Origin of the sequence: Photobacterium phosphoreum (assembly GCF_002954725.1) — a bacterium.
GTDB lineage: Bacteria > Pseudomonadota > Gammaproteobacteria > Enterobacterales > Vibrionaceae > Photobacterium > Photobacterium phosphoreum.
In genome coordinates, this window is the sequence record NZ_MSCQ01000001.1 from 531,857 (window position 1) to 589,527 (window position 57,671).

At 40.7% G+C, this 57,671-nt stretch carries 49 protein-coding genes (1 of these 49 cut by a window edge); 32 read left to right on the forward strand and 17 right to left on the reverse strand.

Features of this window, described 5'->3' with window-relative positions:
* On the reverse strand, nt 1–301 hold a 301-nt coding region (tnpB, locus tag BTO21_RS02310), incomplete at its 3' end, for an IS66 family insertion sequence element accessory protein TnpB (protein ID WP_105026677.1).
* Complete coding sequence (gene tnpA, locus BTO21_RS02315) at nt 298–597, reverse strand: IS66 family insertion sequence element accessory protein TnpA (RefSeq protein ID WP_045026838.1); 300 nt, start codon at nt 595–597, stop codon at nt 298–300. The genes tnpA and tnpB, both read right to left, overlap by 4 nt.
* 209 nt (nt 598–806) lie before the next feature.
* Between tnpA and htpG the strand changes: the two genes are divergently transcribed.
* The 4 genes from htpG (at nt 807) to BTO21_RS02335 (ending at nt 6,138) form a co-directional block, all read left to right on the forward strand.
* The gene (gene htpG, locus BTO21_RS02320; RefSeq protein WP_045026837.1) at nt 807–2,708 is read left to right on the forward strand and encodes a molecular chaperone HtpG; all 1,902 of its coding nucleotides are present in this window, start codon (nt 807–809) and stop codon (nt 2,706–2,708) included.
* A gap of 142 nt (nt 2,709–2,850) precedes the next feature.
* Nucleotides 2,851–3,495: an adenylate kinase gene (gene adk / locus BTO21_RS02325; protein WP_045026835.1), complete on the forward strand. Its 645-nt coding sequence runs from the start codon at nt 2,851–2,853 to the stop codon at nt 3,493–3,495.
* A gap of 216 nt (nt 3,496–3,711) precedes the next feature.
* The gene (gene hemH / locus BTO21_RS02330) at nt 3,712–4,683 is read left to right on the forward strand and encodes a ferrochelatase (protein ID WP_045026833.1); all 972 of its coding nucleotides are present in this window, start codon (nt 3,712–3,714) and stop codon (nt 4,681–4,683) included.
* Between the two features lie 150 nt (nt 4,684–4,833).
* A complete protein-coding gene (locus BTO21_RS02335) occupies nt 4,834–6,138 on the forward strand; it encodes an inosine/guanosine kinase (protein WP_045026832.1) in 1,305 nt (434 codons plus the stop codon).
* Between the two features lie 67 nt (nt 6,139–6,205).
* Here the strand turns inward: BTO21_RS02335 and asnB are convergent, their stop codons facing one another.
* The 4 genes from asnB to nagB all read right to left on the reverse strand — a co-directional run bounded on the left by asnB (nt 6,206) and on the right by nagB (nt 12,444).
* Entirely contained in the window at nt 6,206–7,876 is a 1,671-nt protein-coding gene (gene asnB, locus BTO21_RS02340; RefSeq protein WP_045026831.1) for an asparagine synthase B, read from the reverse strand.
* A gap of 320 nt (nt 7,877–8,196) precedes the next feature.
* Nucleotides 8,197–9,792, reverse strand: a complete 1,596-nt coding sequence (locus BTO21_RS02345) for a cation:proton antiporter family protein (protein ID WP_045026829.1) — start codon at nt 9,790–9,792, stop codon at nt 8,197–8,199.
* A gap of 158 nt (nt 9,793–9,950) precedes the next feature.
* Complete coding sequence (gene nagC / locus BTO21_RS02350; protein WP_045026827.1) at nt 9,951–11,165, reverse strand: DNA-binding transcriptional regulator NagC; 1,215 nt, start codon at nt 11,163–11,165, stop codon at nt 9,951–9,953.
* Between the two features lie 478 nt (nt 11,166–11,643).
* Nucleotides 11,644–12,444 carry a glucosamine-6-phosphate deaminase gene (gene nagB, locus BTO21_RS02355; RefSeq protein WP_045026826.1) on the reverse strand — a complete coding sequence of 267 codons (801 nt, stop codon included), beginning with the start codon at nt 12,442–12,444 and terminating at the stop codon, nt 11,644–11,646.
* A gap of 256 nt (nt 12,445–12,700) precedes the next feature.
* On the opposite strand from nagB, the gene nagE reads away from it, so the two are divergent.
* The 3 genes from nagE (at nt 12,701) to glnS (ending at nt 18,909) form a co-directional block, all read left to right on the forward strand.
* Entirely contained in the window at nt 12,701–14,173 is a 1,473-nt protein-coding gene (gene nagE / locus BTO21_RS02360; RefSeq protein ID WP_045026824.1) for an N-acetylglucosamine-specific PTS transporter subunit IIBC, read from the forward strand.
* A gap of 175 nt (nt 14,174–14,348) precedes the next feature.
* Nucleotides 14,349–17,012, forward strand: coding sequence for a beta-N-acetylhexosaminidase (locus BTO21_RS02365; RefSeq protein ID WP_045026822.1), 2,664 nt, complete (start codon nt 14,349–14,351; stop codon nt 17,010–17,012).
* Between the two features lie 232 nt (nt 17,013–17,244).
* Complete coding sequence (glnS, locus tag BTO21_RS02370) at nt 17,245–18,909, forward strand: glutamine--tRNA ligase (RefSeq protein ID WP_045026820.1); 1,665 nt, start codon at nt 17,245–17,247, stop codon at nt 18,907–18,909.
* Between the two features lie 77 nt (nt 18,910–18,986).
* On the opposite strand, the gene BTO21_RS02375 is transcribed toward glnS, so the two are convergent.
* Nucleotides 18,987–20,027, reverse strand: a complete 1,041-nt coding sequence (locus BTO21_RS02375; protein ID WP_045026819.1) for a linear amide C-N hydrolase — start codon at nt 20,025–20,027, stop codon at nt 18,987–18,989.
* Between the two features lie 171 nt (nt 20,028–20,198).
* Nucleotides 20,199–20,645, reverse strand: coding sequence for a ferric iron uptake transcriptional regulator (gene fur / locus BTO21_RS02380; RefSeq protein ID WP_065192670.1), 447 nt, complete (start codon nt 20,643–20,645; stop codon nt 20,199–20,201).
* Nucleotides 20,646–20,911: 266 nt separating this feature from the next.
* Here fur and BTO21_RS02385 point away from each other — a divergent pair, with 266 nt between their 5' ends.
* On the forward strand, nt 20,912–21,310 hold the full coding sequence (locus tag BTO21_RS02385) for a DUF4442 domain-containing protein (RefSeq protein WP_412760178.1): 399 nt from the start codon (nt 20,912–20,914) through the stop codon (nt 21,308–21,310).
* A gap of 103 nt (nt 21,311–21,413) precedes the next feature.
* Here the strand turns inward: BTO21_RS02385 and fldA are convergent, their stop codons facing one another.
* Both fldA and BTO21_RS02395 read right to left on the reverse strand, forming a co-directional pair.
* Entirely contained in the window at nt 21,414–21,941 is a 528-nt protein-coding gene (gene fldA, locus BTO21_RS02390; RefSeq protein ID WP_045026818.1) for a flavodoxin FldA, read from the reverse strand.
* 326 nt (nt 21,942–22,267) lie between these two features.
* Nucleotides 22,268–23,032, reverse strand: coding sequence for an alpha/beta fold hydrolase (locus BTO21_RS02395; protein ID WP_045026816.1), 765 nt, complete (start codon nt 23,030–23,032; stop codon nt 22,268–22,270).
* Nucleotides 23,033–23,136: 104 nt separating this feature from the next.
* Here BTO21_RS02395 and seqA point away from each other — a divergent pair, with 104 nt between their 5' ends.
* Nucleotides 23,137–23,679, forward strand: coding sequence for a replication initiation negative regulator SeqA (gene seqA / locus BTO21_RS02400; RefSeq protein ID WP_045026864.1), 543 nt, complete (start codon nt 23,137–23,139; stop codon nt 23,677–23,679).
* 30 nt (nt 23,680–23,709) lie between these two features.
* Nucleotides 23,710–25,356: a phosphoglucomutase (alpha-D-glucose-1,6-bisphosphate-dependent) gene (pgm, locus tag BTO21_RS02405; protein WP_045026814.1), complete on the forward strand. Its 1,647-nt coding sequence runs from the start codon at nt 23,710–23,712 to the stop codon at nt 25,354–25,356.
* Between the two features lie 81 nt (nt 25,357–25,437).
* Here pgm and BTO21_RS02410 read toward each other — a convergent pair whose 3' ends face one another.
* On the reverse strand, nt 25,438–26,223 hold the full coding sequence (locus BTO21_RS02410; RefSeq protein WP_045026813.1) for a DUF1853 family protein: 786 nt from the start codon (nt 26,221–26,223) through the stop codon (nt 25,438–25,440).
* A gap of 128 nt (nt 26,224–26,351) precedes the next feature.
* Here BTO21_RS02410 and BTO21_RS02415 point away from each other — a divergent pair, with 128 nt between their 5' ends.
* Nucleotides 26,352–26,555, forward strand: coding sequence for a DUF2517 family protein (locus tag BTO21_RS02415; RefSeq protein ID WP_045026811.1), 204 nt, complete (start codon nt 26,352–26,354; stop codon nt 26,553–26,555).
* A 185-nt stretch (nt 26,556–26,740) separates the two neighbouring features.
* Nucleotides 26,741–27,499, forward strand: coding sequence for a Nif3-like dinuclear metal center hexameric protein (locus tag BTO21_RS02420; protein ID WP_045026810.1), 759 nt, complete (start codon nt 26,741–26,743; stop codon nt 27,497–27,499).
* A gap of 108 nt (nt 27,500–27,607) precedes the next feature.
* Here the strand turns inward: BTO21_RS02420 and BTO21_RS02425 are convergent, their stop codons facing one another.
* The gene (locus tag BTO21_RS02425) at nt 27,608–28,897 is read right to left on the reverse strand and encodes a citrate synthase (protein WP_065192674.1); all 1,290 of its coding nucleotides are present in this window, start codon (nt 28,895–28,897) and stop codon (nt 27,608–27,610) included.
* 385 nt (nt 28,898–29,282) lie between these two features.
* Between BTO21_RS02425 and sdhC the strand changes: the two genes are divergently transcribed.
* The 8 genes from sdhC to sucD all read left to right on the forward strand — a co-directional run bounded on the left by sdhC (nt 29,283) and on the right by sucD (nt 38,894).
* Nucleotides 29,283–29,684: a succinate dehydrogenase cytochrome b556 subunit gene (gene sdhC / locus BTO21_RS02435; protein ID WP_045026806.1), complete on the forward strand. Its 402-nt coding sequence runs from the start codon at nt 29,283–29,285 to the stop codon at nt 29,682–29,684.
* Nucleotides 29,678–30,025, forward strand: a complete 348-nt coding sequence (gene sdhD / locus BTO21_RS02440; protein ID WP_045026804.1) for a succinate dehydrogenase, hydrophobic membrane anchor protein — start codon at nt 29,678–29,680, stop codon at nt 30,023–30,025. Before sdhC ends, sdhD begins: the two co-directional genes overlap by 7 nt.
* Complete coding sequence (sdhA, locus tag BTO21_RS02445) at nt 30,025–31,791, forward strand: succinate dehydrogenase flavoprotein subunit (RefSeq protein WP_045026803.1); 1,767 nt, start codon at nt 30,025–30,027, stop codon at nt 31,789–31,791. The genes sdhD and sdhA overlap by 1 nt, the downstream gene beginning before the upstream one ends.
* Before the next feature lie 15 nt (nt 31,792–31,806).
* Entirely contained in the window at nt 31,807–32,520 is a 714-nt protein-coding gene (locus BTO21_RS02450; protein WP_045026799.1) for a succinate dehydrogenase iron-sulfur subunit, read from the forward strand.
* A 108-nt stretch (nt 32,521–32,628) separates the two neighbouring features.
* Entirely contained in the window at nt 32,629–35,460 is a 2,832-nt protein-coding gene (gene sucA / locus BTO21_RS02455; protein WP_105026678.1) for a 2-oxoglutarate dehydrogenase E1 component, read from the forward strand.
* Between the two features lie 26 nt (nt 35,461–35,486).
* A complete protein-coding gene (gene odhB, locus BTO21_RS02460; RefSeq protein WP_045026797.1) occupies nt 35,487–36,701 on the forward strand; it encodes a 2-oxoglutarate dehydrogenase complex dihydrolipoyllysine-residue succinyltransferase in 1,215 nt (404 codons plus the stop codon).
* Between the two features lie 154 nt (nt 36,702–36,855).
* Complete coding sequence (gene sucC, locus BTO21_RS02465) at nt 36,856–38,022, forward strand: ADP-forming succinate--CoA ligase subunit beta (RefSeq protein ID WP_045026795.1); 1,167 nt, start codon at nt 36,856–36,858, stop codon at nt 38,020–38,022.
* Nucleotides 38,022–38,894 (forward strand): succinate--CoA ligase subunit alpha, encoded by an 873-nt coding sequence (gene sucD / locus BTO21_RS02470; RefSeq protein ID WP_045026794.1) that lies wholly within the window; start codon nt 38,022–38,024, stop codon nt 38,892–38,894. The genes sucC and sucD overlap by 1 nt, the downstream gene beginning before the upstream one ends.
* A gap of 102 nt (nt 38,895–38,996) precedes the next feature.
* On the opposite strand, the gene znuB is transcribed toward sucD, so the two are convergent.
* Both znuB and znuC read right to left on the reverse strand, forming a co-directional pair.
* The gene (gene znuB / locus BTO21_RS02475; protein ID WP_045026793.1) at nt 38,997–39,782 is read right to left on the reverse strand and encodes a zinc ABC transporter permease subunit ZnuB; all 786 of its coding nucleotides are present in this window, start codon (nt 39,780–39,782) and stop codon (nt 38,997–38,999) included.
* On the reverse strand, nt 39,782–40,546 hold the full coding sequence (gene znuC / locus BTO21_RS02480) for a zinc ABC transporter ATP-binding protein ZnuC (protein WP_045026791.1): 765 nt from the start codon (nt 40,544–40,546) through the stop codon (nt 39,782–39,784). Before znuC ends, znuB begins: the two co-directional genes overlap by 1 nt.
* Before the next feature lie 162 nt (nt 40,547–40,708).
* Between znuC and znuA the strand changes: the two genes are divergently transcribed.
* The 5 genes from znuA to BTO21_RS02505 all read left to right on the forward strand — a co-directional run bounded on the left by znuA (nt 40,709) and on the right by BTO21_RS02505 (nt 46,034).
* The gene (znuA, locus tag BTO21_RS02485; RefSeq protein ID WP_052672584.1) at nt 40,709–41,665 is read left to right on the forward strand and encodes a zinc ABC transporter substrate-binding protein ZnuA; all 957 of its coding nucleotides are present in this window, start codon (nt 40,709–40,711) and stop codon (nt 41,663–41,665) included.
* A 2-nt stretch (nt 41,666–41,667) separates the two neighbouring features.
* Nucleotides 41,668–43,029: a murein DD-endopeptidase MepM gene (gene mepM, locus BTO21_RS02490; protein WP_045026787.1), complete on the forward strand. Its 1,362-nt coding sequence runs from the start codon at nt 41,668–41,670 to the stop codon at nt 43,027–43,029.
* 253 nt (nt 43,030–43,282) lie between these two features.
* Nucleotides 43,283–43,510, forward strand: a complete 228-nt coding sequence (locus tag BTO21_RS02495) for a FeoA family protein (RefSeq protein WP_065192682.1) — start codon at nt 43,283–43,285, stop codon at nt 43,508–43,510.
* Nucleotides 43,510–45,795 (forward strand): Fe(2+) transporter permease subunit FeoB, encoded by a 2,286-nt coding sequence (gene feoB, locus BTO21_RS02500; protein ID WP_045026786.1) that lies wholly within the window; start codon nt 43,510–43,512, stop codon nt 45,793–45,795. The genes BTO21_RS02495 and feoB overlap by 1 nt, the downstream gene beginning before the upstream one ends.
* Nucleotides 45,792–46,034, forward strand: a complete 243-nt coding sequence (locus BTO21_RS02505; protein WP_045026784.1) for a FeoC-like transcriptional regulator — start codon at nt 45,792–45,794, stop codon at nt 46,032–46,034. Before feoB ends, BTO21_RS02505 begins: the two co-directional genes overlap by 4 nt.
* Nucleotides 46,035–46,156: 122 nt before the next feature.
* Here BTO21_RS02505 and BTO21_RS02510 read toward each other — a convergent pair whose 3' ends face one another.
* Complete coding sequence (locus BTO21_RS02510; RefSeq protein ID WP_045026780.1) at nt 46,157–46,588, reverse strand: HIT domain-containing protein; 432 nt, start codon at nt 46,586–46,588, stop codon at nt 46,157–46,159.
* A 169-nt stretch (nt 46,589–46,757) separates the two neighbouring features.
* On the opposite strand from BTO21_RS02510, the gene BTO21_RS02515 reads away from it, so the two are divergent.
* Nucleotides 46,758–47,363 (forward strand): DUF924 family protein, encoded by a 606-nt coding sequence (locus BTO21_RS02515; RefSeq protein WP_065192684.1) that lies wholly within the window; start codon nt 46,758–46,760, stop codon nt 47,361–47,363.
* Between the two features lie 93 nt (nt 47,364–47,456).
* Here the strand turns inward: BTO21_RS02515 and argS are convergent, their stop codons facing one another.
* Nucleotides 47,457–49,187: an arginine--tRNA ligase gene (gene argS / locus BTO21_RS02520; protein ID WP_045026778.1), complete on the reverse strand. Its 1,731-nt coding sequence runs from the start codon at nt 49,185–49,187 to the stop codon at nt 47,457–47,459.
* A 412-nt stretch (nt 49,188–49,599) separates the two neighbouring features.
* Here argS and BTO21_RS02525 point away from each other — a divergent pair, with 412 nt between their 5' ends.
* The gene (locus tag BTO21_RS02525) at nt 49,600–50,184 is read left to right on the forward strand and encodes a VOC family protein (protein ID WP_045026777.1); all 585 of its coding nucleotides are present in this window, start codon (nt 49,600–49,602) and stop codon (nt 50,182–50,184) included.
* Nucleotides 50,185–50,262: 78 nt separating this feature from the next.
* On the opposite strand, the gene purU is transcribed toward BTO21_RS02525, so the two are convergent.
* Nucleotides 50,263–51,096 carry a formyltetrahydrofolate deformylase gene (gene purU / locus BTO21_RS02530; RefSeq protein WP_045026775.1) on the reverse strand — a complete coding sequence of 278 codons (834 nt, stop codon included), beginning with the start codon at nt 51,094–51,096 and terminating at the stop codon, nt 50,263–50,265.
* Nucleotides 51,097–51,302: 206 nt separating this feature from the next.
* Here purU and BTO21_RS02535 point away from each other — a divergent pair, with 206 nt between their 5' ends.
* The 5 genes from BTO21_RS02535 to fadD all read left to right on the forward strand — a co-directional run.
* Nucleotides 51,303–53,261: a DNA repair helicase YoaA gene (locus BTO21_RS02535; RefSeq protein WP_045026774.1), complete on the forward strand. Its 1,959-nt coding sequence runs from the start codon at nt 51,303–51,305 to the stop codon at nt 53,259–53,261.
* A complete protein-coding gene (gene tsaB / locus BTO21_RS02540) occupies nt 53,262–53,963 on the forward strand; it encodes a tRNA (adenosine(37)-N6)-threonylcarbamoyltransferase complex dimerization subunit type 1 TsaB (protein ID WP_045026772.1) in 702 nt (233 codons plus the stop codon).
* Between the two features lie 454 nt (nt 53,964–54,417).
* Nucleotides 54,418–54,993, forward strand: a complete 576-nt coding sequence (locus BTO21_RS02545) for a Slp family lipoprotein (protein WP_045026770.1) — start codon at nt 54,418–54,420, stop codon at nt 54,991–54,993.
* The gene (locus tag BTO21_RS02550; protein WP_045026769.1) at nt 54,993–55,871 is read left to right on the forward strand and encodes an alpha/beta hydrolase; all 879 of its coding nucleotides are present in this window, start codon (nt 54,993–54,995) and stop codon (nt 55,869–55,871) included. The genes BTO21_RS02545 and BTO21_RS02550 overlap by 1 nt, the downstream gene beginning before the upstream one ends.
* 171 nt (nt 55,872–56,042) lie before the next feature.
* Nucleotides 56,043–57,671, forward strand: the 5' portion of a protein-coding gene (gene fadD / locus BTO21_RS02555) for a long-chain-fatty-acid--CoA ligase FadD (RefSeq protein ID WP_045026767.1). The gene runs 63 nt beyond the window's last position; the window shows 1,629 of its 1,692 coding nt (coding positions 1–1,629); its start codon is at nt 56,043–56,045; the stop codon falls past the right edge of the window.

Here is a 57,671-nt window from a genome sequence, read left to right on the forward strand (position 1 = left end):
TTAGTTTTAGACCGGATAATAATAAGTTCAGCTGTTGCGTTGAGATATAAATATGACCAGAAGCCGTTGGCTTTGGCCATTTAAAGCGACCTTTTTCTAAACGCCGATAATAAAGCCAAAATCCATTTGTATCCCAGAAGAGGATCTTGATTTTATCTTTGCCGCGATTACAAAATATAAACCATGCACTGCTTAATGGATCCATTTCGAGCGCATCTGCGACAATAAGAGACAGACCATCAATCGACTTTCTCATATCGGTGATACCAGAGACAAGATAGACAGCACCACTTGGGATCATTGTAGCCCCTTAAGCCATGTTTGAACCTGAATTAATGTCAGTGACGCTGGTAATTCCGCACGAATTCCATTGGGTAGATGAATAACCACTATTTCACCGTTTAAAATGGGTGGTTCACTGATAACGACTTGATGGGCAATTTGTTCATTATCAGTTTGTTCAATTTTCTTTATCCAATAGTGAAAATTAGCGTAATTGATATCGTTCTGTTTGCAAAATTGCGGTATTGAAATACCACTATTTTGCTGCTGGTTAACGATGGCTGTCCAATATTGGTGTTTTTCGAATTGTGTCATAGTTCCTCCTTTTAGTCGGAAAACTATGACAAAAGCAGGCTGTAATTAGAATGTGTGGTTAATTAGGCGCTTGCGATAAATATTTGTGATTCAGTGTGTTATATTATTTGACAATTATTTAGTAATAAAAACATGTCATTTTAGGTTGAAATCATACAGTTTGACCATATTTATCTTTATATACTACTCATAATTTTTTTGGAGTCGAAATGAGCGAGCAAACAGTTGATAACCAAAAGGAAACACGCGGTTTCCAATCAGAAGTAAAACAACTACTGCATTTAATGATTCATTCTCTTTACTCTAATAAAGAGATTTTTTTACGTGAATTGATTTCTAACGCATCAGATGCGGCAGATAAATTACGCTTTAAAGCATTATCAAAAACTGATTTATACGGTAATGATGCAGATTTATGTGTGAAACTGGCGATTAACCCCCAAGCTGGCACCTTAACCATTAGTGATAATGGTATTGGTATGACACGTGAACAAGCGATTGAACATTTGGGTACGATTGCAAAATCAGGTACGAAAGAATTCTTTGCTCAGCTCGATGAAAATGAGACTAAAGACTCACAATTGATTGGTCAGTTTGGTGTTGGTTTCTACTCAGCATTTATTGTGGCAGATAGCGTAACGGTGAATACCCGCAGTGCTGAAGTTACCGCTGACGAAGGTGTTTGCTGGACATCAGCAGGTGAGGGTGATTACAGCATCGAGACCATCACTAAAGCAAGCCGTGGAACTGAAATTATTTTACATCTTCGTGCTGATGAGCAAGAGTTCTTAGATGAACACCGTCTGCGTGAAATTGTGGGTAAATATTCTGATCACATTGGTATTCCTGTCTTTATTCAAACAGAAGAAAAAGATGAAGAAGGCAAGGTTACTGGGTCGAAATGGGATCAAATCAACAAAGCACAAGCGTTATGGACACGTAATAAGTCAGACATCAGCGATGAAGAGTATAAAGAATTTTATAACCACGTTGCTCATGATTATGCCGAACCATTAGCATGGAGTCATAACCGTGTTGAAGGTAAGCAAGATTACACTAGCTTGTTATACATTCCATCAAAAGTGCCGTGGGATTTAAATAACCGCGATGGTCAGCATGGTCTTAAATTGTATGTGCAGCGTGTGTTCGTTATGGATGATGCACAACAGTTCATGCCGACTTACTTACGCTTTGTTCGCGGCTTAATTGATTCAAATGATTTACCGCTAAACGTATCTCGCGAAATTTTGCAAGATAACAAAGTGACCCAAGCACTGCGTAAAGCGTGTACTAAACGTGTATTGCAAATGCTTGAGCGCATGGCGAAAAATGAGCCAGAGCAATACCAATCATTCTGGAAAGAGTTTGGTCAGGTACTAAAAGAAGGCTTGGCAGAAGATTTTAGTAACCGTGAAAAAATTGCGGCATTACTACGTTTCTCATCAACAGACAATGATTCACTCGATCAAACTGTTTCGTTAGCTGATTATGTTAGCCGCATGAAAGACGGTCAGGATAAGATTTACTACCTGACTGCAGATAACTTTAACGCGGCGAAACATAGCCCACACCTTGAGCAATTCCGTGCGAAAGGGTTAGAAGTTATTTTGATGTACGATCGTATTGATGAATACCTAATGGGCCACTTACCTGAATTTGAAGGTAAAAAGTTCCAAGCGATCACCAAATCTGATCTTGATCTATCTTCATTTGATAATGCAGAAGAAAAAGAAAAGCAGAAAGAAGCAGAAAAAGAATTCACTTCTGTGACTGAGCGCACCAAAACATACCTTGGTGAGCGCGTTAAAGAAGTACGCCCAACGTTTAAACTGCATGATACCCCAGCGGTAATGGTGACAGACGAAAACGAAATGGGTACACAAATGGCGAAATTACTTGCCGCTGCTGGCCATGAAGCACCTGAAGTACAGTACATCTTTGAATTAAACCCAGAGCATAGCTTAGTGAAGCAAATGGCTGACGAAGCTGACGAAGAAATTTTTGGTCGCTGGGTTGAGTTCTTGTTTGGTGAAGCAATGCTAGCTGAACGTGGCACAATGGATGATCCTTCACAGTTCTTAGCTGCAGTAAACAAGTTGTTGGTTAAATAACCAATTAACCCATCAAAGTCACAGACTATTCTGATAAATCATTCAATCGCGGCTTGGTCATAGTGCCAAGCTTGCGACTGAGCGCTAATCAGTGTATTTTCAGTTTTTTGCAAATTTCCACTCTATTTTAAAGGGGAACACAATGCGCATTATCCTTCTGGGTGCACCCGGTGCAGGTAAAGGTACTCAAGCTCAATTCATCATGGAAAAATTTGGTATTCCTCAAATTTCTACTGGTGACATGTTACGTGCTGCAATCAAAGCTGGCACTGAACTAGGTAAGCAAGCAAAATCAGTGATCGATGCAGGTCAACTTGTATCTGACGATATCATCCTTGGTCTTGTTAAAGAGCGTATCACTGCAGAAGATTGTGCAAAAGGTTTCCTACTTGACGGTTTCCCTCGTACAATTCCTCAAGCTGATGGTCTTAAAGAAAATGGCGTTGTTGTTGATTACGTTATTGAATTTGACGTTGCTGATAATGTAATCGTTGAGCGTATGGCGGGTCGTCGTGCTCACCTTGCTTCTGGTCGTACTTACCATGCTGTTTACAACCCACCAAAGGTTGAAGGTAAAGATGACGTAACGGGTGAAGATCTTGTTATCCGTGAAGATGACAAAGAAGAAACTGTTCGCGCACGTCTAACGGTATACCATAACCAAACTGCACCGCTTATCGAATACTACGGTAAAGAAGCGGCTGCGGGTAACACTAAGTACCTTAAGTTTGACGGTACGTTACCTGTTGCAGAAGTAAGTGCACAGCTTGAGAAAGCATTAGCATAATTGATATTGTTGATTAGCTAATGTCTTATTCATAGCTAATAACGATGTAAATGAACGGGCTTACCAATTGGTAATGCTCGTTTTTTTTGGTTTTAATATTGGGATAATATAAATAGCGTTGTTATATTGAGTGTTTTTGGTTACGGAAATGTATTCTCGAAGCTAGAAATAATATAATAAACAGCAGTGGGCACAGACAGAAAAGGATAAATTCCAATGACAACAAATAACAACTATGGGGTATTACTGGTTAATCTTGGTACGCCTGATGCACCAACAACCGCTGGTGTGAAACATTTTTTAGCTGAATTCTTACATGATAAGCGAGTGGTAGATATGACACGGTGGTTATGGTGTCCTATTTTACATGGCATTATTTTACCGATACGTTCACCTAAAGTGGCTAAATTATACCAATCAGTATGGATGGATGAAGGTTCACCACTAATGGTGTATTCACGTCGTCAGCAACAAGCCCTACAACAAACCCTCAATATACCTGTTGCTTTAGGCATGACCTATGGTGAGCCAAGTATTCAATCAGGTTTGCAACTGCTAAAACAGCAGGGATGTAAGCAAATACTTGTTTTACCGTTGTATCCCCAATATTCGGCAACAACAACGGCCGCTGTTTTTGATCGTATCGCTAAAGAGTTAAAAACAGTCCCAGAATTACCTGAACTTCGTTTTGTGAATCATTACTATGATCATCCAGACTATATTGCGGCGTTAGCTCAGTCAGCGGAAACTTTTTGGGCCGAGAGAGGCAAACCGGATTATTTATTGTGTTCATATCACGGCATTCCACAACGCTATGCTGATAATGGTGATCCTTATCCAGATCATTGTCATCAAACCACCGTATTACTGGCTGAATCGCTTGATATGCCACGCGAAAAAATGAGCATGAGTTACCAATCTATTTTTGGGCGTGAAGAATGGTTAAAGCCTTATACGGAAGCGACAATTAAATCATTAGCTGAAAAAGGCATTAAACGCTTGGATGTGATGTGCCCAGCTTTCTCCGTTGATTGTCTTGAAACACTAGAAGAAATCGCTGAGCAATGTAAAGAAGTATTTATTGAGGCGGGTGGCAAAGAGTTTAATTTGATCCCATGCTTAAATGATAACCCTGCTCATATCTTGATGATGGAAAGCTTGATTAAGCAGCATACGCAAGGATGGTAATATTCGTTTTGTTAGGAAGCTATTTTTCCTACGGTAACGATTGCGTTGGTATTTGAGGCTATTATTCGTAAAACCTATGATAGCTTTTGCTTTTATGTGCCAAATTCTGTGATAGAATTCGCAAAATTTACAACTTGATAGCCCATTGACATGAAATTTCCAGGCCAACGAAAATCTAAGCATTATTTTCCCGTACATGCTCGCGATCCACTTCTTAGTCAAACGAAGATAGAGAAGCGTTTAACACGTACTCATGTTGTGGGTATCGATCAAACATTGGTTGATATTGAAGCCTACGTTGATGATGAATTTCTGGAACGTTATGAGCTAAGTAAAGGTCATTCATTGGTAATTACTGATGAAAAAGCAGAAGCGCTTTACAATGAGTTAAAAGACAATAATCTTGTGACTCATGAATTTGCTGGTGGCACGATTGGTAATACTTTACATAACTACTCAGTATTAGCCGACGATAAATCTGTATTATTGGGCGTAATGAGTAAAGACATTGAGATTGGTAGCTATGCTTACCGTTATCTTTGTAATACTTCAAGCCGCATGGATATGAACTATCTTCAGCCTGTCAATGGCCCTATTGGTCGTTGTTTTGCGCTGATTTCTAAAGATGGTGAGCGTACCTTCGCAATTAACGAAGGTAACATGAACCAACTTAAGCCAGATAGCATTCCTGAATGTGTGTTTGAAAATGCCTCTGCACTAGTATTAACCGCTTATCTTGTTCGTTGTAAGCCTGGCGATCCTATGCCAGCGGCAACAATGAAAGCGATTGAGTATGCTAAAAAATATGATGTACCAGTAGTATTAACGCTAGGTACTAAATTCGTGATTCAAGATGATCCACAATGGTGGCGTGATTTCCTACGTGATCATGTAACTGTGGTTGCAATGAATGAAGATGAAGGTGAAGCATTAACCGGTGAATCTGATCCATTAGTTGCTGCTGATAAAACCCTAGAATGGGTTGATCTTGTACTTTGTACGGCAGGCCCAGTTGGTTTATACACCGCGGGTTATACTGAAGAATCAGCAAAACGTGAAACAGCGTTACCGTTATTACCGGGTGATATTGCTGAATTTAACCGTTATGAATTTAGTCGTCCAATGCTAAAAGCAACCTGTGAAAATCCAACTAAGGTTTACTCACACATTGCACCGTATATGGGTGGCCCTGAGCGCATTAAAAATACTAATGGTGCGGGTGATGGTGCATTATCTGCGTTATTGCATGATATGTCAGCGAACCGTTACCATAAAGAAAACGTGCCAAATTCAAGTAAGCACCAATATTCTTTCCTAACGTACTCATCATTCTCACAAGTTTGTTTGTATTCAAACCGTGTAAGTTATGAAGTGCTAGCCCAATATTCTCCTCGTCTTTCTCGTGGTTTACCTGAACGTGAAGATAGCTTAGAAGAAGCGTACTGGGAACGTTAATGACAGGCTGTCGTTAATCAAAAAAACCGCCATTTTTAGTGGCGGTTTTTTTATGCGATAAATTTATTTATTTTGTGTAAGCTTGGTTGTGAACCGCAGCAATTGCTCGACCTGATGGGTCTGCCGCATTTTTAAAACTTTCATCCCACTCAATAGCTTTGGCACTAGAACAAGCAATAGATGGTCCACCTGGGACACATTTAGCCGCACTTTCTAGTGGGAATAGCTCTTCAAAAATCTCACGGTAAACATAACCTTCTTTGGTCGTTGGTGTGTTATATGGGAAACGGAACGCAGCAGTTGCTAATTGCTGAGCAGTGATTTTTGCTTCAGCGACTTCTTTTAGGCTGTCGATCCAGCTATAGCCAACGCCGTCAGAGAATTGCTCTTTTTGACGCCATGCAACAGCTGCTGGTAAGTAGTCCTCAAAACACTCACGTAAGATATGCTTTTCCATTTTACCATTGCCGCACATTTTATCTTGAGGGTTAATACGCATTGCGACATCAAGAAATTCTTTATCCAAGAACGGTACGCGTGCTTCAATGCCCCATGCCGCCATTGATTTGTTAGCGCGTGCACAGTCAAACATGTTAAGTGCTAATAGTTTACGAACTGTTTCTTCATGGAACTCTTTAGCGTTAGGTGCTTTGTGGAAGTATAAATAACCACCAAAGATTTCATCAGCCCCTTCACCAGATAACACCATTTTAATACCCATCGCACGGATCTTACGTGACATGAGATACATAGGTGTTGAAGCACGAATAGTGGTTACATCGTAGGTTTCAATGTGGTAAATCACATCACGAATAGCATCTAGACCTTCTTGAACGGTATAGGTCAACTCATGGTGAACAGTACCAATGGCATCAGCCACAATTTTAGCCGCTTTTAGATCGGGAGCATCTTCAAGTCCAATCGCAAATGAGTGCAGTGTCGGCCACCATGCTTGTGATTGCTCATCATCTTCAATACGTTTTGCAGCAAATTTCTTAGTAATCGCTGAAATAATAGATGAATCAAGACCGCCAGAAAGTAGTACTCCATAAGGTACATCGGTCATTAATTGGCGTTTAACCGCACTTTCAAGCGCATCAGTTAATGCAACTTTATCGGTTTTAGCATCTTTAACGGCATCGAACTCCATCCAATCACGTTTGTAGTAACGAACGGGCTCACCTTTTTTGCTCCAAAGGTAAGTACCTGGAGGGAATTCACTGATTGTTTTACACACAGGTACTAGTGCTTTCATTTCAGAAGCGATATAGAAGTTACCGTGCTCATCATAACCTTGATAAAGCGGAATAATACCAATGTGGTCACGACCAATAAGGTAAGCATCTTCTTGCTCATCATAAAGAATAAAGGCAAAGATACCATTGAGGTAATCTAATAGTTCATGCCCTTTTTCTTTGTATAACGCTAAAATGATTTCGCAATCAGATTCGGTTTGGAAAGGGTAGTTAGGTGCAAATTCAGCACGGAGCTCTTTGTGGTTGTAGATCTCACCATTGACTGCTAATACATGACTTTTATCTGCGTTATAAAGTGGTTGTTCACCACTATTAAGATCAACAATCGCTAAACGTTCATGAACTAAGATTGCGTTGTCTGAAGCATAAATGCCAGACCAGTCAGGGCCGCGATGACGCATTTTTTTTGATAACTCAAGAGCGGTTGCACGAAGTGCTGAAGAGTCACTCTTGATGTCAAGAATACCGAATATTGAACACATAATACTGCTCCAAATGTTATCTTTTTATTAGCCATAATTAATAGAAATGTATCATGTAGCAGATAAGTTATCATTATGATAATTAGTGTTTGCGCTACAGCCATTTCGCTTCTGTTTATTAAAATCACGCATTCGTTAACTAATTACAACTATTTATTGTTATTCAATTAAACAAAAGCACTCGTGGTGAATATTATCTATTTAAAATTGGTTTTTCCGAATGATATCTATTTTGTAACAGTTTTTTAATTTAAAAAATAAACAGTAACGGCGTTACTGTTTATTTTTCACTGCGAAATATCTAACTTTTGAAAGGTAATTTAATCTGTTTTAAGCGGAATAATTTGAGGTTGGAGGTGCTCACAGACATCACGAGCAAAACCACTGCCTGCTTCATTGTAAATATTAAAGGCGGCATCAATACCTTGTTGGTGTAATTGGGCTTCTTCATCGCTATATTTAGCGATTGCCGCGATTTTTCCTTGGAAATGGCGGCTTTTGAGCTGATCTAAGGCGTAAATATTGGCGGTTCCATTCGGCATTGCTAATAAAATAAGCGCAATATGGTGATTATTGATGACGCGTTCCCAAAAATCAGGATCTGTGGCATCGCCATGAATGACATTACGTTGTTGATGATGATGAAGCTCTACTGATTCGTGACGGGTTTCAACACCAATAATTTGCTTACCATAACGGTTTTCTAGCTCATCATAAGCCCCTGAGCCAATACGTCCCATTCCAAGAATAAGAATACGAGCATGACCAAAATCAATTAACTTATCGTTACAATTAAGGCGGTCGGGGTCGAATTCTTTGAGGCGTTTTGCAGCTTCGGTATAAAGTTTATGACTCATACTATTAAGCGGTGCTGCCAGTAAAAATGATAATGATACCGCCATTGCCATCGCGACCAAAAAGGTGCCAGGTAATAAGCCCATTTTATAAGCAACACCACCGACAATTAACCCAAATTCACTGTAGTTAAATAAGGTTAAGGTTGCCAGCATTGAGGTGCGAACGCGATAACGGCATAAGTGGAAAACGGCATAATAAAGCATGCCTTTGAGAGGCAATAACAGCATCAACACTAATGCCATCAACATTCCATTTAAGGTTGGTGATTCTGCGAGGCCAATATTTAAAAAGAAACACACTAACAATAACTCTTTAAAATTAAACAGTGATTTAGCCATTTCCGATGCTTTAGGATGGCCAGCCATTAACATACCTAATAGCAATGCACCTAAATCAGGCTTCATACCGACAATTTCAAATAAACCTGCTCCTGCAACGAGTGCGAGCATAACCGCATACAAAACTAATATTTCACCGTGACCTGCTTTATCGAGAATTTTATATAACAGAGGGCGCAGTAAAGGCAGGGCAAATAAACCAAGAGCAGTAATATCAGGAATTTTACCACTCGAGATGGTAAGAAATAATACCGCAAAAATATCCTGCATAACCAGAATACCAATCGCGACAGTGCCATATTTAGCGTTTAATTCGCCTTTTTCTTGCAGTAGTTTGATAGCAAAAACGGTACTCGAGAACGATAAGGCAAAGCCAATCAGTACTAATTGATTGAATGCCATTTCGGCAAACATGGTTAATCCTAATTGTTTAAGCACAACGAGGAATAAGGTAAATAGTGCTGTTGATAATAAATTGTGTAAGGTTGCTCCTCCCCATACTTCTTTATTTAGGAGGGTTTTTACATCAAGTTTTAAACCGATGGTGAATAATAATAATGTCACACCCAGGTCGGCTAAGGTGGTTAACGCAGGGGTTGAACGAAAGCCAAAACTATTTAACACAAAGCCGGCGACTAAAAAACCGACCAGAGGGGGCAATTTACAACGTAGAGCGATGAAACCGGCCAGAAATGCCGCGCTAATATACAGTAACTCCATACCTTGAACTACATCCTTGCAAGATAGTGTGGGAAATAAAAATAATGAATATAATAGCATTAGGGGGATTAATCAGTTGTGATTAATCCCCCTTTGTAATCGTGGTGTTATTAGCGCTTGTTGATGAATTTACGCGTTAATAAAAGTGTGGTTAATGATTAATCTTCCAATAATCGTTGCAATAACACACCATTTAGCATTGCGCGTTTTATCATTGAAAAGGCACCAATGGTGGGTTGGTTATAGAGTTCTGATGCAACAATCGGTAAGTCATTATTAAATGCGGCTAGTGATTGGCTTTCAACACAACGGCGTATCGCAGGTAATACAATTGATTGGGCTTGCGTAATATTACCCGCCAGAATGATCTTTTGAGGGTTGAATAAATTAATCGTCATCGCTAATGCTTTACCAAGATGATGACCCACTTTTAGTAATGCTTGAGTAGCAAGTTCATCACCATCATTTGCGGCGTCACAAATGGCAAGCATGGTAAGTTCTTCAAGTGCTTGTAAGCTACTTGGATAACCTTGATCAAGTAGTTGCTGTACATGCTTAATCACCGCAGGATCGGATGCAATGGTTTCTAGACAGCCAAAATTACCACATTGGCATTTATCACCTAATGGATCAATTTGGATATGACCAATTTCACCGACATTACGGTTCTGTCCTAAAAATACCTGACCATTAACAATAATACCGGCACCGGTACCATTATGCATACTGACTAAAATTGAATCTTTACAGTCACGGCTAGCACCAAAGAAGTGCTCTGCAAGTGCAAGGCCTCGAATATCATTGCCAACAAACGTCATAATGCCAAAAGTATCTTGAATAATATGAGCAAGCTCAAAATCATGGACGTTAATATTTGGCATATAAGTTACAGTGCCAGTTTCTGGGTTAACAAGACCTGGAAGAATAATGCCAAATGCCACCAACTCTTTCATTACATTCTGGTTATTATCAATAAATTCTCGAATATATTTGATAAGGCCTTCGGCTAATACATCTTGGTCAGAATATAAAAATGGATAAGCCGCACCGGTAATATGTTTACCACTGAGATCATAAAGGGTTATTTCAATATTCTTACGGCCAATGCGTACTGCAATCGAGTGAAAACCGGCTGATTCTGTCGTCAGAGATATTGCTCTTCTTCCCCCCGTTGATGCTTGTTGTGCGACTTCTTTTATTAAACCGCGTTCCAATAGTTGGCGGGTAATTTTAGTGACACTTGCTGGCGCGAGGTGACTAATATCAGCAACCTGTATGCGAGAGATAGGGCCTTGCAAGTCGATGAGTCGGTATACTGCAGCACTATTTAGCTGCTTGACTAGATCAACGTTACCAATTTGTCCGCCTGTCATAGTTTAGTTCTGCTCGTATTTAGCGTTAATAATTATCGCCTGAAGATGATTATTATGATTTGTTATCATTATTGTCTTTATCAAAGCGCTATCGATATGTACGGCCCTGTTGTCTTTAATTGTCATTATTATGCGTGCCGAATTATTCAATGTGGAAGATGATCTATACATTGATTGTTACAGTAATATACGTTCTTACTCATAAAAATAAAGAAATCGTTGTTGGTGTCTGCTTGGGCTGTGGCATTGGTCACTAAAATACGCGAAGAGATGTGAATATAAGCAAATATCGTTAATAGTCGAAGCGGTAAACCATGACTGTATTGTCAATAGTCACAATTATGCTTTTTGTGATGGTTTGTAATGGATTATTGGGAGGGAAAAAGTAAAACGCCGTCAAAGAGACGGCGTTTTTTCAATCTATGATGACGGTTAACATTTCATGTTATGCCGTTCAAGCAATAACAAGTGTCATTGTTTAGATATGTGCAATGTTTTCTGCTTCTAACTCTTGGAAGTACTTAACTGTTTTTACTTTAAGTTCTTGAGTTGATGGCTCATCACAAATGATCATTGATTTAGGGTGAAGCTGAAGTGCAGAGACTGTCCATAGGTGGTTAACACAACCTTCAACAGCAGCTTGTAGTGCCTGTGCCTTGTTGTGACCTGTGATCAGGATCATTACTTCTTCAGAATCTAATAGCGTACCAACACCAATAGTTAATGAGTACTTAGGCACTTGATTGATATCGCCTTCAAAGAAACGAGAATTAGCAATACGTGTTTCGTGCGTTAGCGTCTTGATACGTGTACGAGAAGCTAATGATGATGCTGGCTCATTGAATGCAATATGTCCATCATTACCCACGCCACCCATGAACAAGTTAATGCGACCATAGGTTTTGATTTTGTCTTCGTAACGTTGACATTCAGCTTGGTGATCCGCTGTATTACCATCAAGAAGATTGATGTTTTGTTCTTGCATATCAACATGGTTGAAGAAGTTGTTATACATGAAGTTGCGGTATGACTCTGGGTGATCTGCCGCCATGCCAACATACTCATCCATGTTGAACGTCACGACGTTTTTAAAACTTACTTCACCAGCTTGGTATAGCTCGATCAAACGCTGATATGTTGCAAGTGGTGTACCACCTGTAGGTAGACCTAGCACAAATGGACGCTCAGCCGTTGGTTGGAACTTGTTAATACGATCTGCAATGTAGCGAGCAGACCATAGACCAACATCTTTAGCGTTATTAAGCGGGATTAGTCTCACGTTGACACCTCTTTGAAGATAGTTAAAACAGGAAAAATCTTAGCGGCATATCGCCTTTGTTTCGAATGATAAAATAAGTTTTATGATCGAGCTAGCAAAATCACTCAGTTCTGACCTCGGTCGGTGATCATCATCACAAATGATGATGTTTTAATTTGCGGAGCGAAATAAAATTCATAAACTGCAAAGGACAAAAACAGATGGCAAAAAAAAGCTATCACTATCGAATCTAAGAAAACCATAGGGGGAACTAACGGTGAACATTCTTGGATATTTTCAAAAAGTAGGTAAGGCGCTAATGGTGCCTGTTGCTGTACTACCAGCAGCGGCAATTTTAATGGGTATTGGCTATTGGGTTGATCCGTCAGGTTGGGGTGCAAACTCAGCAATTGCTGCGTTCCTAATTAAAGCGGGTTCTTCAATTATCGATAACATGTCAATTTTGTTTGCAATTGGTGTTGCATACGGCATGTCAAAAGATAAAGACGGTGCTGCGGCACTGGCAGGTTTCGTTGGTTACACTGTTGTAACTACGTTGCTATCGCCAGGATCAGTTGCCATGATTCAAGGTATCGATGCAAGTGCTGTTCCAGCCGCTTTTGCTAAGATTAATAACCAGTTTGTTGGTATCTTGGTAGGTATCGTTTCTGCGGAAATCTACAACCGTTACTCAAACGTTGAATTGCATAAAACATTAGCATTCTTTAGTGGTAAGCGTTTAATTCCAATTCTGACTTCAGTTGCTGGTATCGTTATCGCAGCAGTATTACTGTTCGTATGGCCTCTAGTTTACAACGGTCTTGTTAGCTTTGGTGAAAGCATCCAAGGTATGGGCGCTGCAGGTGCAGGTATCTATGCATTCTTTAACCGTCTATTGATTCCTGTTGGTCTACACCATGCATTGAACTCAGTATTCTGGTTTGATGTTGCTGGTATTAACGACATTCCTAACTTCTTAAGTGGTCAAGGTGTTCCAGGCGTAACTGGTATGTACCAAGCAGGTTTCTACCCTGTAATGATGTTTGGTCTACCTGGTGCAGCGTTAGCGATGTACCACACAGCGAAGCTTAAGAATAAAGAGCGTACAGCGTCATTATTAATTGCTGCTGGTTTTGCATCATTCTTCACTGGTGTTACTGAGCCACTAGAATTTGCATTCATGTTCCTTGCTCCACCACTATATGTAATCCACGCAGCGTTAGCAGGTATCTCAGTATACATTGCAGCATCAATGCATTGGATGTCTGGTTTCGGTTTCTCTGCAGGTCTTGTCGACATGGTATTGTCAGCACGTAACCCACTAGCAGTTAACTGGTACATGTTGATTCTTCAAGGTATTGCATTCTTCGGTATCTACTATGGAATCTTCCGCTTTGCGATTGTTAAGTTTAATCTTAAAACGCCTGGCCGTGAAGATGACGAAGAAGATGACAAATCATCTGTAAAAGGTTCTGCTGAAACGGGTGAATTAGCTAAGCAATACTTAAAAGCGCTTGGTGGTCACGGTAACCTAGAAAACATTGATGCTTGTATTACTCGTCTACGTCTTACTCTAAAAGACAGTAGCCTTGCTAATGAGAAGACACTAAAAGCACTAGGTGCAATGGGTGTGGTTAAATTAGGTTCAAATAACCTACAAGTTATCCTTGGCCCTCTAGCTGAAATCGTTGCTGGCGAAATGAAAAAAATCCCAGCGTCAGAAGATCTATCAGCAGTAAAGCTTCCATAATTACCTAAATTCTTAAGTAATTAAGCGACACACGAAATACCGCAACACTTTTAATTAGACCGGTCCTGATATTTTAGTTGTAAGATATCAAGACCGGCATTTTGAGTACCCAACTTTTGGGCTCTATATAGATTTTCCCTTCATTTAAAGGGATATCGGGAGAAAGGAATATTTCATGACTATTAAACTTACGGCGTTAGCATCTTTCATTGCACTGGCAGTAACTGGTTGTGCAACACAAGGAAATGATGATGAAAAGGTTGTTAAAAAACTAGCGAATAACCTTGATGTTACTTATGAAATCGTTACTCAACACGGTGCAGAAGAAGGTCTACAATGTAAGACGCTAGGCGCAGAGTGGGCATCTTGTGATCTAATTAATTTGACGCTGGAAAATAATGGTCCAGCAGTAACGGGTACTGATTGGAAAATTTATTTCAGCAGCATTCGCCAGATTCTTGAAGTACAAAACGACCAATTTAAAGTTACACACGTAACAGGTGACCTTCATACACTAGAACCAACTGAAAAGTTTGATGGTTTTGCAGAAGGCGAGAAGGTTGTTATTCCTTACATCGGTGAATATTGGACGTTGTTTGAAAACGATTATATGCCACGTGCATACGTAACGTCTGGTGATGCCGCGCCACAAACCATTAAGAGTACTGATTCAGCTAATCCTGCTGATTACTTAGTGCCGCTTAAAGGTGATCAATTCAAGCGTGTTAAAGCCGATAATAACGTGCTTGCAACTGCTGAAACACGTTTTGAGAAAAATCAAGATATCAACGTGTTAGCAACAGAAGAAGTGGCAGCAACAATTGTTCCTACGCCACTAAGCACTAAGCTAACAGGTAACACTGTTTCACTAGTAAACGGTATTAAAATCAGCAACTTCACGCTACCTGCTGATATGATGGCAGCAGTGAATGAGCGTCTTGATGTATTAGGTGTTAATACTAAAGGTCAATACCCAGTAAAAGTGAGCCTACTACCAGGTTCATTTGCTAAAGATCAACAAATTGCGGGTGCTTACACGTTAGATGTAACACCAACGGGTGCAACGGTTATTGGTTTTGATGACCAAGGTGCATTCTACGGTATGCAGTCATTAATCTCACTAATGAGCACCGGCGCTAAAAATAGCATTCCTACGCTAGAAGTAACCGATGCACCACGTTTTGATTACCGTGGTGTAATGGTTGATGTGGGTCGTAACTTCCACTCTAAAGCTGTGATTCTACGTACGCTAGACCAAATGGCTGCGTATAAAATGAACAAATTCCACTTCCACCTATCAGATGATGAAGGTTGGCGTGTAGAGATCCCTGGTTTACCAGAGCTAACAGATATTGGTGGCAAGCGTTGTCACGATCTGTCTGAGACATCATGTCTACTACCACAACTAGGTTCAGGCCCAACATCTGATAACGATGGTTCTGGTTACTACAGCAAGCAAGATTATCTAGATATTCTTAAATATGCGAAAGCACGTGGTATCGAAGTTATCCCTGAAATCGATATGCCAGCGCACGCACGTGCTGCAGTTGTTGCGATGGAAGCGCGTTACACTCGTCTAGCCGCTGAAGGCAAGATGGATGAAGCGAACGAGTACCGCTTGATGGATCCACAAGATACGTCAAACGTTACCACAGTACAGTTCTACGATAAGCGTAGTTTCATTAACCCATGTATGGATTCTTCTGCAAAGTTTGTTGATAAAGTAATTACTGAAATTCAAGCAATGCACAAAGAAGCGGGTATGCCATTAAATACTTGGCACTTTGGTGGTGATGAAGCGAAAAATATCAAGCTAAACGCTGGTTTCCAAGATATTAATGCAGCAGAGCAAACGGCTTGGACGGGTTCTATTGACCAATCTAAGCAAGATAAGCCATACCAAAAATCACCAATGTGTCAGAAATTGATCGCAGAAGGTGTGGTAAGTGATTACGACCGTCTACCAAGTTACTTCGCAGAGCGTGTTAGTGAAGTGGTTAACGGTAAAGGCATTGAGAACTTCCAAGCATGGCAAGATGGCTTGAAGTATTCAAAAGACTCAAAAGCGTTTGAAACCGATAACGTGCGTGTGAACTTCTGGGACGTTCTATACTGGGGCGGCGGTGCGTCAGCATACGAGTGGGCTGATAAAGGCTACGATGTGATCGTATCTAACCCTGATTACGTTTACATGGATATGCCATACGAAGTAGACCCATCAGAGCGTGGCTACTACTGGGCAACACGTGCAACAGATACCCGTAAGATGTTTGGTTTCGCACCAGAGAACTTACCACAAAATGCTGAAACATCACTCGATCGTGATGGTAATGGTTTTGCAAGTAAAGGTACTGTGAAGTCTAAAGGTTTCCATGGTCTATCGGCTCAACTTTGGAGTGAGACTGTAGGTAATGATGATCAATACGAATACATGGTATTCCCACGTGTGTTAGCTGCCGCTGAGCGTGCATGGCACAAAGGTGAGTGGGAAAATGAATACCAAGTAGGTGTTGAATATTCTCAAGATTCAAACCTTGTAAACAAGAAAGCACTACAGAATGAGTGGCAGAGTTTTGCTAACGTACTTGGTCACCGTGAACTAGCTAAACTAGATGCTGCGGGTATTAAATACCGTGTACCAGTACCTGGTGCTAAGATTGAAAATGGTAAACTTGCGATGAACGTGAGCATGCCAGGTCTTACACTACAGTATTCTACTGATGCTGGTAAAACGTGGAACACTTATGATGCGAAAGCACAACCAAGTGTAACAGGTAAGGTTGAAATTCGCGCAGTAAGTGGTAATGGTAAACGTTTCAGTCGTGTTACATCATTGTAAGCAACTGACAACGAGTAAAGCCTGATCACTGAGTGATTTTGCTAAAAGCCGATGATGGGATAACCATTGTCGGCTTTTTATTGTGCGTTATTTATGAAATCAACAACTATTGTCTGCGATAACCGTGTTTTTGATTTTTTGCATAGCGGCATTAAGGTATAGTGTGCAGTCATAGTTCATATTGATGGACTGTACATAATTTTCAATCCTGTAAGTACACGAGGTGTAATAGATGAGTGAATCTGAAGCTCGTCCATCTAACTTTATTCGCCAAATTATTGATGCGGATTTAGCCAGTGGCAAACATACAAGCATACATACCCGATTCCCGCCAGAACCAAATGGTTATCTGCATATCGGCCATGCGAAATCTATTTGTTTGAACTTCGGTATTGCTCAAGACTATCAGGGTCAATGTAACTTACGTTTCGATGACACTAACCCTGAGAAAGAAGACATCGAATACGTTGAGTCTATTAAAAATGATGTTAACTGGTTAGGCTTTGAGTGGAGTGGTGAGATTTGTTATTCATCAAACTACTTTGATCAGCTTCACGGGTTTGCCATTGAATTAATTAATAAAGGCTTAGCGTATGTTGATGAGCTAAGTCCTGAGCAGATGCGCGAATACCGCGGTACGTTAACACAAGCGGGTAAACATAGCCCTTACCGTGATCGTAGCGTAGAAGAAAACATCGCCTTATTTGAAAAAATGAAGAATGGCGACGTTGAAGAAGGCAAAATGTGTCTGCGTGCAAAAATCGACATGGCATCACCGTTTATGGTTATGCGTGATCCGGTTCTTTACCGCGTACGTTTTGCACATCACCACCAAACCGGTGATAAGTGGTGCATTTACCCAATGTACGACTTTACGCATTGTATTTCTGATGCGCTAGAAGGCATTACGCATTCTATCTGTACGCTTGAATTCATGGACAACCGTCGTTTATACGATTGGGTTCTTGAAAACATTACCATTGATTGCACACCACATCAGTATGAGTTTAGTCGTCTAAACCTTGAATATACGGTGATGTCTAAGCGTAAGCTAAACCAACTTGTAACTGACAAACTAGTTAACGGTTGGGATGACCCACGTATGCCTACAATTTCTGGTTTACGTCGTCGTGGCTTTACACCGGGCTCTATGCGTGAATTCTGTAAGCGTATTGGTGTGACTAAGCAAGATAACACCATTGAGATTAGCTCACTAGAATCTTGTATTCGTGATGATCTTAATGAAAACGCACCACGTGCAATGGCTGTTTTAGATCCTGTTAAAGTTGTGATTGAAAACTTTGACGGTGAGACTGAAACATTAATGGTTGCTAATCACCCGAATAAGCCAGAAATGGGCGTGCGTGAAGTACCATTTAGTCGTGAACTTTACATTGAACGTGAAGACTTCCGCGAAGAAGCGAACAAGAAGTACAAGCGTTTAGTATTAGGTAAAGAAGTTCGTCTACGTGGCGCATACGTGATCCAAGCTGAACGTATTGAAAAAGATGCGGAAGGTAATATCACGACTATTTACTGTACTTACGATAAAGACACACTAGGTAAAAACCCTGCTGACGGTCGTAAAGTAAAAGGTGTTATTCACTGGGTATCTGCACAAGCGGGTATTCCAGCAGAAATTCGTTTATACGATCGTCTATTCACTGTGCCAAACCCAGGCGCTGCTGAAGATTTCGTATCAGTGATTAACCCTGAATCTCTAACGGTATTAAACGGTTTTGTTGAGCCTTCATTGGTGACAGCTGAAGCTGAAAAAGCCTACCAGTTTGAGCGTATGGGCTATTTCTGTGCTGATAACAAAGATTCAAGTACAGACCATTTAGTATTTAACCGTACTGTTGGTTTACGTGATACTTGGGCAAAAATTGGTGACTAATTAGTCGTTAATATTTGTAAAAAAGCGCCTATTTCAGTAATGGAATAGGCGCTTTTTTTATGGCGCTTAGCTGTTGCTTATTTCCCTGACGCGATGACTTTTTGAGTAATGTCACCCGCTAATTCATTATTGACGATATTAAATTTGATCAGTTTTTGTGATTGCTGAATTGCTTTAATGTCATAGTTAAATTGGGTGTAAGTATCACCCCATTGGTAGCGAATAAATGTCTCACCAGATTGTAGATGCTGATTGATTGAGTATTCAGTCGCATAGCCAGACATTTTGCCATTAATGGGACGGTTTGGCGCATCATGTGGAATACGGAACATGGTTGAGTCTAGTTTCACTATGCCATTAGTTACACTGGTTGGCTCTTTTAGATGCTGAGAGAAATAAGTGGTGTGAATAAAGCGATCTTCTGGGTTAGCGTTACCACCAGTTCCTAAATTTGTTTGGCTCCATTGTTGATCTTGTTTGCCCCAACCGCGTTGTGAGCGTTGGACATTAGCAAGGTGTTGTGCATAACCAGGCTGATTGGTTAATACGGTGTATTGTTTACCATGCCAAATTTGTGGTTTACCGTCACGCCATTCAACAATAGCACTATCACCGGTTGGATCTTGGAATGAGAGATGTAGCGCAATACGTACTGGAATTCCATCGATCAATTCTTCAATTGGAGCATTGTCTTTAATTGCTGCTACCAAGTCATTGACATTTTTGTACTGTGATAATAGGTGACGTAAATAAGTTATCGCGCCAGCTTGTTGTTGTGGATCGCCGTTACCAAGATCCATCTCACCATCATAAAGTATATTACCGCCTAATCCTTGAGAGTTAAGGCCATCAACCACAATGCCATAAGCTGTAATACCAGTAACAGCATACTTAGCATTAATATTATTAAGCTTGCTCAAGTGGGTCGAGTATTCACTGCCTTGGGGGTAATTGACTAATGTTGGGTGGGTTGATTCTGACCAATCCATTGTACGTGCAACGAATGTGCCCTGATCTTTTGTTTCCCATAAAACCCGTGTACAAGCATGAGCGACAGAAGAAATAGAACCTAAAGATAAAGCGCTAATTAAAGCGATAGTTAATGAATTCGGTTTCATGATTAATTCCCTATAAAAAGTAACTAAATGATATATAGGTAATTAAGCATTGGTTGTCACGTAGACAATTGTAACGTTATTTGAATCGTGAGATAGGTCTTGGTTTTTTCTAGATGTAAAAAACCAGTGATATTGACCACTGGTTCTTAGAGTAAAAATAACGAGAGGTTGTTATTTTTCGTCGTGCAACGTTTCATCGGCATTACAGTCGCCATCGATGCAGTGACCATAAAGATATAAACTATGGTTTGTTAAACGGACATTAAAGCGTGCCGCGATGTCTTTTTGGCGTTGCTCAATCATTTCGTCTGAGAATTCAATTACTTTTCCACAATCAAGACAAACGAGATGATCATGATGATGTTGAGTAGCTAATTCGAATACCGATTTACCACCTTCAAAATGGTGACGAGTTACAATGCCTGCATCATCAAATTGGTTTAGGACACGGTAAACGGTCGCAAGGCCAATTTCTTCACCGATATCGATGAGTTTTTTATACAGGTCTTCAGCACTGATATGTTGGCAATCAGGTTGTTGAAGCACTTCTAAAATCTTAAGTCGAGGAAGTGTTACTTTAAGACCTGCTTGCTTGAGCGCGTGATTATTATCTGACATCCGATTTTCCTGTTGGCTAGCTGCAAAAATGTTGCAGTAGTCTTTCTCATTTAGAATCATTATAAGTGACGCAACGATAACAATAAACCTTAAAAGGTCAGTTATCTAGCAGAAGTGTCACTTTTCTTTAGTTTACAATATTGTAAATATGATGTAATAAATTTACTCATCATACCAGTTTGTCCAGAGTAATGCCTTGTTTGATTACTATAAGCCGAGTTTGGTTAAGCTAGCGTTAAACTTATAGCCTTCATTTGGGGGCAGGTATGAAAATTATGTTGATCAGTAATGATTTTTGCTATGTGTGGTTACGGCTGAAATTGTGCTGGTGGAATAAAAAGGCGAATCGTACTCAGTATTGTGGCAGTATTTTTTCGTTAACCGATTCGGTTTATTCATTAATACTAAGAGGTATTTTAGGTAAGCAATATTTCGTGTGGGATACGGCTGCGAAAATTGATTTTATACTCACAGCTAATAGTGGCTTGTTTGTTTATTTTGTTATTTCAGATGCCTGTATTACTGAGATTATTGCCGCAACCGCAGAAGGTAATCAATATTTACCGGAATTTAGCGTCAGTGTTTCTAAGGCAAACAACGAGGTTGTGGCACAAGTTACACGTATATTCTATGTTAGAAAAAACTGCAATATCGCTCAGATATGATGAAACCATCCAGTGATATTTAAATGGTTCAGATTGAATAAGATCTTAAAAAATAAAAAACGCGCTATCAAAGCGCGTTTTTAAATGTGTATTGTGACGTTGCTTAGTCAGCAAGTTCAGCAAGACACATTTCATCAAAGATTTGATTAACCCATTGCTCAACACGTGGTGCTGTTAGCTCTGGTTGACGGTCTTCATCAATGCATAAACCAACAAAGTTTGCATCATCAACTAACGCTTTTGATGCTTCAAACTCATAGCCTGCAGTGGCAAAGTTACCCACAATTGTGCCGCCTTTGCTTTCAACGATGTCACGTACTGTGCCCATTGCATCACAGAAGTACTCTGCGTAATCTTCCTGATCACCACAACCGAAAATAGCAACAAGTTTGGTTGAGAAATCAACTTGCTCAAGCTCTGGGAAAAAGTCGTCCCAATCGCACTGTGGTTCACCGTAATACCAAGTAGGAATACCTAGTAGTATCAGATCAAAGTTGTCGATATCTTCTTTGCTGCTTTTTGCGATATCTTTTACTTCAACTAGTTTGTTACCTAGTTGCTTCTGAATCATTTTAGCGACAGCTTCGGTGTTACCGGTGTCGCTACCAAAGAAGAGTCCAACGCTCGCCATAGTAGATATTACCCATATTAAATTGTTAACTGCTATTGGGCAGTTTACAGAAATCAGTATAAATGACGCAATGATAATTAATGTTTGATGACGATTTGGTGTTTTTTCGCTCAAATATTATCATTGGTTATTGTTGCCCTTTATCAATAGGGCAGGATAGCTTCTCGTTAATAGCGTCAGCTTGCTTACAAGCTGTTGCTATCGCATTACTATAAAAGAAGACTATCAAACTTAGCGCACTATATCACAGTCGAGTACGGGATTTAATCATTAGTCCTGTAGTCTACTATAGTTAAATGTTGATTCTGACGATGAATTATTTGCGGTTATTGCGTTAAAAATTGGTCAATAATCCGATTTACCGTCGCTGGCTTTTCGGCATGAAGCCAATGACCCGTATTGGCGACCACATGGGCTTTAGCATTTGGAAATTGTGCCATAATCTCACCACGGTATTGAGGTTCAATATAATCAGATAATTGACCCTTAATGAATAATGTTTTGCCACTAAAGGGTTGTAAGGCAGGGTGCCAGCCCATAATAGTGGCATAGTTAGCAATTAAGCCTTCAATATTAAATCGCCATTGGTAACCTGTCTCTGTTTTTGCTAATGATTTTAATAAAAATTGGCGAACACCTGCATCTTCGACATAACGGGCTAAATAGTGTTCTGCTTCACTGCGCTTTGTTATAAGGTGGCAGTTAACTTCACGTAAGCCATGAAACACATTTTGATGACGATGAGCGTGATATATCACGGGTGCCATGTCGATAACAATAAGATGACTGATACGGTGAGGGACTAATGCCGATAGTGCCATCGCAACTTTGCCTCCCATTGAATGACCAACAACATCAAACTGATCAATAGCGAGATGATCGAGGGTGTCAATAATATCTTGAGCAAGATCTTGATAGCTAAATTGATCACTGTGAGGTGATAAACCATGATTGCGAAGATCGATACTGATCACTTGGTAATGTTGTTTTAATTCTCGGGCTAAAAGACCAAGATTATCTGCGCTGCCGAACAAACCATGGATCAAAACGATCGTTTTACCCTTGCCTTCAGCACGAAAATGAAGATTCACTGGCTATTTTCTCTAGTTAGGTGTGGTATTTACCATAGAGTATAACCTCGGATCAGGCTATAATCGTACCCAGAATTTTAAACGGAATGATAATGAATAATACCATGAAGACTATTGAGGTAGACGAAGAGCTATATCGTTATATCGCTAGCCAAACACAACATATTGGTGAAAGCGCTTCTGATATTTTACGTCGCTTGCTTATGGTGCCAGAAGAACAATTACAGCATGATGCTATTGTGATGCCTGTTCGTCCTAAAGGCATTGTTGTGAGTCGAGATGCTGGTAATGAGCCAACCATGGATCGCGTTAAAGAAATGCGTACTGTGCTAATTTCAGATGAATTTGCAGCGCAAGAGAAAGCCATTGGTCGTTTTATGCTGATCTTATCTTCTCTTTACCGAATTGATGCCGATGGCTTTGCAGAAGCGGCGGCAATTAAAGGACGTACGCGTGTTTATTTTGCCCACGACGAAGAAACATTGCTTGCAAGTGGTAAAACAACCAAGCCAAAATCAATCCCAACAACCCCATTTTGGGTGATCACAAATACCAATACAGACCGAAAGCGTCAAATGATTGACCAATTAATGACGAAGATGGGTTTCAGTTCTGATATTATTGATAAAGTTTGTGGTGAAATATAATCACTATTGAGTTTTTACAAGGATAAGACAATGGCAATCCATCCTCGTGCGGGTCAACGCGCTCAGCAAGAAGATATGCATAATATTCCAGCACTTGTTGCTAATTATTTTCTCATTGAGCCGAATATTACTGATCCGCTGCAAAAAGTAGCATTTGGTACTTCTGGACATCGTGGTACGGCAGATAAAGGTACCTTTAACCAGCACCATATTTGGGCTATTGCTCAAGCTATCGCTGAAGTTCGTCTAGAAAATGGTTTAACTGGACCGCTATTTTTAGGTAAGGATACACATGCTTTATCTGAGCCAGCATTTACTTCAACATTAGAAGTGTTGGTAGCGAACAACGTGAAAGTTGTGGTTCAAGAAGGGTTAGGTTACACACCGACACCTGGCATTTCTCATGCAATTCTTTGCCATAATAAAGCGCATGCTGATAAAGCAGATGGCATTGTTATTACTCCATCGCATAACCCACCGCAAGATGGTGGTATTAAGTATAACCCTGTTCACGGTGGCCCTGCGGAAAGTGCATTAACGACTGCTATTGAGCAGCGCGCTAATGACATTATTGCCAATGGCATGGTTGATGTAAAGCGCGTACCTATTGCAGAAGCGTTTGCTTCTGAGCTTGTGGTTCAACAAGATCTCGTTGCACCTTATGTTGCTGATCTCGTCAATGTTATTGATATTGAAGCGATTCAAAAAGCGAATTTAAAACTAGGTGTTGATCCTCTTGGTGGTTCAGGTATTGAATACTGGCGTCAAATTGCACAGCATTACGCACTAAACCTTACTTTAGTTGATGAATCTATTGACCCATCATTCCGTTTCATGTCATTAGACAAAGACGGTGTAGTGCGTATGGACTGTTCATCACCTTACGCAATGGCTGGTTTGCTGGCTTATAAAGATAACTATGATTTAGCCTTTGGTAATGATCCTGATTATGACCGTCACGGTATTGTAACGCCGGCTGGTTTAATGAATCCGAATCATTATCTTGCAGTATGTATTGATTATTTGTTCCGTCACCGTAGTGGTTGGAGTGAGCAAGTCGCTGTAGGTAAAACATTAGTATCAAGCGCGATTATTGATCGTGTTGTTGCAGCGTTAGGCCGTGAACTTGTTGAAGTTCCAGTTGGCTTTAAATGGTTTGTTGATGGTCTATACAATGGCACATTAGGCTTTGGCGGCGAAGAAAGTGCGGGTGCTTCTTTCTTACGTCAAGATGGTACGCCTTGGTCAACAGATAAAGATGGTATTCTTTTATGCTTATTGGCTGCGGAAATCACAGCAGTAACCGGTAAGAATCCACAACAATATTATGATGAGCTTGCCGCTAAATTTGGTAGTTCAGAATATGCACGTCTACAAGCAGTTGCTAATAAAGAACAAAAAGCAGTGTTAAGTAAGTTGTCACCAGAAATGGTTGCAGCAACAACACTGGCTGGTGAACCTATTCTTGCTCGACTAACACATGCGCCAGGTAACGGTGCTGCGATTGGTGGCTTGAAAGTAACCACTGAAAACGGTTGGTTTGCCGCACGTCCATCTGGTACTGAAGATATTTACAAAATTTATTGTGAAAGCTTTAAAGGTAAAGAGCATTTAGCCCTTATCGAAAAAGAAGCACAAGATATCGTTAGTAAAGTATTTAGTGATGCTGGTTTATAATTCAGCACCATAACGAATAGTACGTACGAAAAAACGCCCTAATTATATTCTTTCTAGTTGAAAGAATATTAGGGCGTTTTTTTATAGCTGTCGATTATGCTGCGGCCAATGATCCGGTACGATAAACCACACTTGATTATTACTGTCGAGTGCTTGAGTCGGTACCTTGATTTCTGCAATATTGAGGAAGGTTATTAGTTGAGAAAATAGCGGTGGTGCTATCCATTGGCGTTTTTCTAGCACTTTTAATTCTAATGCTGTTGCTTGTGAACAATAACACCAATGGCCTTTAAAACCTGTGGGGTTAATTGGCATATCTGAGCCAGATTGTGAATTCGGCCATGCATTAAATAAACGGCCCTGCATAATTAATCGACGCTGAGACGGGTAATGGTCATTTAAGTGTTTAAAGGCTGGGTGATCTGTGAGTTGGAGTTGATGATCGATCATACGGTTGATTTTTTTATCTAAATTATCATTGGCGTTAGGGCCAGGCCATTGATGCTGGAAGCTTAAATAAAACTTAATCGCGACTTCCCAATGTTCAATTTTATCACTGCGGTGATTATGGACTAAAAAATCAATTGCCCCGACAGTTTGCTGTTGCCATTGTAATTGAATTTCTTCGCCAATTAGGCTGTAATCTGGATGATGAATGATTAATTGTTGCCACAGCCATTGGTAATAAAACCCTAATCGTGTATTGCCATTATAAAGAATATCGGTCGGAATAATGGCATTTTTGGCAAACTGTTGCAGCCATTGATTACTCATAGCGTAATCACACGCAGTTACAATATTAGGCATTTTCAATAGCGTGTGAAAATCGGCGTTGGTTTGGTGAATAATTCCATTGGATTGTAACATATTGACACATCCTTCAAGGTAAACGTTTACTTTACTGTTTGTGACTAATCATTGACCGAGTTTCTGTAGTATTCTTTCATTTATTGGATTAAAGTACCAGTTAGGTTTTTTTGGGTCAGGAGTTAGCAATGTACACTCAGTTTTCGGTGGCGAGTATTATTTCTCGTCGTGCTTATGTCATTTTACTAGGATTAGTGTGTTTACCTGTGTTACTCCTGATGCCTATTAATAAACGTACACGCCTAACCAGTTATATGTACCGTTGTTGGTCACAGACAAGCACTAAACCATTATGGTTATCACGACTTGATCATGGCGCTTCGCGTCGCTAATAAACGTATTAAGTATGACAATATCTTGTTGAAAAAGCTGCTAAGAGCGGCTTTTTTTGTGTCTGAAAGTCGGTGATAGCGATGGGTGACTAATTTTGTTGATTGAGATTGTGACTAAAGGCTGATACTTTTTGAAGAGGGTGTTGTTGAATCAATAGCATGACGTTATTTACAAAGGATGAACAATGAATAATTTTAAATTAGAAGCTTTGTTAAATGATTTTCTATCACCACAGCTGATTAAAGATTATTGCCCTAATGGGCTACAGGTGGAAGGTAAGGCTGAAATAACCAAAGTTATTACTGGTGTTACTGCTTGCCAAGCATTGATTGATCGCGCAATTGCAGAACATGCTGATGCCATTTTAGTTCACCATGGTTTTTTCTGGAAAGGAGAGCCTGCTGAAATTCGAGGAATGAAATATCGTCGTATCAAAGCCTTGATTGAAAATGGTATTAATCTTTACGCATACCATCTCCCGCTTGATGTCCATGCAGAGGTCGGCAATAACGTTCAGTTAGCACAACGTCTTGGGTTAGATATCGTTGGCGGTTTAGAAATGGGTAATCCACGCTCGATTGCTATTTATGGTGAGTTAGATACACCATTAACCGGTGAAGAATTTGCCGCGCGGATTGCGATGGCATTACAGCGTGAACCATTACATATTGGCGATAATGCGCCGGCTTTAATCAAAAAAGTCGGTTGGTGCACGGGTGGTGGTCAAGATTATATTGAGCTTGCAGTACAGCAAGGTTGCGATGCGTTTATTTCGGGTGAAGTGTCCGAGCGAACAACACATATTGCGCGTGAATTAGGGATTCATTATTTTGCGGCTGGGCATCATGCGACAGAACGTTATGGTGTTAAAGCATTAGGTGAATGGCTAGCGAAAGAGCATGGTTTTGCGGTTGAATTTATAGATATTAATAATCCTGTATAACGAATGATTGTAATTTATTGATTGTATTAAAAAAGGTTGAGATCTAGTCTCAACCTTTTTATTTTTCGAACCCTCGAACCCTCGAACCCTCGAACCCTCGAACCTCAGTTACTCACGTTCGTGGAGTGGCTTAAACTCACGTTGTGAATAACCAGTATAGAGCTGACGTGGTCGACCAATTCGGTTAGTTGGATCACTGTGCATTTCGTTCCAATGTGCAATCCAGCCAATAACACGCGAGATCGCAAAAATAACCGTAAACATTGATACTGGAATACCAATAGCTTTAAGGATAATACCTGAATAGAAATCAACGTTCGGGTACAGTTTTTTGCTGACAAAGTATTCATCTGACAGCGCAATACGCTCAAGCTCCATGGCAACATCAAGCAATGGATCATCAATTTTAAGCTCTTCAAGTACTTCGTGGCAGGCTTCGCGCATCACGGTTGCACGTGGATCGTAGTTTTTGTATACCCGATGACCAAAACCCATTAAACGGAACGGATCATCTTTATCTTTGGCTCGTTCAATAAATTCTGGAATATTTTCCACGCTACCAATTTCTTCAAGCATTTTCAGACAGGCTTCATTAGCGCCGCCATGTGCCGGACCCCAAAGTGAAGCAATACCAGCCGCAATACAAGCAAATGGATTCGCACCAGAAGAGCCTGCTAAACGGACTGTTGAGGTCGATGCATTTTGCTCGTGATCAGCATGAAGGGTGAAGATTTTATCCATCGCGCGTGAAACGACAGGGCTGACTTCATATTCTTCACATGGCGTAGCAAACATCATGTGAAGGAAGTTTTCAGCATAATCAAGGTCATTACGCGGATAAATAAACGGTTGACCAGTAGTGTATTTGTGACACATCGCTGCCAAGGTTGGCATTTTTGATAATAGTCTAAAAGCGGTTATTTCACGGTGAAGATCATTATTGATATCTAATGAATCATGGTAGAACGCTGATAATGCACCGACAACACCACACATAATAGCCATAGGGTGAGCATCACGGCGGAAGCCATGGAAGAAACTGGCAATTTGTTCATGAACCATTGTATGGCGAGTAACGGTGGTGCGGAATTGTTCATACTCAGCACGGGTTGGCACTTCGCCATAAAGTAGTACGTAACACACTTCTAAGTAATCGGCATTGTTGGCTAATTGATCGATAGGAAAGCCACGATGTAACAGAATTCCTTTATCGCCATCAATGTAAGTGATTTGAGATTCACATGAGGCTGTCGCTAGAAAACCTGGATCAAATGTAAAAAAACCGTTCGCGCCTAGTTTTCGCACATCGATTACATCTTGGCCCTCTGAGCCCTCGATAATCGGCAGTTCGATAGGTGCTTTCCCTTCTATATGAAGAGTAGCTTTCTTATCTGCCATAACAATCTCCTTTGTTATTTGTAGAATCCTGAATCCGAAACGGATGTACATTTGTTGTACCGCGAGGTGAGCCAATTGTCAATTTTTGTATTCATCAATGTGCGCTTGTTAATAACTTTTCGCTATTTGTGTTTTTTTGTGAACTTTGTGTTTAATGTCATGTAACTGAGTTTGTTTTTGAATGTTACGCTAGGTATAGTGGATTTGACATTTGGTTATGATATAGCTGACATGTTGTTAATAAACTGCGTAAGGAATGCGGTTGAAAGACAAAGCGATTATATTGCTCAACACTTTGCTTTTAATGATAGCGTCGCATTTTTTAGCCGTTTCTTGATGGCTCACTATAAAAAATCAAATAGTTTAATAAAAATAAAATGCTTCAATGAAGCTGAGTGAGCAAAATGTGAAAGTAAAGAAGCCAAGACCAGTCAACCTCGACCTACAAACAATGCGCTTTCCTTTAACTGCGATAGCGTCAATCCTACATCGAGTTTCGGGCGTGATTACGTTCGTTGCGATCGCCATTTTATTATGGCTCTTAAACTTGTCATTGTCCTCCCCTGAAGGTTTTGCCACGGCTGCCAGTATTACTGATAGTGGGTTGGTAAAAGTTGTCTTGTGGGGAATATTAACCGCACTGTTTTATCATATTGTGCTCGGTGTACGTCATTTATTGATGGACATGGGCTATTTTGAAGAAATGGAAACGGGTCTTGCTAGTACAAAGGTAAGCTTTGTCATTGTGGCAATATTATCCGTATTTGCAGGAGTATTAGTATGGTAGCCAATGTATCTTCTGTTGGGCGTAACGGTGTGCATGATTTTATTTTAATTCGTGCAACGGCCATTATTCTAACGCTGTATACCCTTTATTTAGTGGGATTTATTGCTTTTAGCCCTGAAATAACGTTTGCCTCATGGCAAGCATTTTTTGGTCAACTTACTACTAAAGTCTTTACGCTGTTAGCCTTGGGATCCATTTTAATTCATGCGTGGATTGGTTTATGGCAAGTGCTTACTGATTACATTAAACCAGCAGCGTTAAGAGCTTGTTTTCAGTTTGTTATTGTCGCGATTCTATTTATTTACCTATTTTCAGGTTTCTTCATTGTGTGGGGTGTGTAGTGAGCATTGCTGTTCGTGAATTTGATGCCGTTGTTATCGGCGCTGGTGGTGCAGGAATGCGTGCTGCATTACAAATATCAGAACAAGGCTTAAAATGTGCCTTGTTATCAAAAGTATTTCCGACCCGATCTCATACGGTGTCTGCACAAGGAGGGATCACAGTTGCGTTAGGAAACTCTCACCCTGACAATTGGCAATGGCATATGTATGACACCGTTAAAGGTTCTGATTATATTGGTGATCAGAATGCGATTGAGTACATGTGTGAAAATGGACCTAAATCGGTGATTGAACTTGAAAAAATGGGCTTACCATTTTCACGGTTTGATGATGGTAGTATTTATCAACGTCCATTTGGCGGTCAATCAAAAGAGTTTGGTGGTGAGCAAGCAGCACGTACTGCTGCTGCGGCAGATCGTACAGGTCATGCTCTATTACATACGCTTTATCAGCAAAATATTAAGCATAAAACCACAATATTTTCTGAGTGGTATGCGCTTGATCTCGTTAAAAATTCAGATGGTGCTATTTTAGGCTGTACCGCTTTGTGCATGGAAACTGGCGAAGTCTGTTATTTCAAAGCTAAAGCGACAATTTTAGCAACGGGTGGTGCTGGACGTATTTATGCATCGACCACTAATGCCCATATTAATACGGGTGATGGTGTCGGTATGGCATTACGCGCAGGTGCCCCGATGCAAGACATGGAAATGTGGCAATTTCATCCTACAGGTATTGCTGGTGCCGGGGTATTGGTTACTGAAGGTTGCCGTGGGGAAGGGGGTTATTTACTTAACAAAGATGGCGAACGCTTTATGGAGCGTTATGCACCTAATGCTAAAGATTTAGCCGGACGTGATGTTGTTGCTCGCTCAATGATGGTTGAAATTCGTGAAGGTCGCGGTTGTGATGGTCCATGGGGGCCACATTTGAAGTTAAAACTCGATCACTTAGGTAAAGATGTACTTGAATCACGTTTACCAGGAATTTGTGAGCTTTCGCGCACGTTTGCTCATATCGATCCAGTGAAAGAGCCGATTCCAGTGATTCCAACCTGTCACTACATGATGGGCGGTGTACCTACTCAAGTTTCAGGTCAAGCATTAAAGCAAAATGCAGCAGGGGTAGATGAAGAAATTCCGGGCTTATTTGCTTGTGGTGAAATCGCCTCGGTATCAGTACATGGCGCGAATCGTTTAGGGGGAAATTCATTACTTGATTTAGTCGTCTTTGGACGCGCAACGGGATTGCATTTAGGCCAAACATTATTGGCGCAAGCCGAAGCTAAACCTGCGACAGATGCGGATATTGAAGCTTCTCTGGCACGTCTTAACCGCTGGAATAATACTCAAGAAGGTGAAGATCCGGTTCAAATTCGTAAAGACCTGCAAGCGTGTATGCAAAATAACTTCTCGGTATTTAGAGAAGGCGAAGCAATGGCTACGGGCTTGGAAGAGCTTAAAGCGATTCGTGAACGTTTAAAGCATGCACGACTAGATGATACTTCTACCGAGTTTAATACTCAGCGAATTGAGTGTTTAGAGTTAGACAATCTTATGGAAACGGCAATGGCAACAGCTGTTGCAGCCAATTACCGTACCGAGAGTCGTGGAGCGCATGCTCGATTTGATTTCCCTGAACGCGATGATACCAATTGGTTATGCCATTCGATTTATAATCCACAAACGGAAGCGATGACGAAACGTGATGTCAATATGGCACCGATTCATCGTGAAGCATTTCCACCTAAAGCGCGTGTTTATTAAGGGGAGACCACTACGATGAAACTGAATTTTTCAATTTACCGTTATAACCCTGATGTTGATGATGCTCCGCACATGAAAGACTATCAGCTTGATGTGCCTGATGGCACCGATATGATGGTGTTAGATGCGCTAATTTTGCTGAAAGAACAAGACGCGAGTTTGTCTTTCCGTCGTTCTTGCCGTGAAGGTGTGTGTGGCTCTGATGGTATTAACATGAACGGTAAAAATGGGTTAGCGTGTATTACGCCGCTATCAGCCTTAATGTCTGCCAGTTCGATTGTTATTCGTCCGTTACCGGGATTGCCGGTGATTCGTGATTTGATCATTGATATGGAACAGTTTTATAGTAACTACGCTAAAGTAAAACCATTTTTAATTGATGATGCCACCATTCCGCCTGCAAGAGAAAACCTGCAAGCACCAGAGGATCGTGCACAGTTAGATGGTTTATACGAATGTATTATGTGCGCCTGTTGTTCAACTGCGTGTCCATCATTTTGGTGGAATCCTGACAAGTTTATAGGTCCCGCAGGCTTACTTGCCGCTTATCGATGGTTAATTGATAGTCGTGACACGGCAACTGATCAGCGATTATCTGATTTAGATGATGCATTTAGTGTTTTCCGTTGTCATGGCATAATGAACTGTGTAAATGTTTGTCCTAAGGGATTAAATCCGACCAAAGCGATTGGACACATAAAATCTATGCTGCTTAAACGAGCAGTTTAAAAAATATCGATATGTTAGTGAGTCAATGTTATCTGCATGGCTCGCTAACCAGAATGCTCGGTACTAGACCGATGCCAATGGCGATAAATTAGTAGTTAAGGGATAATAATGCAGAATAGCGTTATGAAGACATGGCTTGAGTCTTCACATTTAGCTGGCGCCAACGCAACTTATATAGAAGATCTTTACGAGTTGTATCTTAGCGATCCAGAGTTAGTTGATACCCAATGGCGAGAGGTATTTGCCGATCTACCGATTGTGAATGACGTAGTTATTGAGCAACCCCATTCTCGTGTACGTGATTATTTTAGACGATTAGCAAAAGAAACTAATTATTTAAGTGCAGTAGTCAACGATCCCGATGTTGATGCGAAGCAGGTTAAAGTGTTGCAGCTTATTAATGCTTACCGTTTTCGTGGTCATCAAAACGCCAATCTTGATCCATTAGGATTATGGCAACGTGATCATGTTGCCGATCTCGATCCAGAGTTTCACTCGTTAACCGCCGATGATTTCAATGAAACATTTAATGTTGGCTCATTTGCGATTGGTCAAGAGACCATGAAACTCAGTCAAATATATGCTGCACTTAAAAAGACCTATTGTGGGTCAATTGGTGCTGAATATATGCATATTACTGATACTGAAGAAAAGCGTTGGATTCAGCAACGACTTGAATCAGTAATGGGAACGGGATCGTTTACTGCCGATGAACAATTGTGTTTCCTTGATGAATTAACTGCAGCTGAAGGCCTTGAGCGTTATTTAGGCGCAAAATTTCCAGGTGCAAAACGTTTCTCATTAGAAGGTGGCGATGCCATGATTCCAATGATGAAAGAGTTAATTCGTCATGCGGGTTCACAAGGTGTACGTGAAGTCGTCGTCGGCATGGCTCACCGTGGTCGCCTTAATATGTTGGTCAACGTATTAGGTAAAAAACCGCAAGATTTATTTGATGAATTTGCAGGTAAGCATGGTGAAAGCTGGGGCACCGGTGATGTGAAATATCATCAAGGTTTCTCTGCTGATTTTGCAACCCCTGGCGGTGATGTCCATTTAGCATTAGCCTTTAACCCATCACATCTTGAGATTGTGAATCCAGTGGTTGTTGGCTCAGTGCGCGCTCGACAAGATCGTTTAGGTGATGATACTGGTGATAAAGTATTGCCGATCACCATCCACGGTGACTCTGCTATTGCGGGTCAAGGTGTTGTTGCTGAAACCTTTAATATGTCACAAGCGCGTGGTTATAGTGTTGGCGGTACAGTGCGTATTGTTATCAATAACCAAGTGGGTTTCACCACCTCTAATCCACAAGATACTCGTTCAACAGAATACTGTACTGATATTGCCAAAATGGTGCAGGCGCCTATTTTCCACGTTAATGCCGATGATCCTGAAGCGGTTGCGTTTGTGACTCGACTTGCGTTTGATTACCGTCACGAATTTAAGCGTGATGTGGTGATTGATCTGGTGTGTTATCGCCGTCATGGTCATAACGAAGCCGATGAGCCCAATGCAACGCAGCCGTTGATGTATCAAAAAATCAAAAAGCATCCAACGCCACGTAAATTGTATGCTGATTATTTAACGGAGATTGGCGTATTTGGTTTAGATATTGCGACAGGTTTAGTCAATGAATACCGTGATGCATTAGATCGTGGTGAGTGTGTCGTTAAAGAATGGCGACCAATGAAACTGCACTCTGTCGATTGGGCGCCGTATTTAGGTCATGATTGGACTGTTGACTGGAAGAGTAAAGTTGATGAACAGCGCTTACAGGAATTAGGTACTCGTTTATGCCAATATCCAGCAAGCCATCAATTGCAGGGTCGTGTTCAAAAGATTTATAACGATCGTTTAGCCATGATTGCAGGCGAAAAAGCCTTTGATTGGGGGATGGCTGAAAACTTAGCGTATGCAACTTTGGTTGATGATGGCCATCGAATCCGTATTACTGGTCAAGATTCTGGTCGTGGTACGTTCTTCCATCGCCACGCTGTGTTACATAATCAAGAAGATGCCAGTACTTATATTCCGCTAACCCATATTCATAATGGTCAAGGGCCGTTTGAAGTGATTGACTCAGTATTATCTGAAGAAGCAGTGCTAGCGTTTGAATATGGTTATGCAACCGCCGAGCCAAGTGGACTAACCATTTGGGAAGCGCAATTTGGTGATTTTGCCAATGGTGCTCAAGTGGTTGTGGATCAGTTTATTAGTTCGGGTGAGCAGAAGTGGGGCCGTATGTGTGGTTTAACCATGCTGTTGCCTCATGGCTATGAAGGCCAAGGTCCTGAGCATTCATCGGCTCGTCTTGAACGTTATTTGCAATTATGTGCTGAACAAAATATGCAAGTAGTTGTACCTTCAACTCCGGCCCAAGTTTACCATATGATTCGTCGTCAAGTTGTGCGACCAATGCGTCGACCTTTGATTGTGATGTCGCCGAAGTCGTTGTTACGTCATCCGCTATGTACATCAACATTGGATGAATTAGCCAATGGTACTTTCTTAGCTGCGATTGGTGAGGTGGATGAATTGCCCGCTCAAGACGTACAGCGAGTAGTATTCTGTTCTGGTAAGGTATATTACGATTTATTAGAGCAGCGTCGTAAAAACGAACAAACGAATGTTGCAATTGTACGTATTGAACAGTTGTATCCTTTCCCCAAAGAAGATGTTGAAGCGGCTATCGCTGATTATCAACATGTGACTGATTTCGTTTGGTGTCAGGAAGAACCTCAAAATCAGGGGGCATGGTATTCTAGCCAGCATAACTTCTATTCTGCATTACCTACAGGATCGCATTTACGTTATGCCGGACGCCCAGCATCAGCATCACCTGCTGTAGGTTATATGTCAGTACATTTGAAACAACAAAAAGCGTTAGTTGAAGACGCATTAACCATTGAATCTCAAGACCATTCTAATAACTAGAACGAGAACAAAAGGACAATACCGATATGACAATCGAAATTCTGGTTCCTGACCTTCCGGAATCTGTTGCTGATGCAACTGTAGCCACATGGCATAAACAACCAGGTGATAGTGTTACTCGTGATGAAGTCTTGGTTGATATTGAAACTGATAAAGTTGTACTTGAAGTACCTGCACCTGAAGATGGTGTGTTAGAAGCTATCTTTGAAATCGAAGGGACAACGGTATTAACTAAGCAATTGATTGGTAAGATTAAAGTGAATGCCGTCGCTGGTGAACCAACATCTGATGTGCTTGCAGATTCTGAATCGTCACCGACTAAACGTAATACTGCTTCGTTAAATGAAGAAAATAGCGAAGCTTTGAGCCCTGCAGTGCGCCGTTTATTAAGTGAGCATGGTTTAGCTCCTGAGAAAGTGAAAGGTACTGGCGTTGGCGGTCGAATTACCCGTGAAGATGTTGATGGTTATTTGAAAAATATCGTTGAAGTCCCAGCGGTCACCAAAAGTGTAGCGGTTGAGATTGAGCTGCCGTTAGCGCACCGCAGCGAAAAACGGGTACCAATGACACGATTACGTAAACGTGTTGCTGAGCGTTTATTAGAAGCTAAAAACAGTACTGCGATGTTAACGACATTTAATGAAGTTAATATGAAGCCAATTATGGATCTGCGTAAACAATATAAAGATGTGTTTGAGCAGCGCCATGGTATTCGTCTTGGTTTTATGTCGTTCTATGTTAAAGCTGTTGTTGAAGCGCTCAAGCGTTATCCTGAAGTGAATGCATCTATTGATGGTGATGATATTGTTTATCATAACTTTTTTGATATCAGTATTGCTGTTTCAACTCCGCGCGGTTTAGTTACCCCAGTGTTACGAGATTGTGATAAGTTAAGTCTGGCTGAAATTGAAAAAGGCATTCGTGATTTAGCGATTAAAGGTCGAGATGGCAAGTTAACCGTTGATGATCTTATTGGTGGTAATTTTACTATCACTAACGGTGGTGTGTTTGGCTCGCTGATGTCGACGCCGATTATCAACCTGCCACAAGCTGCAATCTTAGGTATGCATAAGATTCAAGATCGTCCAATGGCGGTTAATGGCCAAGTTGAGATTTTGCCAATGATGTATCTGGCACTTTCTTATGATCATCGCTTAGTTGATGGCCGTGAGTCTGTGGGCTACTTAGTGACAATTAAAGAGCTACTTGAAGATCCAACACGTTTATTACTAGACGTATAAGAGCATCAAGAGTTAACCGAGTAAGTGCTCATTATTCGGTTAACTTTCTTCTCTGTAATGAGAAACAGTAAACACGCACAATGATGAAGAGGTATCAAAGAATACCTCAAATGGATTTAACGAGTCCCAAAGGGATAAAAACGGATAGAACATTATGAATTTGCACGAGTATCAAGCAAAACAACTATTCGCTGAGTATGGTTTACCTGTGCCTGAAGGCTATGCTTGTGATACCCCACAAGAAGCAACAGAAGCCGCAGGTAAAATTGGCGGTGAAAAATGGGTTGTAAAATGTCAGGTTCATGCTGGTGGCCGAGGAAAGGCTGGTGGTGTTGAATTACATGACAATAAAGAAGGTATTAAGCAATTTGCTCAACATTGGTTGGGTAAAAACTTAGTGACTTATCAGACTGATGCTGCAGGCCAACCAGTAACTAAAGTATTGGTAGAAGCCGCTTCTAATATTGCTAATGAATTATATCTTGGCGCGGTTGTTGATCGCAGTTCACAGCGTATTGTTTTCATGGCATCGACTGAAGGTGGGGTTGAAATTGAAAAAGTGGCTGAAGAAACGCCACATTTAATTCATAAAGCAGCAATCGATCCTTTAGTCGGACCCCAGCCTTATCAGGGGCGTGAATTAGCCTTTAAACTTGGCTTGCAAGGCGATCAAGTAAAGCAATTTACTAAGATATTCTTAGGGCTTGGCAACATGTTTGCTGAGTGTGATTTAGCATTGCTTGAAGTGAACCCATTAATTATTACCCAAGAAGGCACGTTAGTGTGTTTGGACGGTAAAATTAATATTGATGCTAATGCACTATATCGCCAACCTAAATTACGCCAAATGCACGATCCATCACAAGAAGATGAGCGCGAAGCTCATGCTGCACAATGGGAACTCAATTATGTTGCCCTTGATGGTAATATTGGCTGTATGGTCAATGGTGCAGGTTTAGCAATGGGCACTATGGATATTGTTAATCTTCATGGCGGTCAACCCGCAAACTTCCTTGATGTTGGTGGTGGTGCAACCAAAGAGCGTGTAACAGAAGCCTTCAAAATTATTCTTTCAGATAGCAATGTTAAAGCTGTTTTAGTGAATATTTTTGGTGGAATTGTTCGCTGTGATCTTATTGCTGAAGGCATTATTGGTGCTATTGCCGAAGTGGGCGTGAAAGTACCAGTGGTGGTTCGCCTTGAAGGTAATAATGCTGAAGTAGGTGCTGCAAAATTAGCGGATAGTGGTCTCAATATTATTGCAGCGACTTCGTTAACAGAAGCCGCTGAGAAAGTTGTTGCTGCCGCGGAGGGTAAATAATGTCAGTACTTATTAATAAAAATACTAAAGTGATTTGCCAAGGTTTTACCGGTGGTCAAGGTACATTCCATTCAGAGCAAGCACTTGCTTATGGTACTCAGTTAGTTGGTGGTGTTTCGCCAGGTAAAGGGGGAACTACGCACTTAGGATTACCTGTCTTTAATACCGTTCGAGATGCGGTTAAAGCAACGGGTGCAACTGCCACAGTAATTTATGTGCCAGCACCGTTTTGTAAAGACGCTATTTTAGAAGCTATCGATGCTGGTATTGAACTGATTGTAACGATTACTGAAGGCATTCCAACCTTAGATATGCTGGATGTTAAAGTACGTTTAGATGCCACTGGCGTACGTATGATTGGTCCTAACTGCCCCGGTGTTATTACACCAAATGAATGTAAAATTGGTATTATGCCTGGTCATATTCATAAAGCAGGTAAAGTGGGTATTGTCTCGCGTTCAGGCACATTGACGTATGAAGCAGTAAAACAAACCACCGATGAAGGCTTTGGTCAATCAACCTGTGTGGGTATCGGTGGTGATCCTATTCCTGGTTCAAACTTCATTGATATTCTTGAAATGTTTGAAAATGACCCAGCGACAGAAGCGATTGTAATGATTGGTGAAATCGGTGGTACCGCAGAAGAAGAAGCGGCTGCTTACATTAAAGATAATGTCACTAAACCGGTTGTGTCTTACATCGCAGGTGTGACAGCGCCTTCGGGTAAACGTATGGGTCACGCTGGTGCTATTATTTCTGGCGGTAAAGGCACAGCAGATGAAAAATTTGCAGCGCTAGAAGCGGCAGGAGTGAAAACCGTTCAAAGCTTAGCCGATATTGGTAAAGCATTACGCGAAGTGACTAACTGGTAATTAAATATCAGTATCTAATCATTGAAAGATAAGCATATAAAAACCCGCTATCATCAACTGACGCGGGTTTTTTATTGGTTTTTTTATTAGTAGTTAATGCCGTTAACGTTGAGTGGGTTTAAATTGGCTTAGCATAAATAACGCAGCCGCTGATACCACCACTGATGGACCTGCTGGCGTGTCATAATGCCATGACATTGCTAGTCCGAGTACGACTGAAATTGAACCAATAAGCGAAGCAATAACCGCCATAGATTCTGGACTACGAGCAAAACGACGTGCGGTTGCAGCTGGAATAATTAGCAATGAGGTAATGATTAACGCGCCCACAAATTTCATTGCAACAGCAATCACCATACCAACCATAAGCATTAATAATAACCGCATTAAATCGACATTAACGCCTTCAACCTGTGCCATTTCTTCGCTGATAGTCATTGATAATAATGGTCGCCATAAGTAGATCAGTAGTGCTAACACAATCGCGCCACCACCATAAATCCACATTAGGTCGTTAGTCGTCACGGCCAGTAAATCGCCAAATAAATATGCCATTAAATCAATACGAACATTATCTAAAAAACTCACCGCGACTAAGCCAAGAGATAATGCACTATGGGCTAAAATGCCAAGTAGAGTATCGGTTGCGACATAACGTTGTTTTTGTAAGGTCACCAAAAGAACGGCAAGTACGAGGCAACAAATCACTAATGCTAGGTTTAAGTTGATATTAAACAAAAAACCTAAGGCTATACCGAGTAATGATGCATGTGACAGCGTATCACCAAAATAGGCCATTTTACGCCAGACCACAAATGATCCCAAAGGACCTGCTAATAGGGCTATACCAATACCTGCAATTAACGCGGGAAGTAGAAACTCAATCATTATTTATTACTATCCTGATGATTATTACAGCATGTTGATGGCGTTACTGAGTCATCGTGTTGATGGTTATGTTGATGTTGGTATAACGCTAATTGTTCACTGGCTTGACGACCAAATAAGGCGATATATTTAGGGTGATTAGTGACACTAAAAGGGTTGCCTGAACAACAAATATGATGCTGTAAACAAATCACTTTATCTGTTTTTGCCATTACTAAGTGAAGGTCATGTGAGACCATTAATATGGCGCAGTTAAGCAAGTCACGTAATTGCTGAATTAATCGATAAAGTTCTAATTGCCCGGTAACATCAACCCCTTGAACGGGTTCATCTAAAACTAATAAATCAGGCTTTTGCAACAATGCACGAGCTAATAATACCCGTTGCATTTCACCACCAGATAAACGATGCATATCGCTTTCGATTAAATGCGCACCATTGACCATGGTTAATGCTTCGCGGCGTTGCTCAATAGAATAGCGTCCCGCTAACCGCATAAACCGATCGACAGAGAGCGGTAAAGTGTCATTAAGGTGTAATTTTTGTGGTACATAACCAATGCGAATTCCTTTTTGACGCACGACTTTGCCTAACGTTGGTTTTTGCAATCCAGTGATCACTTTAACAAGGGTTGATTTACCTGCGCCATTTGGACCAATGAGGGTGGTGATTTCACCACGATCCAGTTTGAGCGTAATATTATCTAAAACATTGCGGCCAGAGAAGGCGACGGTTAGTGATTGTAATTCTACTAATGTTGTCATAAAGCGTGCTTAAAATAAGAATTTGCCAAGATGTGATGTTATATTATAACATCACTATATTACTTGTGTTACTGTTAATACGCGCTGATTATAGTCAATTGAGAAAAATTTCTTTGCTGATAATCAATAATTTTTGCTGCTCTACATTTTATGGAAAAAATCATGCCCCGTTTAGCTTCTCTTTGTTGTGCCACTGCTATTATTGCTTCTAGTTCTGCATTTGCCACCGATACGTTTAATGTAGTGACGACGGTAAAACCATTGAACTTGATCGTGAGTGAATTAACTCAAGGCGCAGCGACCAGTGAATTTGTTATTCCTGCTGGTACCTCACCCCATGATTATGCTCTGCGTCCTTCAGATGTAAGAAAGCTTAAACAGGCTGATCTTGTTGTCTGGGTTGGGCCTGAATTAGAATCATTTCTAGTTAAAACAATGGCTTCAAAACCTGAGAATGTTGCATTAAGTCAACAACACGATATTAGTTTTCGTTACTATGCAGAAGATGAGCAAGAGCACGCTGGGCATGAAGATGAACACGCTGGGCATGAAGATGAACACGCTGGACATGAAGATGAACATGAAGGTCATCAGCATAACCATCAGGGCATAGATCCTCATTTATGGTTAGGTCCGGAGCAAGCGATACAAGCGGCAAATGTCATAACTAAGGCATTGATCAAGTATGATCCATTGCATAAAAATACATATACCGCTAATCTTTCTACATTCACGACAGATGTTCAGCAAGCTGTTTCTCAACTTAATAAGCAATTAAAGCCGTTAAATAATAAAGGCTACTATGTTTTTCATGATGGTTACGGCTATTTTGAACAACAATTTAAGTTAGATAATCTTGGCCATTTTACGGTTGAACCGGATCGTCGTCCGGGAGCGAAAACACTGTTATCTATTCGTCAAGCATTAACGAATAATGAGGCATACTGTGTCTTTAGTGAACCTCAGTTTTCACCCGCTGTTGTGAAATCTGTGACCAAAGGAACGAATGTAAAAATAGGGACTCTTGACCCAATGGCAACTGATATCGTTGAGGGCAAGGGAGGATATGTCCGTTTTCTGAATGAGCTTGGAGAACGATTTAGTAAGTGTCTTAATTAATCATGAAATATTATATCGCTGCGGTTACATCATTAAAAATGTTACCGTTGCAGCATAAAATCGCATTATTCTCAACCACTGTTTTGATGGTGGCTGCTATTGCATGGCAGCCATCTAAACATACAATCCATTTCCCCAGTTTTAAAAAACCAGCCCCTATTAGTGTCCCCATTAATATTACGGGATACGAGTTGTCAGAACCCGATAGTGAACCTATGGGGGAATCTTTAGATCAAAATGACCCTCAATTTCAGGCACCAAAAGATGAAATTGAGCAACAATTAGTACAAGCCCAAGCAGAAATAGAATCTAAACATCGAGTGTCATCTGGGGAAACCTTAGGGGTTATATTCTCCCAATATGGTTTACCGATATCAGAGATGTATCGTTTAATTGATGCTAATAAATCAGTACAAATGTTACGTGTTGGACAAATACTTGAATGGGAAGTCGATGCTGATGGTAAGTTGACTTCACTGAGTATTATCCGCAGTAAGAAAGTCACAGATACCTATACGTTAGGTAAAAAAGGTTATCGTTATGAAGAAGTGGTGCAAAAAGGTGATATTAAACCAGTAACATTAACTGGACGAGTATCAGGTAGTTTTTATAATTCAGCACGTGATGCTGGGTTAACACCCACTCAAATTAGTAATGTAGTAAAAGCGCTACAGTGGAAGATGAATATTGGTCGAGATGCCCGTAAAGGTGACTCATTTGGGGTGGTATTAGATCGTGAATTTATTGATGGTAAAGCGGTAGGGAAAGGTAAAATTAATGCCTTTTACTATAAAAGCCAACGTCGTGGACATTCGATCTTCATCGCTCGTGGTGCTGATGACCAATTTTATGATCAAGATGCACGTAGTTTAAATCGTGGTTTTAAACGTATCCCTACGCTTAAAGCATATCGGATTAGTTCATCATTTAATCCAAACCGTCTGCACCCTATAACTAAACGTCGATCTCCACATAATGGTACTGATTTTGCGGTGCCAGTAGGTACCACTATTTTGGCGGCTGGCGATGGAGTGGTGGTTAAATCACAGTATCACTCGTTAGCGGGTAATTACATTGTGATTAAGCATGGACGTGAATATATGACCCGCTATTTGCATTTAAGTAAACGCCAAGTCAAAGTGGGTGATAAAGTTAAAATGGGACAGAAGATTGCAAAAAGTGGTAATACGGGGCGTTCAACTGGACCACATTTACATTTTGAATTGCTCAAGAATGGGCGACCAGTTAATGCAATGAAAGTGCCACTGCCACAAGCTGAGCCGCTAAGGGGTAGTACTCGAACCCAATTTATGCGTAATGTTAAAGCATATAAAAAACAATTAAGCGCACAGATGCCGAGTTAAAATAATCATAAGCAGTTGTTCCTAAAGCGTACCGAGAGGTACGCTTTTTTTATGCGTGCAATAAATAATACAGAAAGAATGATAATGCGAAATTATTAGTTATTTATAGCGAAAAGGTACCATTAATAAGTGATAACGATTATTTAAAATCAGTGGTGGAATAATTGATTTAAGACAAGACTAATTTCGTATCAAAGTGTAAAATTCGCCATATCGTAATGAAAACAATTCTTATTAAGGTAGCCATTTAGTTATGAAACTGTCAGAGATGTCGTGTGGTCACAGCGGTACAGTGATTAATATGTCTGCGTTACCTGCTGTAACGCGAAAAAAATTAATGGTCATGGGGCTGTTACCGCATACTGAAATCACTGTGGTACGTTTAGCCCCATTAGGTGATCCCCTTCAGGTCCGAGTGCGTGGTGTTGATATCGCACTGCGTAAAAAAATTGCTGAAGATATAGAAGTTGAGGTTAAATAATGCAATATGACATTCTTACCGTTGGTAATCCAAATAGCGGTAAAACGACACTGTTTAATGGATTAACAGGATCAAAACAGCAAGTAGGTAACTGGGCTGGTGTCACTGTTGAAAAGAAGACTGGTCGTTATCAGCATAATGGAGATGATTTTTCTCTGACAGATCTTCCTGGCATTTATAATCTTGATAGTGCGAATGATGCTAATAGTCTTGATGAAGCGATTGCATCACGAGCGATTTTAACAACGCCTGCTGATGTTATTATTAATGTTGTTGATGCATCATCGCTTGAACGCAGTCTATATATGACGTTGCAATTACGTGAATTAGGTCGACCGATGGTGGTTGTGCTTAATAAAATGGATGTACTCAAGCGCCAGCAACAAGTTTTAGATCTTAAAGCATTAGAAAAAGCCTTGGGTTGTCCTGTGGTGGCATTGTCTGCCAACAACATGGAACGCATTGGCGAATTTAAATCAAAACTGCATAAAATGCTGATTCAAGGAATTGTCGTTGCAGATTTTTCACTTGATTATGGGGATGATTTTGAAGCTGCGGTTGAGAAATTAAAGCCATTATTTATACATAATGAAAAACTCAATCCTCGTGCGCAATCGATTCGAGTGTTAGAAAATGACACGTTAGTGATCCGCACTTTATCAGAAGAGCATAAACAACAAGCATGTACTATTCGTAGCCAAATGCTTGAGTTGGTTGATGCTGATATTCAAGTGGCTGATGTACGTTATACTTTTTTACATCAACTCTGCCAGAAAGTACGTCGTCAAGAAGGGCGTTTAAGCCACAGTTTAACCGACAAAATTGATCGCGTATTATTACACCGCGCTATTGGTATCCCATTTTTCTTCTTTGTAATGTACGTCATGTTTATGTTTGCGATTAACATAGGCAGTGCATTTATCGACTTTTTTGATATTAGTTTCGGTGCTGTGTTAGTTGATGGCGGTCATTATTTATTAGATAACCACTTACCTGTCTGGTTAGTGACTATTATTGCTAATGGTATTGGTGGTGGTATTCAAACGGTTGCGACCTTTATTCCCGTTATTGCTTGCCTATATCTTTTCCTCGCGGTACTGGAAAGTTCGGGTTATATGGCTCGCGCTGCTTTCGTGCTTGATAAAGTGATGCAAAAAGTGGGCTTACCGGGTAAAGCGTTTGTTCCACTGGTGCTTGGTTTTGGCTGTAACGTACCCGCAATTATGGCGACCCGTACTTTAGAACAAGAACGTGAGCGCAAACTTGCAGCAGCAATGGCTCCGTTTATGTCATGTGGTGCACGTTTACCTGTATATGCATTATTTGCAGCTGCTTTTTTTCCTGACAATGGTCAAAATGTTGTTTTTGCTTTATATATTTTAGGTATTGTTGCAGCGGTAATGACGGGGCTTATTTTACGTAACACGCTTTATCCGGGTGCAAGCGACAGCTTTATCATGGAAATGCCGAATTATGAATTACCGACAATACGTAATGTTGTTATTAAAACATGGCAGAAGCTAAAGCGTTTTGTGTTTGGTGCCGGTAAAACGATTGTTGTGGTTGTGACTATTTTAAGTTTCTTCAATTCATTGGGTACTGATGGCTCATTTGGTAATGAAGATACTTCAAAATCAGTGTTGTCGCGTGTTGCACAAGTGGTTACTCCAGTATTAGAACCCATTGGTGTTAAAGCAGATAATTGGCCAGCAACGGTAGGTATTATTACGGGTATTTTTGCTAAAGAAGCGGTAGTGGGTACATTAAATAGCTTATATGCGCCAGCACTTGACGGTAAGAGTGAAGAGTATGATCTTATTGGTAGTTTAAAAGAAGCGGTTGCTTCTATTGGCGATAATTTATCGGCGTTAAGTTTCAGTGATCCTTTAGGTATTGAAGTTGGCGATCTTGATAACACATCAGCGGTTGCTGAAGAGCAAGGTGTTGATCAGTCTGTTTTTGGTAATATTCAGTCACGATTTGTGAGTGGTGCTGCTGCAATGTCTTACCTGATATTCATTTTACTTTATACGCCATGTGCTGCGGCAATGGGAGCATATGTACGTGAGTTTGGTAAACCGTTTGCTGGTTTTATTGCAGGTTGGACGATGTTACTGGCCTATACTTTTGCGACATTGTTCTATCAAATTGCAGATTTTGCTCTACATCCAGCCAGTAGCTCGTTTTGGATTGCATTCTTCATTGTCATCAATATCGGGATCTACTTCTTGATGAAACGACAAGGTAAAAAGCAGTCTCACTTAGAAGGGTTATTGTTTGAATGATTTTACAACAATTAAAACAATATATTGATCAACATGGGCGCGCAAGTCGTAAGCAACTTGCTCTTCATTTTGGTATGTCAGAGGATGGCGTTGATGCAATGCTTGCTGTTTGGGTACGCAAAGGGACGATAGGTAAAGAATTAATTGGTTGTGATAGCACCCAATGTTGCCAATCAGCTAAAGATGTCTGGTATCGATGCTTAGCCGCTAATGAGCTGTCAGTGACGGTGATGCGTTAACCTATAACAGTGATAATAAAAACAGCCTGCGGGCTGTTTTTTTGTATCTGAAATAAGTGAATGATGCTCGATCCGCGATACTTAGAATGAGCGCAACTCAGTGGGCTGCGCTTCATCATGGTTTAATTGATCGCAGTAAAACCTGCGATGTTACTGAGTTCTTGGCGTAACTCTTCAGCGAGAGCATGCTGCACTTCTTCGTTACGTTGAATACCTTTGGTGTTTCCCCAGATAGGGCCAGGCCATGCAATATCATCACTAAAACGGGCGATATGATGGATATGAAGCTGAGGTACAAGATTACCGAGTGCACCGATATTGATTTTTTCGGCTTGATAGTCTTGCTCTAATAAGGCCGCAACGGCGGATGATTCACGCATCAATTGTTGTTGATCTTGTTCTGATAAATGGTGAATTTCGCGCAGTGCGTCATAGCGAGGCACTAAAATAAGCCAGGGGCCAAGGGCTTCTTTTACCAGTAATACTTGTGATAAAGGTAAATCGCCAAGTACCGTTGTATCTGCCATTAATCGAGGATGAAGAGTGAAACTCATGTAATTATTCCTTAACAGTACATTCTAGCTCACAAGCTTGAGCATTATTTATTATAGTAAGCTTAATTTAGCGTAATTGGTATTATCCTTTAGGGGATATAAAATCGTTGCTTAATAGAGAATGATTATCCTATAAAATTGTGGTTAGCGTGTCTTAATGGGGGCTTAAATGGTAGCTGAATATCAATTTATTCTTGATTACTGGTTTGGTGAGCTAAACGGTGAAGTGACCCGTGACAATAAACAGCCACTGTGGTTTTTAGGGGGAGCTGATGTTGATGCCGAAATTATTTCTCAGTTTCAACGTTGGGTTAGTATGGCGGGTAATGGCGAGCTTAATTATTGGAGTGATACCGCGCATGGTCGTCTTGCTTTAATTATTTTATTAGATCAATTCCCACGTAATATTTATCGCGGATTGAATGCGGCTTTTCGGTATGATCTATTAGCATTAGCTATTTGTAAACGAGGCTTAGCCCTCAATCAAGATGCTGAACTTACCGCAATTGAACGTGTGTTCTTTTATTTACCACTAGAGCATTCTGAAGATTTAGAAGATCAAGAAGAAAGCGTATTTCGATTTGATTTACTGCGTAAGCATGTACAACTTGAGAACGTTGCAGTGTTTGATGGTTTTTATGATTTTGCCAATAGTCATTTTCAGGTGATTAGAGAGTTTGGGCGTTTTCCACATCGAAATGCAGTGAAAGGGCGGTTATCTACTAAAAAAGAACTGACATGGTTACATGGTGGCGGCTTACGATTCGGGCAATAAGTGTTAGATTTTTTTGTATTAAAAAAGCCTTCATGAATGAAGGCTTTTTGTTGTGTCGCTACTACAATAAGTCGTTATCACAATAGAGTGTAATTACATACGCTCTAGCGTTTCAATACCTAGTAGATCCAAGCCTTTCTTAATTGTGTTAGCGGTTAGTAGTGCTAACTTTAAGCGGCTTTGCTTAACGGCTTCTTCAGCGTTAAGAATTGGACATGCTTCGTAGAAGCTAGAGAACAGACCTGCAAGTTCAAACAGGTAAGTACACATTAGGTGTGGTTGACCTTCACGCGCTACAGATTGAACAGCTTCTTCAAATTGAAGTAACTTAGACAATAATGCTTGCTCTTTCTCGTCATTGATAACGATAGGGCATGTTAGATCTTTTAGTTCAACGTTTGCACGCTTAAAGATAGACGCTACACGAGTGTAAGCATACTGCATGTATGGTGCAGTGTTACCTTCAAATGCAAGCATGTTATCCCAGTCGAAGATGTAGTCTGTGGTACGGTGCTTAGAAAGATCAGAGTACTTAACTGCAGCCATTGCAACAGTTGTCGCAATTTTTGCTTTTTCTTCAGCACTTAGTTCTGGGTTCTTCTCTTCGATTAGCTTGTTTGCACGCTCTTCTGCTTCATCAAGAAGATCAGCAAGACGAACAGTACCGCCAGCACGAGTCTTAAATGGACGGCCATCTTTACCTAGCATCATACCAAATGCGTGGTGCTCTAGAGACACTTCCTCTGGTACATAACCCGCTTTACGAACGATAGACCAAGCCATCATTAGGTGTTGATGTTGACGAGAGTCAATAAAGTACAGTACACGATCAGCGTGTAATTGCTCATAACGGTATTTAGCACAAGCAATATCTGTGGTGGTGTATAAATAGCCGCCATCACGTTTTTGGATGATAACACCCATTGGATCGCCGTCTTTGTTCTTGTATTCATCAAGGAAAACAACCGTTGCGCCATCACTTTCTACTGCTAGACCTTGCTCTTTAAGATCAGCAACAACAGGTGCAAGCATGTCGTTGTACATTGACTCACCCATCACGTTCGCATCAGTTAATGACACGCTTAGACGATCGTAGTTACGTTGGTTTTGCTTCAGTGTAATAGCAACAAGTTGACGCCATTTATCAAGGCAGTATTCGTCACCGCTTTGTAGACGAACAACGAAGTTACGTGCTGTTACACCAAACTCTTCGTCTTCATCATAAAGCACTTTTGATTCACGGTAGAAACCTTCAAGATCGCTGATGTTCATTGAAACATCGCTACCTTGTTTCTCTTTACGCTGCATGTTAGCGATAAGCATACCAAATTGGGTACCCCAGTCGCCAAGGTGGTTAGCACGGATAACATTGTGACCTAAAAACTCTAGGGTACGTACAACAGCATCACCGATGATGGTTGAACGTAAGTGACCTACGTGCATTTCTTTTGCTACGTTAGGCGCTGAATAGTCAACAACAATAGTTTGAGCTTCATCAGTATTAACTGCTAGACGTTCGCTTGCTAATGCTTCTTCACCGCGAGCGGCTAGCCACGCTTTATCAAGGAAAATATTGATAAAACCTGGGCCTGCAATTTCAACTTTCTCAGCAATACCGTCTAATTCTAGGCAGTCGATAACTTTTTGAGCGAATTCACGTGGATTCATACCCAATTTTTTAGCTACGCCCATTACACCGTTTGCTTGGTAATCACCAAATTGTACTTTTGCTGACTGACGAACTGCTGCTGGACTACCGGCAGGTGCGCCTGCAGCTTCTAATGCTTGTGATACTTTATTATTAATAAGTGCTTGAATATTCACTCGCTGTTCCTTAATCGTTTGTAACGCCAATCATATATATGTGGCAAAAACGTCTGCATATAGCAAGATATGCCGTCAAAAATACTCATGGAGCTAAAGTGTTTTTTGCTTAACTAAAAAATCGACCAAAGCTACGTGAGTATTTTTTGATGGTGGTGTTCATTTAGTTAAAACACCAATATCTTGAATAAGCAGCGTGCGTTACCCTAATAATACCCACATAGTTAGGTACTTTGGCAACTGGAAAAAGAGATTGTAAGCAATTTTTTTTAAAGTTTTTCAAATAGGCTAAAATAAAGCCAAAATTCAGCACTGATAAGGCTTACCTTGTGATAGGTTCGCCACAGGTAATGCGGAAAGTGTGAGTAATTATGCGGTTGTTTATTAAATGTTACATGATTGGAGTGGCGAAATGCAAAATTTGAAACAATTGGGATTACATCCTGAGCAAATGTTAGCTGATTTACCTATTTTTATGAATCGCATTATTTGCTTGGCTGACGAGATCGGAATTTCACTGTCATCGTATGTAGCAGATCATATTGCATTGCGGGTTAATTCGCAGGATATTGCACTAGAGCTGCATCAGGCATGGTTAGCCTATGGTACTGAATGGTCAAAGGCGATCATCAATGGTCGACCTATTGTAGTGATTGGGCTTGATGAGCCGCTACAAGTTGGTGATTGGACGATTGAAGCATTAGAGTTACCTTACCCCAGTGATAAAGTTTACCCGCAGCAAGGGTGGGAACATGTGGAGTTTGTTATTCCAGGTAATGCCATGTCGATTGAACAATTACAACAAACAATCAATACAGCATTTCCAGCCTTAGATTGGCAGCAGCTAGCCACTAAGGGTATTAAAGTTAAAGCCAGTTCTCCAGCGGGTGAACATGAACGTTTACCGAATCCAACCTATGCATTTAAAAAAGACAATATATGCATTAAATTACATTCGCACTCTTTAGCCGCAGTGATTGCGAGTGAACAACGGTAACGGATTCTGTCACCGCAAATTAAGCAAAAAAATGCCACAACTAAATCAAGCTGTGGCATGGTTAAATTTATTTATTCTTTAAAGAATCACAGTACGGTTACCGTAAACAAATACGCGATCATCGACCACTAAGCCTAGCGCTTTGCTCAATACTGATTTTTCTACATCACGCCCCGATTTTGCCATTTCTTCAGCACTGAACGTGTGATCCACCGGAATTACGTTTTGAGTAATGATTTGACCTTCATCAAGATCATTAGTGACAAAGTGAGCCGTTGCTCCAATAATTTTTACCCCACGCTCAAAGGCTTGCTGGTAAGGCTTTGCACCGATAAATGCCGGTAGAAAACTGTGATGAATATTAATGATTTTATGTGGAAACTGCGCCACAAAATTAGGCGTGAGAATACGCATGTATTTCGCTAGCACCACATAATTAGGTGAATATTGTTGTACTGCGGCCAGTAGTTTTGTTTCATGTTGCTCACGTGTGAGCCCTTCATGGCAAACATGATGAAATGGCACATCAAATTTTTCGGTTAAATTTTGAAGTTTGTCATAATTACCTACGACAGCGGCTATCTCAATATCTAATGAACCATCAAATGTTTTTACCAAAATATCCCCTAAGCAATGGGCTTCTTTGGTAACCATAATGACGATTTTTTTACGCTCAGAACTAATTAAGCGACGCTTGCTACCAGCGGGTAAAGCGCGATCAAGATCAGCCAGTAAGGTTTCATCATTGAAATATCCTTCGAGATCAGTACGCATGAAGAAGTGATTTTTAGCGTTATCAACATACTCTTTATTATTAATTATGTTGAGCTGATGTTTATGACAGATGTTGGTAATCTTGGCGATAAGGCCCATATTATCAGGGCATTCCGTTAACAGTGTTTTCTTTTCCATGTCTATTCCTGATGGCGGCAACGTTGTGCTCTGCCTAAAAATCATAATTTATCACTATGACGCTAATTCTATATTGGGGTCAAATAGTTTATTAGAGCGGCTGTTTCATCATCAAGAAATAGCCGTGGGCATGGGTGGTCGTAAGGTAATAAAATAGGCATAATAGATCCATTGATACTGTATAAATAACCAATAGTGCGAAGTAAATGATAGCTAAGTTTTTTGCCGCTGGTGGTGCGTTAGATAAAGCCATTCCCGGATTTCAAGCCCGACAATCTCAAATTGATATGACAAAAGCGGTTGCTGATGCAATTAAACAGCAATCACAATTAGTGGTCGAGGCGGGTACGGGGACGGGTAAAACATTTGCCTATCTTGTGCCTGCCTTAGTTAGCGGTAAGAAAACCATTATCAGTACTGGCTCAAAGAACCTGCAAGAACAGTTATTTCATCGTGACTTACCTTTAATGGCGAGAGCCTTGGGGTTTACAGGGCGAGTAGCGTTATTAAAAGGACGCTCAAACTATTTGTGTGTTGATCGCCTTAGCCGCCAGATAACCGAAAGTCATGGCGATCATTCTGATCCCATAATGCTCAGTTTATTAATTAAAACCCGTCAATGGTCATCGGCATCGAAAACGGGTGATCTGGGTGAATGTGAAGATATCGCAGAAGATAGTCCAGTGATCCCCATGATCACCTCAACCAATGATAATTGCCTTGGCCGTGAATGCCCGTCTTTTGATGACTGTTTTGTTGTAAAGGCTCGCCGCAAAGCCATGGAAGCTGATATTGTGGTGGTCAATCATCATTTATTTTTGGCTGACTTAGCAATGAAAGATAATGGCTTTGGTGAATTGATCCCAGAAGCGGAAGTGTTTATCTTTGATGAAGCCCATCAAATGCCAGATATTGCCAGTCAATATTTTGGTCAGAACCTTTCTAGTCGCCAATTAATTGAATTAGCAAAAGACATTGAAATTGGTTATCGCACTGAAGCAAAAGACATGCGCCAACTGCAAAAAGCAGCAGCACGTTTACAGCAGGCTGCGTTTGAAATGCGGATTATTTTAGGTGATCCCGGTTTTCGAGGCAATTGGCGAGAAGCATCACGAACCCCTGCCGTGCAACGTGAATTAGTGCGTCTAAATGATGCGCTTGATTTAATTTATGATGTATTGAAATTAGCCTTAGGGCGTAGTCAATTATTAGATGCTGCCTTTGAACGAGCAGCGTTGTTAAAAGCGCGTTTAAAACGGGTTGTCGATACCAGTATTATTGGTTATTCGTATTGGTATGAGTGTACACCGCGCCAGTTTAGTTTGAATATTACACCGTTATCAGTCGCAGATAAGTTCAGTGAACGAATGAAAGAGCAAAAAGGGGCATGGATTTTTACGTCAGCAACCCTCGCTGTTGATGATGATTTTAGTCATTTTTGCCATCGTCTAGGTTTACAACCCAAACAACAGTTTTCATTAGAAAGTCCATTTGATTATGCAAGCCAAGCTTTGTTGTGTGTGCCGCGGCATTTACCTGAGCCAAATAGCTATGGATTAGCCGATAAATTAGTTGAAATGCTCACGCCGATTATTGAAGCCAATGATGGCCGTTGTTTCTTTCTTTGTACTTCGCATCAAATGGTACGCGATCTTGCTGAAGGCTTTCGAGCGCGACTCGATTTACCCGTATTAGCCCAAGGTGAAACCAGTAAACAAAAGCTGTTGGCTGAATATCTTGAGCGAGGTAATGCGTTATTAGTGGCAACAGGGGCATTTTGGGAAGGTATTGATGTTAGAGGCCAAGCCCTTAGCTGTGTTATCATAGACAAATTACCATTTACAGCACCAGATGATCCGTTATTAAAAGCACGTATTGAAGACTGCCGCCTACGAGGTGGTGATCCCTTTGCTGAGGTACAAGTACCTGATGCAGTGATCACCTTAAAGCAAGGTGTGGGTCGATTGATTCGTGATACTCAAGATAAAGGGGTATTAGTGATTTGCGATAATCGTTTAGTTACTCGTGCTTATGGCGCTGTATTTTTGAGAAGTTTACCGCCAATTCCACGCACGCGTAGTGTTGCAGGGGTTAGCGAATTTTTGTCAAACTTAACCGATACTCAGGTATCCGTAAGTGACGATATCCAACATTCAGAGGCTTGAATGAGCACCAAAATTCTGGCAGTAGATACTGCAACTGAAAACTGTTCTGTCGCGCTGATGATCGGCGATGACGTTATTTCTCGTTGTGAATATGCTCCTCGTGAGCACACCACGAAAATTTTACCTATGATTGATGCGGTACTGGCAGACGCTGGTATTAAATTAAAGCAGCTTGATGCACTCGCTTATGGGCGTGGACCAGGTAGCTTTACGGGTGTTCGTATTGGTATTGGTATTGCGCAAGGTTTAGCCTTTGGTGCTAACTTACCAATGATTGGTGTGTCTACTTTGGCTGCAATGGCACAAGGTTCATTCCGCTTACACCAAGCAGAGCATGTGTTAACCGCTATTGATGCACGTATGGGGGAGCTTTACTGGGCTCAATACCAGCGTAAAACAGATGGCGATTGGCTATTGTTGGGTAATGAGCAAGTGATTGCCCCTGATGTTTTATTGGCCAATGTGCAGGCCGATCAAAATACATGGCTAACGGCGGGTACAGGGTGGGAAGCTTATCCTGAACTGCTAAGTCAATTGCCGTTTAAAGCCCAATTAGGCAGTGTGCTATATCCTGATTCACAAGATATGGTGCATTTAGCTAAATATGTATTTGCTCGTGGTGAAATTGTTACCGCAGAAGCAGCAAGCCCAGTATATTTACGTGATACTGTGACGTGGAAAAAATTACCGGGTCGTGAGTAATTTGACTTTAAATCAGCGTTGATATCTGTTGTTGATTTAGTCATGTAAATTAAGACGAAGAGTGATAGTCTATGTTGTCACTCTTCGTATCTTTAATTGATCATAATATTGATAATTATCTTATCTCTTAGGTAGCACTTATCTGAGTATAGATACCATCAGCAGTGAAGCGGTTGTCGTATCTTTTTTTTCTTCTCTCTCATCTCCTCGTTTATATTTTTGTTATTGATGATTCATCAAGAATCTCTAACATACCGTTAATTCCTCTTGAAATATTACTATTAACACGACCAAGTCGCGGATTACAGCCGGCTTAGGTGTCGATGCTTTTTAGTGTGATCTGACGAGACATAATATTGAAGAAATAGACATCGTGCATAGGTTGATATAGTAATAAAGCAGTGAGATATGTTATTTTTTGTTGAGTTATTAAACAAATATGCGGAGGTTTTAGATGTTTGGTAAGCTATTTCTTGGGGTGATATTAGTGTTTATGGTAGGCTGCGCCAACTTACCTGCAACGTTGGTAACGAAATCGAAAGATCCCATTACTGATTTAACGGTGATTCTACAACACCCACAGGTGAACCAAAATAAAGAGGTCCGTCTTGGGGGAGTGATTGCTTCGATTCGTAATGAACAGCAGCAAACACGCATTGAAATGGTTGCGATGCCATTAACGGCAGATGGTCGTCCAATACTGAATGCACAATCTCAAGGACGGTTTATTGCGTATATTCATGGTTTTTTAGAGCCGCTTGAATATGTAAAAGGACGTCTACTGACGGTTGTGGGACAATTTTCTGGTGATGAACAAGGAAAGATAGGTAAATACCCTTATACTTTTCCTATTGTACTCGTCGCTGGTGAACAATTGTGGCACGTGCAGCAACAGATCCAATTAGATGATCCTTTATGGGGGCGTCAACCTTGTTATTCTTTTAATTGTGATCCGTGGGGCAGTGATTTTATGATGCCTAATTTTGGTATTAACGGGCGTATCGTTGAGAGAGTAGTACCATCATTGTGATGAGAGAAGTCACTTTTACATTAGCTGAGTATAATCTTGCTGCTTGTAGCAGCGTTGATATAACCACAGTAAGGCTGACCTCGAAACCAGTATTGCTATTACTGCATGGTTGGCAAGATAACGCCGCGACGTTTGCCTCGTTATGGGCATTGTTAACCAAAGATTATGATGTGATTGCACTTGATTGGCCAGGACATGGAAAATCAGATTATAAAAGTGCGGATAATTATTATCATTTTGTTGATTATATTGATGATTTGCATCAAGTTATCACCCAGCTAAAGTGTGAAAAAGTACATATTATTGGTCATTCTCTTGGGGCTATTGTTGCTGGCTGTTATGCCGCGGTATTTCCTGAATATGTCGATAAAATCATATTGATTGAAGGGTTATCACCATTAACAGAGCCGCCTCAAATGGCAGTAGAACGGCTACGGATGGGTATTGTTAGTCGTCAACGTTATCGCCAACAACAGCTACGTTTAAAACAGCGTTCGATGGCGACATTTGCAGAAGCATTAACGCTTCGCGCCGCTGTTAATCGGTTGCCCGCATCGTTATTGGAAGCTGTAGTAACAAGAGCAACGATTGAACGTGATGGACGTTGGTATTGGCGTCATGATCCTCGTCTTCGTTGTGATTCGTTATATCGTATGGCACAGCAACATGCACAAGCGTTGTTGAGTAGTATCCAAGCACCGGTATTATCCATTATTGGTGATCATGGTTATAGCTCTCTTCACAATAGCGATGGTCGTGGATGGAATATTAACGATTTTACGCAAGTGGTGGTGTTTGGGGGACATCATTGTCATTTACAAAGTTCGAAAGGTGTTTATCGCCATATTCGAACATTTATCCCCACTAAATTCGATTAATAATTGTGTTTTATGCTTGGCATCAAATTTTTAACGCTAGGTTATATTTCTCAAATTCTAATCAAAAATTAAATATGCTGTAATGAAATGTAAATATTCGCTTTGTTTATATCATTATAGTTTTACTAGTTTATAGACACGCACCGCAGTCTAATTATAAGGAGAGTGCACGTGGATAAGGTTTGGCTTAGCCGCTATCCGGACGATGTACCGGCAGAAATTAACCCTGATGAATATTCATCTTTGGTCGACATGTTTGAACAGTCTGTACGTAAATATGCAGATCAAACGGCATTTATCAACATGGGGCAGGTTATGACCTTCCGCAAGTTGGAAGAACGTAGCCGTGCATTTGCTGCATACTTACAAAATGAGCTTAAACTCCAAAAAGGTGATCGTGTTGCTATTATGATGCCAAACTTACTGCAATATCCGATTGCATTGTTTGGTATTTTGCGTGCAGGTTGCGTTGTAGTAAATGTTAATCCGCTTTATACACCGCGAGAATTAGAGCACCAACTTAACGATTCTGGCGCGAAAGCGATTGTTATTGTGTCTAACTTCGCACATACGCTAGAAGCTGTAGCTAAAAAAACCTGTGTTAAGCATGTTATTCTAACCAGTCTTGGCGATCAATTGTCTCGTCCGAAGGGAACATTAGTTAACTTCGTGGTGAAATACATTAAAAAAATGGTACCGTCATACCATCTGCCTCATGCGACATCAATGCGTATTGCCTTGCGCAAAGGACGTCGAATGCAATATGTTAAGCCGTTTATTACTGGCGATGACATGGCATTTTTGCAATATACTGGCGGTACAACAGGTGTTGCTAAAGGTGCAATTCTGACTCACCATAATATGGTCTCTAACGTCATGCAGGCAAAAGGGGCTTATGGTCCTGTGCTGACGGAAGGACGCGAATTAATCGTGACGGCACTGCCGCTATACCATGTATTTGCATTAACAGTAAACTGCTTACTATTAATGGAAATGGGCGGTCAAAACTTATTGATCACTAACCCTCGTGATATTCCAACGTTCATCAAAGAGTTACAACGCTATCCGTTTTCTGCCATTACTGGCGTAAATACCTTATTTAATGCGTTAGTAAATAACCAAGATTTCCATAAATTAGACTTTAGTAATCTTCACCTTTCTGTGGGTGGCGGGATGGCCGTTCAACGTGCTGTTGCTGAAAAATGGCAAAAAATCACCGGTAATTATTTACTTGAAGGTTATGGTTTAACCGAGTGTTCACCGTTAGTTGCTGCTTACCCGTATAACTTAACCTACTATAATGGTTCTATTGGCTTACCCGTACCATCAACTGAAGTACGTATGGTTGATGATGAAGGTAATGTCGTTGGTATTGATCAAGTGGGTGAGCTACAAGTTCGTGGGCCGCAGGTCATGAAAGGCTATTGGCAGCACCCAGAAGCGACCAAAGAAGTGTTAACCGATGATGGTTGGCTTTCTACGGGTGATATCGTCAAATTCGATGATGAAGGCTTCTTACACATTGTTGACCGTAAGAAAGACATGATTCTAGTGTCTGGATTTAACGTCTACCCTAATGAGATTGAAGATGTGGTAGCACTGCACGATAAAGTGCTTGAAGTTGCAGCCATTGGTCAAGCGCATGAAGTGTCAGGTGAAGTGGTTAAACTTTGCGTGGTTAAACGTGACGATAGCTTAACGCGTGAGGAATTGATTGCGCATTGTCGTCAGCATTTAACTGGCTATAAGATTCCTAAAATTATTGAATTTATGGATGAATTACCAAAGACTAACGTAGGT

Excerpts from the sequence above, each read along its gene's own strand:
- tnpA (WP_045026838.1), bottom strand. The coding sequence starts at position 597 with ATGACACAATTCGAAAAACACCAATATTGGACAGCCATCGTTAACCAG.
- htpG (WP_045026837.1), top strand. The coding sequence starts at position 807 with ATGAGCGAGCAAACAGTTGATAACCAAAAGGAAACACGCGGTTTCCAA.
- adk (WP_045026835.1), top strand. The coding sequence starts at position 2,851 with ATGCGCATTATCCTTCTGGGTGCACCCGGTGCAGGTAAAGGTACTCAA.
- hemH (WP_045026833.1), top strand. The coding sequence starts at position 3,712 with ATGACAACAAATAACAACTATGGGGTATTACTGGTTAATCTTGGTACG.
- BTO21_RS02335 (WP_045026832.1), top strand. The coding sequence starts at position 4,834 with ATGAAATTTCCAGGCCAACGAAAATCTAAGCATTATTTTCCCGTACAT.
- asnB (WP_045026831.1), bottom strand. The coding sequence starts at position 7,876 with ATGTGTTCAATATTCGGTATTCTTGACATCAAGAGTGACTCTTCAGCA.
- BTO21_RS02345 (WP_045026829.1), bottom strand. The coding sequence starts at position 9,792 with ATGGAGTTACTGTATATTAGCGCGGCATTTCTGGCCGGTTTCATCGCT.
- nagC (WP_045026827.1), bottom strand. The coding sequence starts at position 11,165 with ATGACAGGCGGACAAATTGGTAACGTTGATCTAGTCAAGCAGCTAAAT.
- BTO21_RS02365 (WP_045026822.1), top strand. The coding sequence starts at position 14,349 with ATGACTATTAAACTTACGGCGTTAGCATCTTTCATTGCACTGGCAGTA.
- glnS (WP_045026820.1), top strand. The coding sequence starts at position 17,245 with ATGAGTGAATCTGAAGCTCGTCCATCTAACTTTATTCGCCAAATTATT.
- BTO21_RS02375 (WP_045026819.1), bottom strand. The coding sequence starts at position 20,027 with ATGAAACCGAATTCATTAACTATCGCTTTAATTAGCGCTTTATCTTTA.
- fur (WP_065192670.1), bottom strand. The coding sequence starts at position 20,645 with ATGTCAGATAATAATCACGCGCTCAAGCAAGCAGGTCTTAAAGTAACA.
- BTO21_RS02385 (WP_412760178.1), top strand. The coding sequence starts at position 20,912 with ATGAAAATTATGTTGATCAGTAATGATTTTTGCTATGTGTGGTTACGG.
- fldA (WP_045026818.1), bottom strand. The coding sequence starts at position 21,941 with ATGGCGAGCGTTGGACTCTTCTTTGGTAGCGACACCGGTAACACCGAA.
- seqA (WP_045026864.1), top strand. The coding sequence starts at position 23,137 with ATGAAGACTATTGAGGTAGACGAAGAGCTATATCGTTATATCGCTAGC.
- pgm (WP_045026814.1), top strand. The coding sequence starts at position 23,710 with ATGGCAATCCATCCTCGTGCGGGTCAACGCGCTCAGCAAGAAGATATG.
- BTO21_RS02410 (WP_045026813.1), bottom strand. The coding sequence starts at position 26,223 with ATGTTACAATCCAATGGAATTATTCACCAAACCAACGCCGATTTTCAC.
- BTO21_RS02415 (WP_045026811.1), top strand. The coding sequence starts at position 26,352 with ATGTACACTCAGTTTTCGGTGGCGAGTATTATTTCTCGTCGTGCTTAT.
- BTO21_RS02420 (WP_045026810.1), top strand. The coding sequence starts at position 26,741 with ATGAATAATTTTAAATTAGAAGCTTTGTTAAATGATTTTCTATCACCA.
- BTO21_RS02425 (WP_065192674.1), bottom strand. The coding sequence starts at position 28,897 with ATGGCAGATAAGAAAGCTACTCTTCATATAGAAGGGAAAGCACCTATC.
- sdhC (WP_045026806.1), top strand. The coding sequence starts at position 29,283 with ATGAAGCTGAGTGAGCAAAATGTGAAAGTAAAGAAGCCAAGACCAGTC.
- sdhD (WP_045026804.1), top strand. The coding sequence starts at position 29,678 with ATGGTAGCCAATGTATCTTCTGTTGGGCGTAACGGTGTGCATGATTTT.
- BTO21_RS02450 (WP_045026799.1), top strand. The coding sequence starts at position 31,807 with ATGAAACTGAATTTTTCAATTTACCGTTATAACCCTGATGTTGATGAT.
- sucA (WP_105026678.1), top strand. The coding sequence starts at position 32,629 with ATGCAGAATAGCGTTATGAAGACATGGCTTGAGTCTTCACATTTAGCT.
- odhB (WP_045026797.1), top strand. The coding sequence starts at position 35,487 with ATGACAATCGAAATTCTGGTTCCTGACCTTCCGGAATCTGTTGCTGAT.
- sucC (WP_045026795.1), top strand. The coding sequence starts at position 36,856 with ATGAATTTGCACGAGTATCAAGCAAAACAACTATTCGCTGAGTATGGT.
- sucD (WP_045026794.1), top strand. The coding sequence starts at position 38,022 with ATGTCAGTACTTATTAATAAAAATACTAAAGTGATTTGCCAAGGTTTT.
- znuB (WP_045026793.1), bottom strand. The coding sequence starts at position 39,782 with ATGATTGAGTTTCTACTTCCCGCGTTAATTGCAGGTATTGGTATAGCC.
- znuC (WP_045026791.1), bottom strand. The coding sequence starts at position 40,546 with ATGACAACATTAGTAGAATTACAATCACTAACCGTCGCCTTCTCTGGC.
- znuA (WP_052672584.1), top strand. The coding sequence starts at position 40,709 with ATGCCCCGTTTAGCTTCTCTTTGTTGTGCCACTGCTATTATTGCTTCT.
- mepM (WP_045026787.1), top strand. The coding sequence starts at position 41,668 with ATGAAATATTATATCGCTGCGGTTACATCATTAAAAATGTTACCGTTG.
- BTO21_RS02495 (WP_065192682.1), top strand. The coding sequence starts at position 43,283 with ATGAAACTGTCAGAGATGTCGTGTGGTCACAGCGGTACAGTGATTAAT.
- feoB (WP_045026786.1), top strand. The coding sequence starts at position 43,510 with ATGCAATATGACATTCTTACCGTTGGTAATCCAAATAGCGGTAAAACG.
- BTO21_RS02505 (WP_045026784.1), top strand. The coding sequence starts at position 45,792 with ATGATTTTACAACAATTAAAACAATATATTGATCAACATGGGCGCGCA.
- BTO21_RS02510 (WP_045026780.1), bottom strand. The coding sequence starts at position 46,588 with ATGAGTTTCACTCTTCATCCTCGATTAATGGCAGATACAACGGTACTT.
- BTO21_RS02515 (WP_065192684.1), top strand. The coding sequence starts at position 46,758 with ATGGTAGCTGAATATCAATTTATTCTTGATTACTGGTTTGGTGAGCTA.
- BTO21_RS02525 (WP_045026777.1), top strand. The coding sequence starts at position 49,600 with ATGCAAAATTTGAAACAATTGGGATTACATCCTGAGCAAATGTTAGCT.
- purU (WP_045026775.1), bottom strand. The coding sequence starts at position 51,096 with ATGGAAAAGAAAACACTGTTAACGGAATGCCCTGATAATATGGGCCTT.
- BTO21_RS02535 (WP_045026774.1), top strand. The coding sequence starts at position 51,303 with ATGATAGCTAAGTTTTTTGCCGCTGGTGGTGCGTTAGATAAAGCCATT.
- tsaB (WP_045026772.1), top strand. The coding sequence starts at position 53,262 with ATGAGCACCAAAATTCTGGCAGTAGATACTGCAACTGAAAACTGTTCT.
- BTO21_RS02545 (WP_045026770.1), top strand. The coding sequence starts at position 54,418 with ATGTTTGGTAAGCTATTTCTTGGGGTGATATTAGTGTTTATGGTAGGC.
- BTO21_RS02550 (WP_045026769.1), top strand. The coding sequence starts at position 54,993 with ATGAGAGAAGTCACTTTTACATTAGCTGAGTATAATCTTGCTGCTTGT.